General features: G+C 40.5%; 47 protein-coding genes, 5 tRNA genes, 1 other RNA gene and 1 pseudogene (1 of these 54 running past the window's edge). 38 read left to right on the top strand and 16 right to left on the bottom strand.

What is annotated here, in order from left to right:
- Positions 1-279 precede the first annotated feature (279 nt).
- Entirely contained in the window at positions 280-1,158 is an 879-nt protein-coding gene (locus N523_RS0114340; protein WP_028834022.1) for a flagellar protein MotY, read from the bottom strand.
- A 205-nt stretch (positions 1,159-1,363) separates the two neighbouring features.
- On the opposite strand from N523_RS0114340, the gene rnt reads away from it, so the two are divergent.
- The gene (gene rnt, locus N523_RS0114335) at positions 1,364-2,038 is read left to right on the top strand and encodes a ribonuclease T (RefSeq protein WP_013465481.1); all 675 of its coding nucleotides are present in this window, start codon (positions 1,364-1,366) and stop codon (positions 2,036-2,038) included.
- A 125-nt stretch (positions 2,039-2,163) separates the two neighbouring features.
- On the opposite strand, the gene N523_RS0114330 is transcribed toward rnt, so the two are convergent.
- Entirely contained in the window at positions 2,164-3,789 is a 1,626-nt protein-coding gene (locus N523_RS0114330) for a DUF342 domain-containing protein (protein WP_028834023.1), read from the bottom strand.
- Between the two features lie 249 nt (positions 3,790-4,038).
- On the opposite strand from N523_RS0114330, the gene ssrA reads away from it, so the two are divergent.
- From ssrA to N523_RS0114320, 3 genes and pseudogenes are all read left to right on the top strand, one after another.
- Positions 4,039-4,395, top strand: a transfer-messenger RNA (tmRNA) gene (gene ssrA / locus N523_RS19415).
- A 180-nt stretch (positions 4,396-4,575) separates the two neighbouring features.
- Entirely contained in the window at positions 4,576-4,743 is a 168-nt protein-coding gene (locus N523_RS19410) for a winged helix-turn-helix domain-containing protein (protein ID WP_081745131.1), read from the top strand.
- Positions 4,744-4,809: 66 nt separating this feature from the next.
- Positions 4,810-5,061, top strand: a pseudogene (locus N523_RS0114320) (tyrosine-type recombinase/integrase); the annotation flags it as partial.
- Here N523_RS0114320 and N523_RS0114315 read toward each other — a convergent pair.
- Entirely contained in the window at positions 5,051-5,434 is a 384-nt protein-coding gene (locus tag N523_RS0114315) for a hypothetical protein (protein ID WP_028834025.1), read from the bottom strand. The pseudogene N523_RS0114320 and the gene N523_RS0114315 overlap by 11 nt on opposite strands.
- Positions 5,435-5,438: 4 nt before the next feature.
- On the bottom strand, positions 5,439-6,293 hold the full coding sequence (locus N523_RS19100; protein WP_051440329.1) for a toll/interleukin-1 receptor domain-containing protein: 855 nt from the start codon (positions 6,291-6,293) through the stop codon (positions 5,439-5,441).
- A gap of 430 nt (positions 6,294-6,723) precedes the next feature.
- On the opposite strand from N523_RS19100, the gene N523_RS0114305 reads away from it, so the two are divergent.
- Positions 6,724-7,482 (top strand): sulfite exporter TauE/SafE family protein, encoded by a 759-nt coding sequence (locus tag N523_RS0114305; RefSeq protein ID WP_028834026.1) that lies wholly within the window; start codon positions 6,724-6,726, stop codon positions 7,480-7,482.
- Here the strand turns inward: N523_RS0114305 and N523_RS0114300 are convergent.
- Together N523_RS0114300 and mnmC are read right to left on the bottom strand one after the other, a co-directional pair.
- Positions 7,475-8,110 (bottom strand): NAD(P)-binding oxidoreductase, encoded by a 636-nt coding sequence (locus N523_RS0114300; protein ID WP_028834027.1) that lies wholly within the window; start codon positions 8,108-8,110, stop codon positions 7,475-7,477. The two genes, N523_RS0114305 and N523_RS0114300, sit on opposite strands and share 8 nt — an antisense overlap.
- A gap of 291 nt (positions 8,111-8,401) precedes the next feature.
- Entirely contained in the window at positions 8,402-10,411 is a 2,010-nt protein-coding gene (gene mnmC, locus N523_RS0114295; protein WP_028834028.1) for a bifunctional tRNA (5-methylaminomethyl-2-thiouridine)(34)-methyltransferase MnmD/FAD-dependent 5-carboxymethylaminomethyl-2-thiouridine(34) oxidoreductase MnmC, read from the bottom strand.
- A 179-nt stretch (positions 10,412-10,590) separates the two neighbouring features.
- Between mnmC and fabB the strand changes: the two genes are divergently transcribed.
- The 10 genes from fabB to purF all read left to right on the top strand — a co-directional run bounded on the left by fabB (position 10,591) and on the right by purF (position 24,662).
- On the top strand, positions 10,591-11,802 hold the full coding sequence (gene fabB, locus N523_RS0114290) for a beta-ketoacyl-ACP synthase I (RefSeq protein WP_013465470.1): 1,212 nt from the start codon (positions 10,591-10,593) through the stop codon (positions 11,800-11,802).
- 108 nt (positions 11,803-11,910) lie between these two features.
- Positions 11,911-13,032, top strand: coding sequence for a 4-phosphoerythronate dehydrogenase (locus N523_RS0114285; protein WP_028834029.1), 1,122 nt, complete (start codon positions 11,911-11,913; stop codon positions 13,030-13,032).
- Positions 13,033-13,077: 45 nt separating this feature from the next.
- Positions 13,078-14,094 carry an aspartate-semialdehyde dehydrogenase gene (locus tag N523_RS0114280; RefSeq protein WP_013465468.1) on the top strand — a complete coding sequence of 339 codons (1,017 nt, stop codon included), beginning with the start codon at positions 13,078-13,080 and terminating at the stop codon, positions 14,092-14,094.
- A 351-nt stretch (positions 14,095-14,445) separates the two neighbouring features.
- Positions 14,446-18,381, top strand: a complete 3,936-nt coding sequence (locus tag N523_RS0114275) for a FimV/HubP family polar landmark protein (RefSeq protein ID WP_028835969.1) — start codon at positions 14,446-14,448, stop codon at positions 18,379-18,381.
- 166 nt (positions 18,382-18,547) lie between these two features.
- Complete coding sequence (gene truA / locus N523_RS0114270; protein WP_013465466.1) at positions 18,548-19,342, top strand: tRNA pseudouridine(38-40) synthase TruA; 795 nt, start codon at positions 18,548-18,550, stop codon at positions 19,340-19,342.
- Between the two features lie 176 nt (positions 19,343-19,518).
- On the top strand, positions 19,519-20,394 hold the full coding sequence (accD, locus tag N523_RS0114265) for an acetyl-CoA carboxylase, carboxyltransferase subunit beta (RefSeq protein ID WP_013465465.1): 876 nt from the start codon (positions 19,519-19,521) through the stop codon (positions 20,392-20,394).
- Positions 20,395-20,419: 25 nt separating this feature from the next.
- Positions 20,420-21,685 carry a bifunctional tetrahydrofolate synthase/dihydrofolate synthase gene (folC, locus tag N523_RS0114260; RefSeq protein WP_028834031.1) on the top strand — a complete coding sequence of 422 codons (1,266 nt, stop codon included), beginning with the start codon at positions 20,420-20,422 and terminating at the stop codon, positions 21,683-21,685.
- An 11-nt stretch (positions 21,686-21,696) separates the two neighbouring features.
- Positions 21,697-22,320 (top strand): SPOR domain-containing protein, encoded by a 624-nt coding sequence (locus N523_RS0114255; protein ID WP_013465463.1) that lies wholly within the window; start codon positions 21,697-21,699, stop codon positions 22,318-22,320.
- A gap of 302 nt (positions 22,321-22,622) precedes the next feature.
- The gene (locus tag N523_RS0114250) at positions 22,623-23,117 is read left to right on the top strand and encodes a CvpA family protein (protein WP_028834032.1); all 495 of its coding nucleotides are present in this window, start codon (positions 22,623-22,625) and stop codon (positions 23,115-23,117) included.
- A gap of 18 nt (positions 23,118-23,135) precedes the next feature.
- Positions 23,136-24,662, top strand: coding sequence for an amidophosphoribosyltransferase (purF, locus tag N523_RS0114245; RefSeq protein WP_013465461.1), 1,527 nt, complete (start codon positions 23,136-23,138; stop codon positions 24,660-24,662).
- Between the two features lie 87 nt (positions 24,663-24,749).
- On the opposite strand, the gene N523_RS0114240 is transcribed toward purF, so the two are convergent.
- Positions 24,750-25,349, bottom strand: a complete 600-nt coding sequence (locus N523_RS0114240) for a Yip1 family protein (RefSeq protein ID WP_008111059.1) — start codon at positions 25,347-25,349, stop codon at positions 24,750-24,752.
- A 199-nt stretch (positions 25,350-25,548) separates the two neighbouring features.
- Between N523_RS0114240 and miaE the strand changes: the two genes are divergently transcribed.
- The 3 genes from miaE to N523_RS0114225 all read left to right on the top strand — a co-directional run bounded on the left by miaE (position 25,549) and on the right by N523_RS0114225 (position 30,673).
- Positions 25,549-26,319, top strand: a complete 771-nt coding sequence (miaE, locus tag N523_RS0114235) for a tRNA isopentenyl-2-thiomethyl-A-37 hydroxylase MiaE (RefSeq protein ID WP_016899267.1) — start codon at positions 25,549-25,551, stop codon at positions 26,317-26,319.
- A gap of 195 nt (positions 26,320-26,514) precedes the next feature.
- Positions 26,515-28,743 carry an EAL domain-containing response regulator gene (locus N523_RS0114230; protein ID WP_028834033.1) on the top strand — a complete coding sequence of 743 codons (2,229 nt, stop codon included), beginning with the start codon at positions 26,515-26,517 and terminating at the stop codon, positions 28,741-28,743.
- Complete coding sequence (locus N523_RS0114225; RefSeq protein ID WP_028834034.1) at positions 28,736-30,673, top strand: sensor histidine kinase; 1,938 nt, start codon at positions 28,736-28,738, stop codon at positions 30,671-30,673. The genes N523_RS0114230 and N523_RS0114225 overlap by 8 nt, the downstream gene beginning before the upstream one ends.
- A gap of 19 nt (positions 30,674-30,692) precedes the next feature.
- Here the strand turns inward: N523_RS0114225 and N523_RS0114220 are convergent, their stop codons facing one another.
- Both N523_RS0114220 and N523_RS0114215 read right to left on the bottom strand, forming a co-directional pair.
- On the bottom strand, positions 30,693-31,427 hold the full coding sequence (locus N523_RS0114220; RefSeq protein ID WP_028834035.1) for a UDP-2,3-diacylglucosamine diphosphatase: 735 nt from the start codon (positions 31,425-31,427) through the stop codon (positions 30,693-30,695).
- A gap of 67 nt (positions 31,428-31,494) precedes the next feature.
- Positions 31,495-31,986, bottom strand: a complete 492-nt coding sequence (locus tag N523_RS0114215; RefSeq protein WP_013465455.1) for a peptidylprolyl isomerase — start codon at positions 31,984-31,986, stop codon at positions 31,495-31,497.
- Between the two features lie 144 nt (positions 31,987-32,130).
- Here N523_RS0114215 and cysS point away from each other — a divergent pair, with 144 nt between their 5' ends.
- Both cysS and N523_RS0114205 read left to right on the top strand, forming a co-directional pair.
- Entirely contained in the window at positions 32,131-33,510 is a 1,380-nt protein-coding gene (cysS, locus tag N523_RS0114210) for a cysteine--tRNA ligase (protein ID WP_016899270.1), read from the top strand.
- A 188-nt stretch (positions 33,511-33,698) separates the two neighbouring features.
- Positions 33,699-34,595 carry a DMT family transporter gene (locus tag N523_RS0114205; RefSeq protein ID WP_028834036.1) on the top strand — a complete coding sequence of 299 codons (897 nt, stop codon included), beginning with the start codon at positions 33,699-33,701 and terminating at the stop codon, positions 34,593-34,595.
- Positions 34,596-34,626: 31 nt separating this feature from the next.
- On the opposite strand, the gene folD is transcribed toward N523_RS0114205, so the two are convergent.
- The gene (gene folD, locus N523_RS0114200; protein WP_013465452.1) at positions 34,627-35,481 is read right to left on the bottom strand and encodes a bifunctional methylenetetrahydrofolate dehydrogenase/methenyltetrahydrofolate cyclohydrolase FolD; all 855 of its coding nucleotides are present in this window, start codon (positions 35,479-35,481) and stop codon (positions 34,627-34,629) included.
- 347 nt (positions 35,482-35,828) lie between these two features.
- Here folD and N523_RS0114190 point away from each other — a divergent pair.
- The 11 genes from N523_RS0114190 (at position 35,829) to ppiD (ending at position 45,282) form a co-directional block, all read left to right on the top strand.
- Positions 35,829-35,905 (top strand) — tRNA-Pro (locus N523_RS0114190).
- Positions 35,906-35,960: 55 nt separating this feature from the next.
- Positions 35,961-36,037 (top strand) — tRNA-Arg (locus N523_RS0114185).
- A 24-nt stretch (positions 36,038-36,061) separates the two neighbouring features.
- Positions 36,062-36,137, top strand: a tRNA-His gene (locus N523_RS0114180).
- Positions 36,138-36,154: 17 nt separating this feature from the next.
- A tRNA-Pro gene (locus tag N523_RS0114175) sits at positions 36,155-36,231 on the top strand.
- A gap of 54 nt (positions 36,232-36,285) precedes the next feature.
- Positions 36,286-36,362, top strand: a tRNA-Pro gene (locus N523_RS0114170).
- 354 nt (positions 36,363-36,716) lie between these two features.
- Positions 36,717-38,021, top strand: a complete 1,305-nt coding sequence (gene tig / locus N523_RS0114165; protein ID WP_028834037.1) for a trigger factor — start codon at positions 36,717-36,719, stop codon at positions 38,019-38,021.
- Between the two features lie 159 nt (positions 38,022-38,180).
- Positions 38,181-38,798 carry an ATP-dependent Clp endopeptidase proteolytic subunit ClpP gene (gene clpP / locus N523_RS0114160; RefSeq protein WP_013465450.1) on the top strand — a complete coding sequence of 206 codons (618 nt, stop codon included), beginning with the start codon at positions 38,181-38,183 and terminating at the stop codon, positions 38,796-38,798.
- 131 nt (positions 38,799-38,929) lie between these two features.
- The gene (clpX, locus tag N523_RS0114155) at positions 38,930-40,213 is read left to right on the top strand and encodes an ATP-dependent protease ATP-binding subunit ClpX (RefSeq protein WP_028834038.1); all 1,284 of its coding nucleotides are present in this window, start codon (positions 38,930-38,932) and stop codon (positions 40,211-40,213) included.
- Between the two features lie 149 nt (positions 40,214-40,362).
- Positions 40,363-42,723: an endopeptidase La gene (gene lon, locus N523_RS0114150; RefSeq protein ID WP_028834039.1), complete on the top strand. Its 2,361-nt coding sequence runs from the start codon at positions 40,363-40,365 to the stop codon at positions 42,721-42,723.
- 126 nt (positions 42,724-42,849) lie between these two features.
- A complete protein-coding gene (locus N523_RS0114145; RefSeq protein ID WP_255314649.1) occupies positions 42,850-43,206 on the top strand; it encodes an HU family DNA-binding protein in 357 nt (118 codons plus the stop codon).
- A gap of 174 nt (positions 43,207-43,380) precedes the next feature.
- Positions 43,381-45,282: a peptidylprolyl isomerase gene (gene ppiD / locus N523_RS0114140; protein ID WP_028834040.1), complete on the top strand. Its 1,902-nt coding sequence runs from the start codon at positions 43,381-43,383 to the stop codon at positions 45,280-45,282.
- A gap of 51 nt (positions 45,283-45,333) precedes the next feature.
- Here the strand turns inward: ppiD and N523_RS0114135 are convergent, their stop codons facing one another.
- From N523_RS0114135 to pspF, 6 genes are read right to left on the bottom strand one after another with little or no spacing between them, the layout of a single operon-like run.
- Positions 45,334-46,095: an ATP-binding cassette domain-containing protein gene (locus N523_RS0114135; protein ID WP_013465446.1), complete on the bottom strand. Its 762-nt coding sequence runs from the start codon at positions 46,093-46,095 to the stop codon at positions 45,334-45,336.
- Entirely contained in the window at positions 46,095-47,087 is a 993-nt protein-coding gene (locus N523_RS0114130; protein ID WP_008111028.1) for a peptide ABC transporter ATP-binding protein, read from the bottom strand. Before N523_RS0114130 ends, N523_RS0114135 begins: the two co-directional genes overlap by 1 nt.
- Positions 47,088-47,981, bottom strand: a complete 894-nt coding sequence (locus tag N523_RS0114125; RefSeq protein WP_013465445.1) for an ABC transporter permease subunit — start codon at positions 47,979-47,981, stop codon at positions 47,088-47,090.
- Positions 47,968-49,002: an ABC transporter permease subunit gene (locus N523_RS0114120; RefSeq protein ID WP_008111022.1), complete on the bottom strand. Its 1,035-nt coding sequence runs from the start codon at positions 49,000-49,002 to the stop codon at positions 47,968-47,970. The genes N523_RS0114125 and N523_RS0114120 overlap by 14 nt, the downstream gene beginning before the upstream one ends.
- A complete protein-coding gene (locus N523_RS0114115) occupies positions 49,002-50,609 on the bottom strand; it encodes an ABC transporter substrate-binding protein (RefSeq protein ID WP_028834041.1) in 1,608 nt (535 codons plus the stop codon). The genes N523_RS0114120 and N523_RS0114115 overlap by 1 nt, the downstream gene beginning before the upstream one ends.
- Before the next feature lie 14 nt (positions 50,610-50,623).
- Complete coding sequence (gene pspF, locus N523_RS0114110) at positions 50,624-51,685, bottom strand: phage shock protein operon transcriptional activator (protein WP_028834042.1); 1,062 nt, start codon at positions 51,683-51,685, stop codon at positions 50,624-50,626.
- A gap of 186 nt (positions 51,686-51,871) precedes the next feature.
- Here pspF and pspA point away from each other — a divergent pair, with 186 nt between their 5' ends.
- The 7 genes from pspA to phhA all read left to right on the top strand — a co-directional run.
- Complete coding sequence (gene pspA, locus N523_RS0114105; RefSeq protein WP_016899278.1) at positions 51,872-52,531, top strand: phage shock protein PspA; 660 nt, start codon at positions 51,872-51,874, stop codon at positions 52,529-52,531.
- Positions 52,532-52,597: 66 nt separating this feature from the next.
- Positions 52,598-52,831, top strand: coding sequence for an envelope stress response membrane protein PspB (pspB, locus tag N523_RS0114100; RefSeq protein WP_008111014.1), 234 nt, complete (start codon positions 52,598-52,600; stop codon positions 52,829-52,831).
- Entirely contained in the window at positions 52,828-53,226 is a 399-nt protein-coding gene (pspC, locus tag N523_RS0114095) for an envelope stress response membrane protein PspC (protein WP_013465440.1), read from the top strand. Before pspB ends, pspC begins: the two co-directional genes overlap by 4 nt.
- A gap of 63 nt (positions 53,227-53,289) precedes the next feature.
- Complete coding sequence (locus tag N523_RS0114090) at positions 53,290-54,708, top strand: YcjX family protein (protein WP_028834043.1); 1,419 nt, start codon at positions 53,290-53,292, stop codon at positions 54,706-54,708.
- Complete coding sequence (locus N523_RS0114085) at positions 54,705-55,733, top strand: TIGR01620 family protein (protein WP_028834044.1); 1,029 nt, start codon at positions 54,705-54,707, stop codon at positions 55,731-55,733. Before N523_RS0114090 ends, N523_RS0114085 begins: the two co-directional genes overlap by 4 nt.
- Before the next feature lie 135 nt (positions 55,734-55,868).
- Positions 55,869-57,050, top strand: coding sequence for a methionine gamma-lyase (megL, locus tag N523_RS0114080; protein WP_024601802.1), 1,182 nt, complete (start codon positions 55,869-55,871; stop codon positions 57,048-57,050).
- Positions 57,051-57,288: 238 nt separating this feature from the next.
- On the top strand, positions 57,289-57,671 hold the start of the coding sequence (gene phhA, locus N523_RS0114070) for a phenylalanine 4-monooxygenase (RefSeq protein ID WP_013465436.1). 415 nt of this gene lie beyond the right edge of the window; 383 of the gene's 798 nt are visible here — the first part of the coding sequence; the start codon lies at positions 57,289-57,291; its stop codon lies off the right edge, out of view.

Genomic DNA, 57,671 nt, shown 5'->3' with positions numbered 1-57,671 from the left:
GAGACACGCAAGATATAACTAGTTGTGTAAAACTTAAATAGTTTTGTCATAAAAGAGACAAAATAAAATGTAATCTTCTATTTACAACTGTATTAAAAAAGCCAAAATCATCAAAAAAAGGAAATTTAACTTATTAATATAAATGAAAAAATAAAAAGCTAAATGTTAATAATTAAAAGGGAGGTTGTTTGCTATGTATAAAATAGGCATCACAAAAATGGTATGTATTGACCGAAAGCGTTATCCATTACACCGTCGGTCGAAAAGGAATACGACAATTTACATTTTAGCGATTTGAATCACTAAGCGGCGGTTTTTATCACGGCCTAAAATATTGTCATTAGTATCTACAAAGCGTTTTTCACCAAAGCCTTCAGTAACCACTTTAGCTTCATCAACGCCTAAGCCAACCATGTAATCTTTAATCTCCTTAGCACGCTTTCTTGATAAATCGAGGTTATTCCAGCGACCGCCATAACTATCGGTGTACGATGCAATACTAATTGATTCTATACTCGGGTCGTTTTTTAAATACTCAGCAATTTTATCAAGGCGTTGCTGAGATGATTTGGTTAATTTACTGCTATTGGATTCGTAGTTCATTATAGTGAACGAAATATCTTCAAAATTATATGGCAGTAATTCGTCGCGACATTGTAAAAACGCCCAATAAGCTTGTTTAAAGTTGATATTAGATATTCCCACGGCAATTTTGTCGGCACTATTTTGCCAGTCTTGATAGTAAAAGGTAGGTTGGTTGCCTTTTTCAAGTTCAGTTAGCATTTCCCACGCTGTTTTATTACCTAGTTCACCATCAAACTTTTTAAGTAATTTCATATCAGCAATATCACGGGCAGGGCGGCCTGCTCGCCAGCTAGGTGGCACCGCTTTCAAACCGGCAATCGCGTAATCTTCTGGGCGCACAACCATGTCTAAATTAAAGGTGAGATCTTTGTTTTTACTGGCTGATGCTTTAAAAACGGCTTCACCATAGTAGGGAACTTCATGATTTAATTGGCATTGTAAGCGAGTTGTTTTAACCAAGTTCCAGTTTGAATTATCTTGGTTAGCCGTGTACTGGCGCATTGCCGCAGTTGTATTCAAACTACACAGCACACTACTAATGCTTAGGCTAATAAATAACAACTTACACTTCATTGAGAATTCTCCAGTTATCTAGCTTTGCCAAAAAAGTGACAAAAACCGTAAAATATTACGCAACAGTAAATAATTCAGCGCAAACGCTAATTACAAAGCAAGTAACATGCCTATAGTTTAACTGTAATTAATCAATAAATCCCCTAGCCGACAGGCCACCAATTTTGACATAATAGACAGCTAATCCCTATAAACCAAGAATACTATGGCAAATACTGAGCAAACACTTTTCGCACAACGCTTTCGTGGCTTTTTTCCTGTGGTTATTGATGTTGAAACCGCCGGTTTTAACAAAGAAACCGACGCACTACTAGAAATTGCAGCATCCGTTTTAAAAATGGATGACGAGGGATTGCTTAGCATAGATCATACTGTTCATTTTCATGTGCAACCGTTTGAGGGCGCAAACATTGAACAAGCCGCCATTGAGTTTAATGGTATTGAGCCTTTTTCAGCACTGCGAGGGGCAGTCCCTGAAGAAGAGGCGATTAAAGAAATTTGTAAAGTAGTGCGCAAAGCGCAAAAAGCTGCAGGGTGCCAGCGCTCAGTGGTGGTTGCTCATAATGCTGCTTTTGATCATGGCTTTTTAAATGCGGCTATTGAGCGTAATAATATTAAGCGCACACCATTTCATCCGTTTGTTAGTTTTGATACCACATCACTTGCAGGCTTGGCATTAGGGCAAACAGTATTGGCTAAAGCGTGCCGCGCGGCAGGAATAGAGTTTGATAACAAACAAGCACACTCTGCGTTATACGATACAGAACGCACCGCTGAATTATATTGTTTAATTGTTAATCGTTGGCAGCAACTAGGTGGTTGGCCACTTGCTATAGATGAAACACAACAAAACGAAGACGAAGTAAGCAACCAAGATTAGCATAAACTCAGCTCATATTAATGAGTGTTCACTGTGTGGGCTGAGCCAGTCTTAATATGTGTTATTAAAACGATTGCGTTATTTTACCTTCACTGTGTGGGCTGAGCCAGTCTTAATATGTGTTATTAAAACGATTGCGTTATTTTACCTTCACTGTGAGTGATTAAATGTGGTGGATAATTACGCGAAAAGCTAATTGATTCTCGTGCAATTTTAAGCTCCACCCCGGGGTGCATAAGCTCATTAACTTTCAAACGACTGAGCGCTAAAAGCTGCGCCATTTTCTTTCTTAGCAACTGCTTTTGCTGACTGATACTGGCGCTTCGGTTTGCTATGTGTTCTTCATTCGTTGTTATTTTATTCAAAAACTGCTGACGCTGTGCGCTTGCAACTTGTTTATTAATTCGCTGGCGCGCTTGCTGTAGTTCAATTGACTTACTGATTAAAACTTTTTCAAAGTCAGTGATTTGCGCTTGTTTTTGTTTTAGCACATACCATCGCTGTGCGATGCAAACACGGGTTCTAGTTCCTGCTGGTGCGCCCAATTCACCTGTTTCAATGCGCATTGCGTCTAGAATATGACCACCAATAATTTTCCCTTTAGGATCTTTTGCGCTGCCAACCCTAATTAAATTTCCAGCACTCAAGTCACAATGTAATGATTGGCGTTCTATTAATAAGTTTTGCTCCGTTTTTATGTCACAGTATTGAGAGTAACCAAGTGCAACGGTTCGTTTAGCAAAAATAGAACAGGTGAATGGCTCATCGGCTTCTCGTTTTCTGCCAATTGCCCCCTTTACTATTGTGATGGCGTTATTACTTTTTAACTGCGCCGATTCAACAAAACCTAAAACAGTAATATCGCCGGTAGCAGTCACGCGCATGCCATCTTTTATATCACCACTGACTATAATACTGCCATCAAATTCAACATGGCCGGTACTTGGGTCAATATTATGAAAACATAAAACATCATCAACACGCATACCACGGGGAAGGGCAACCGGTACACCAGTACAGTCGGCAATTAGTAAGTTGGGGTTATCGGGCGCAATTTTAGTACCGTCAAAAGGTTGTAATTTATGCTCTTTGCCAGGGATTGCAGTTAGCACATCTCCAAACACAGTAAAGCCATCAACTCCCGATGTTGCTGGAATACGCCGCATTAGTTCACACCCAGGTTTTACAGTAATAATATCACCTAGGTTTCTCATATCGACTTTACCACCGCCCTTAGCTTGCGGGCTAAGTACGCGGTCTTGCGCTGTGCAGCAAAGACGCACAAATTTGGCATCGTTACCCACTTTAGGCGCGCGACCAAAAGCGACTTCAGCGCAATGCGTGCTTCCTGAGGGTTGTTCAAATTGTTGTGCCAATAACTGTTCTAATGCATGAGAGCTAATACCTTTTACAATGCCTGCCTGAGCTAACACGTCAATTGCTTGTTCCATGTTAAGTAATTTACCGCCCTTAGCAGTAATAAGGGTAGCTTCAACAAGCATATTTTTTTCATCAATGTTAATGGTTAGCTTTGCATCAATGGCTTGAGCAACCACCAAAGAGGGGGTCTCTTCGTCGTTATTTTGAGCAAACAACTTACCAATATTGCTAGCAATAATGTCACACTCGCAATATTCTGACTGCCTAATTAATTCAATAAGCTGTGTTGCTGTTGAGGCTAAACCTGAGACATTAGGGTGGGAGAGCAAAGAGATATGCCCCGTTTGCTCATCAAAAGAAAAAACCGACATTTATAAATCCTCTAGGTAATATGCCTGTTATTATTTTTTATAATCTATTAGACCAAGGTCTAGCCCTACATTTGAGCATAAAGCATCATGCTTGTTAAGTAATTGTTTCTTAATTATCCAATATTTTACATTTAAAAGTGTGTTTGATGCAGGATTAACCAACCAATAAAATAAAACGCCTAAGGTGTTGAGTATTGATGGGTTACTCAGTTATACTGCTTGCACGCTCTGAATGAGTAACCTTATTCAGGGGCTGATTAGGATTCGACGGAATTCAAGAAGCCCAAGGTGCATGTCGAGGTGCGGTTTGCCTCGTAAAAAAGCCGCAATTTAAAGTAATCGCAAACGACGATAACTACTCTCTAGCAGCTTAGGCTGGCTAGCGCTCCTTCCATGTATTCTTGTGGACTGGATTTTGGAGTGTCACCCTAACACCTGATCGCGACGGAAACCCTGGCCGGGGTTGAAGCGTTAAAACTAAGCGGCCTCGCCTTTATCTACCGTGTTTGTCCGGGATTTAAAGGTTAATTAAATGACAATACTAAACATGTAGTACCGACGGTCGAGGCTTTTCGGACGGGGGTTCAAATCCCCCCAGCTCCACCAATAACGGTTTTTAAATTCGTTTGTTTAAAAACCCTAAAAAACCCGCAACTTGAGCAATCAAGCTGCGGGTTTTTTTATGGCTAAAATTTAATTAAAACAATTGATTTGTTTGCAGTCTCGGGTGTACTAATAAAATATTAAATGATGGTTTAAAATTATCTTTTTGATAAAGGTATTTTGATGTTTATTCAACAAGTCCTTTATATAACTAATACACAACTTGCTGAAAAATGTGGCAAATCTCAAAGCACTATTGAAAGGCGCGTAAAGTTTTTGAAAGGCGCAGGCTTGATAACTCGTATTGGCGCTAAGAAAACAGGGTATTGGCAGGTTAATTCACCCGTTTAACATTAAACAGCAGCTAAACTAGTAATGCGTTAAACGAGTGCAGTTGTTTAATCAGCTCTCAAAAAATCAGGGCCACTGTTCGCAGATTGTCGAAAGGCGTTTGAAAGGGCAGTAAATAAAACAGATATTAACTTACCAAAGGGGCAGTGCAGCCATGTTCTACGGCATACTTTTGCGAGTCATTTTATGATGAACGGTGGTAATATTTTGGTACTACAGCAGATACTTGGTCATGCAAAGATTGAGCAAACCATGGTTTACGCGCACTTTGCACCAAGTCATTTGGAAGATGCTATTAAATTTGGACCTAAGATATAAAACCAAAGTAGATAAAAGCTATTTGTGCTATATAAAAGGGGGCTATTGTTATTGATACTACTTTAGATAGTACGGAACTAACCCCGTTATAAAACTCACTATTATCCAATGAATAAGAGGTCATTCCTGTTTCGGCAATGACTTTATTATAAAGATCTCTGAAGGCTTTTTCTTGAGATAAATAATAAGAATCTAAGCACCAAAAAAGAGCTATAGGGAGTAGCATAAATAAGTCATCAGCTATGCCCTCACCTTTGGTTGCAAGCCCAACAATAGCTGTTGAAACTGTGAGAGACCATCCTTTTAATAGAAATGAATTATTAGCCATTCTAGTGATGATTTGCTGAATAAATTCTAAATATTTTTCGGACATTGTGTTAATCCTTATTTTGATAACCTAAATTAGTTAACTCGTATAAATAATTTAATGCTTCATGAGGGGAAAGTTTATTTTCAGTACTATAATAGAACCACTCTAAGAATTTAGACTCATTTAAATTGTTTAAGTGTTCCATAGGCAATTTGTATTTTATATCAATAGAGTCATTTGCTGATTTAGATAAAGAATCGTTAAATTGTATCTTTCTTGAGGTTGAGGAGATACGTTCAGGATATACTTTTCTGGCTTTGCTCGAAAAATTTAGCTCTGACATAAGCCAAGGTGAAGTACTATAACTTTCAGAATTATATAATTTAGATGAATCACCTCCTTGGTAAATTGAGTTTTCTGAATTGAAGAAAATTAAGCATTCTGATTTATCGATAACATCAATTAATGCTGCGTTGAGCATTAAATATACATTTGAAGTGGTTTTATTTCGAGTTTCATAGGAGTATGTTTGAGTAGTGTTATCATAAGCATACTTATTATCTATTTCTTTGAGTAGTTTATCAGCAAAACCCCAATATATAGAGTCTATGAATACGTTTAAGCCGCATTCCATTTTTAAAAGTAGAGCAAAAATGATTGCAAGGGGTTCATCTTTATGTGAATGAGAAATAAATATGTCGAAATGGTCAGATGGAAACCAATCACCAATAATTTTATCTCCATCTAAAACATCTTTACTCTCTATTAAGTGCGCTCTCAATTTTTCAAGCTGTAGTTTTGGGTTGGAATAAAACTCTTCATTCAAATATGACTTTAACTGAGTGTTCTCATCCAGGAGTTCTTTAATTTTTATTATATCTTTATCTTGAAATTTAAGTTTTAAGTTGAAAGCTTCAAACATAAAAAATCCATTTATTTGATTGTTGCCCACATAGTGCCCAAATACAAAAGATTTCACAATAACTAGGTAGATATCATAAGTAAATAATATATTTTTAATGTAAGTTTTTGTTTTTATTTTTTATTTATATGATCGAAGCTTTTAGGGCAAGGGGCAAATCCCCCCAGCTTCACCAATAACGGTTTTTAAATTCGTTTGTTTAAAAACCCTAAAAAACCGCAACTTGAGCAATCAAGTCGCGGGTTTTTTTATGGCTAAAATTATTGAATTTATTGTAGTTTGATTTATCTTGCGCTGACCGCTGACCGCTGACCGCTGACCGCTGACCGCTGACCGCTGACCGCTGACCCCGAACCCTACAACTAATAGACTAGTCGCTTACTTACCTATTTTTTGTATTATGAGCCAATGATTAACTGCGAGCTTTGATATGGATATTTTTACAGCTGAACACATTTCGCCTTTAATTTCGCTGTTACTCATTGTACTGGCGGGGTTTACTTCGTTTGTATCGGCCGCTTTTGGTGCGGGCGGCGGGTTAATGCTGTTGGTGGTAATGGCGTCGGTTATGCCTATGGCGGTGGTGGTGCCGGTTCATGGTTTAGTGCAGTTAGGCTCTAATGCCAATCGATTATTGTTAAGTATTGCTCATCTTGATAAGCCGATGTTGTTGTATTTTACTCTGGGTGGGTTAATTGGTGCCGGGTTGTCGAGCCAAGTAGTGAGCGATATTAACCTTGATAGCATGAAGCTGTTTGTGGCTTTATTTGTGATTTATTTACTGTGGGGAACAATCCCTGAATTTAATAAAGACTCACGATTAGGGCGTTTAATAGCGGGTTTAATTACGGCATTTATTTCTACTTTTGTGGGAGCAAGTGGGCCTCTGGTGGCAAGTTATTTACACATTAATCATTACGATAAGCTTAAATTTACCGCGACTTTTTCAAGTATTATGACCTTGCAGCATAGCTTAAAAGCCGTTGTTTATGCGGGGCTGGGTTTTAGCTTTTGGCAATGGTTGCCGTTAACACTGGCGATGATTTTAAGCGGAGCCATTGGCACTTGGTTAGGGATTCGTTTACTTAAGCGGCTCTCGGTGGCACGTTTTAGGGTTATTTTTAAAGTGATTTTAACTCTGCTTGCCATGCAGCTTGCATGGCAAGGGGTGAGTGTAATGCTTACTTAATAGCGGCTTTTATTGGTTTGTCTCCCTCAAATAACTCAAAAATACGATTGCTATTAAATGAGTTTGTAGCAACGTGAAGCAATGCGTTGGCTACATTTTCGCGGCTAATTTTAGCCTTTGACTGATCGCTAGGACGCTCTGTTGTTACTTCCAAAGAGGCACTTTCGTCGGTTAATGTTCCTGGGCGGACAATTGTATAATTGAGTCCACTGTGAATTAAATGCTCATCGGCCATATGTTTTGCTACAAGATAAGGCTTTAAGTCACTATCTATCGCATCAGGATCGTCTGCACCAATAGAGCTGACCATAATAAAGTGTTTTACACCGTGCTCTTTAGAATAAGTTGCTGCTTTTGTCGCTGCCCACAAATCAATAAGTACGGTTTTATCTGTGCCTGTACTTCCACCTGAACCTGCTGCAAAGATAACTTGGTCGCAGCCATTAATGGCACTTGAAAAGTCACCTTCTAAATCCTGTTCAACAATACTTAAAAATGGGCTATCTAAATCACGCAGTTTGCTTTTGTCTCTTACAAGTGCAACAACATTTTGCTCATTTTCTAAAAGTAGTTTGGTAGCCATTTTACCAATTTGACCACTTGCGCCAATAATTAAAGTCTTACTCATAATTAATTCCTTCTCAATATAGTGTAAAGATTGTTCGTACAAACAGACCTTGGGGTAGGAAATTATTTTTAAAGAGTAAATGGGATTTAAACGAGCTTATTTAAAAAAAACATATTAGTGAAAAGTTATTACTTAACTGAGTATTAAAATTAGCTATTTTTTAAGGCGTTTTTTAGAACTTTTTACTCGATCATTATACTTACTTCGGTTACAAAGCTACGGTGGTATAAGCCAATACGTACACTGCGTTCTTGGTAATTACAGTAAAGGGCTTTGTAGGTATTATTACCTTTAAATTTTATTGCGAATAAGGTCACGAACAATAAAGCGGCCTGGGTGAATAGCTTGGCTTACGCGTTCGCTTAGTGGGCGAGGTTCATTGTTTAAACTACTAATTAGGTGCTCGGCAGATAGCGGTGCACTGCATAATGCTCGCGCGCCAAAGCCGGTAAAAATATGCAGGCCCTGTTGTGGTTTTTTTAATGCTTGGTATTGATAGCGCTTACCCAAACGTAAATTAGCAAATGCATGTGTATAGTCAGTTTGCTCCACCCATTCACCGGCCATAGGTAAGTGATCAATAAAACTACAGCGAACAGCGGCTTTAGCAGAGCTAATATCGCCTAAGCTGGTGGCAAATTCAGTGTTGTTATAAAAGCTCAGCAGTTGCTCGCGGTTGGTTTGATTATCTTGCTCGGTCACTTCACGGCTTTTACTGTTTTTTTCAAAGGTGGCGCCCATACAATGGTGATCTAAATAAGCGGGGGTGAAATACCCCTTGTGACACAACACGGTTTTTAGCTTACGTGATTGCGTGCTTGCTTGAACATGTGACACCTGTCCGCGTACGCCAACAATAGGGAGCGTTTTAGTTTGCGCAAATGCATCGCTGTGTTCACCGGCGCAAATAATCACATCGCTAAAGGGGCCAAATGTTTGTTTTTGCGTGGTTAAGTACCAGCCATCGGGTTGTTTGTTAAGTTGCTCAATGTGGCAATTAAATAGGCTCTCAAACTCATTTAATTGCTGTGCGGCATCTAACATAGCACTGACTAACTGGGGGGGATTAACCCAGCCGCCTTGTTCAAAAAACACCCCTGAGTAACCTGTTTTAACCCCAGCGATAGCATCACCCTCATCAGCAGTCACATTTCGCATAAGCTGCTCTGGCCACAGTTGTTTATCAGCGAGATTTTGATGACGCTCTGCCAATGGTTTTTTTACTGCATGTTGCAGCACACCACACCACTGGTGATCAAACAAAAAGCCATTGTTGAGTAATTGATTGTAAAGCCGCTTTGCGTATAAAAAACTATGGGCAAATAGTTCACTGTGTGGCGAATTTTTTGCTTGTAAATGCGGATATATCGCCCCTTGTACATTGTGAGATGCCCCCATGGCCGGTTGTTTATCTTGGCAAAATAAGTGGCTTGGTATACCGCGTTTCGCGAGGCTATAAAGAATACAACTGCTCGCTATACCACCGCCAATAACAGCCACATTGGTAAGGGGAGAGAAGTGATGCTCAAAATAGGCGGGGGCCGATTGTTTTGAATTAGCCTGAGCGAGTGTGCCAACTAGCATCTCTCGTTTTCGGCCAAAGCCTTTGGCTTTTTGCATGCTAAAGCCCGCTTCAATTAAACCACGGCGAACAAAGCCCGCAGCGGTAAACGTGGCTAATGTGGCGTTGCTTCTAGAAATATCAACCATGGCGTTAAATACACTTTGCTGCCACATATCAGGATTTTTACTCGGTGCAAAACCATCTAAAAACCATGCGTCAACGAGTCCACTTTGTGGGTAGCTCATGCTATTAATACATTCCAGCACATCACCAAAGTAGAGGTCGAGCACCACAAGGCCATTGGCAAATTCAAGGCGATGACAACCGGTTAAATTAATCGGGTAGTGGGAGACGAGTTGGGCGCTTAAATGACTTAAACTAGGCCAAGCTTGCAAGGCTTGTTTTAAATCATTTACGCTAAGTGGATATTTTTCAAAAGAAATAAAATGCAGTCGTTGCACGTTATTAGACTGTTGACTTTGAACTTGTGGGCATTGCAGGTGGTCATAAAACTGCTGCCATGCATTTAAAAAATTAAGCCCTGTACCAAAACCGGTTTCGGCTATAACAAAGTGCTCACGGTCATGATTTTGTAACCGTGACTCTATATTGTTTTGTTGATAAAACACATAATGAGACTCAGCGAGGCCGTCGTCATTAGAAAAATAAACATCATCAAAGTCATTAGCAACCGGTGTCCCTAAATCATTAAAGTGTATGTGGGCGTTTTTTATCATGACCAATTCAATTTTATAGATAATTTTTTAATTATTTTACGTGTTTTCTTTGAAATAGTCTGGCGTTATTTATAAGCTGTAGGTTCAGAGTACAAGTGTACGCTAGAAAGCTGACCACTTAGGTGATTAAATTCGCGTAAAATAGAACACAATTAAGTATTAAGCTAAGGGAATTACCCATGAGAAGAGCCGTAATAACAGGCATCGGTGTTGTATCAAGCATCGGCAATAATAAAGAAGAAGTATTAGAGTCACTAAGAGCGGGTAAAAGCGGTATTGCTTTTAACCAAGAATTTGCTGATTACAAATTGCGCAGCAATGTATCAGGTAAAATTGATATTGATGTTAAAGAGCATGTTGACCGCAAAGCAATGCGCTTTATGGGTGATGCAGCGGCTTATTCTTATATTTCAATGGCACAAGCGATTGAAGATGCGGGCCTTAGCGACGAACAAGTATCAAACGAGCGCACTGGTTTATTAGTGGGTTCTGGCGGCGGTTCATCAAAGTGGCAAGTAGAAGCGGCCGATATCCTTCGCGAAAAAGGCGTTAAGCGCGTTGGCCCTTACATGGTGCCACGTACTATGGCGAGCACCACCTCGGCTTGTTTAGCAACGCCATTTAAAATTAAAGGCGTTAACTATTCAATTAGCTCTGCGTGTGCAACCTCTGCGCATTGTATTGGCCATGCCGTTGAGCAGATTCAACTAGGCAAGCAAGACGTTATTTTTGCAGGTGGGGGTGAAGAACTTCACTGGACGCTAGCGATGGAATTTGACGCTATGGGCGCGCTTTCGACTAAATATAACGACACACCTGAAAAAGCATCACGTACATACGATGCTAACCGTGATGGTTTTGTGATTTCAGCCGGTGGCGGTATTGTGGTTGTTGAAGAGCTAGAACACGCACTTGCACGTGGCGCGCACATTTATGCTGAAATTACCGGTTACGGCGCAACCTCAGATGGTTACGATATGGTTGCACCATCAGGTGAGGGCGCAGTACGTTGTATGCGCCAAGCAATGCAAAACGTTGATAGCATTGATTACTTGAATACCCATGGTACGTCAACACCCGTAGGCGATGTGAAAGAGCTGGGCGCTATTCAAGAAGTATTTGGTGGTAACTCGCCAATGATCAGCGCAACTAAAGCAATGACAGGCCATGCACTGGGTGCGGCAGGTGTACATGAAGCCATCTTTTCATTGCTAATGCTTGAGCATGGTTTTGTTGCACCATCTATCAATATTGATGAGCTTGATGAGCAAGCAGCGGGCTTGAACATTGTAACTGAAGCCAAAGACGTTGAACTAAATACGGTTATGTCTAACAGTTTTGGTTTTGGCGGCACCAATGCCACATTAGTAATGAGCAAATACAAAGGCTAAGTAAACCTTTAACTATTTTAAAGCCGAGCAAAATGCTCGGCTTTTTCGTTTGTGCAAATAGGCGGTTGTTCGTTACAATAGGGTCTCATTTTGCCAAACGGATTCACAATGAAAATTCTTGCCGATCAAAATATGCCTTTAGTTGAGCAATTCTTTAAAGATATGGGTGAGGTTGAACGATTTGATGGCAGGCAATTAACTCCAGAACAACTCATTGATGTTGATGTATTACTCACTCGTTCAGTCACGCAGGTCAATAGTGAATTATTAGCACAGGCTAATAAGCTAAGCTTTGTAGGTACAGCCACTATTGGTGTGGATCATATTGATACCGATTTGCTCAACGCAAAAAATATTGCTTTTACCAGTGCACCAGGCTGCAATGCGATTGCGGTTGCTGAATATGTGATCAGTAGTTTATTTGCATTAAGTCAAGAAAACGCCAGCCCATTAAGCGGGAAAACAATTGGTATTGTGGGTGTGGGTAATATTGGTAGTTGCCTCGCGCACAAGCTAAAAGCACTTAACGTTAATTTACTATTGTGCGACCCAATAAAGTATGAGCAAGGGCTATTAACCGAGCACGTTGAGCTTGATGAGCTATTAGCGCAGTCAGATATAGTCACGTTTCATGTGCCGTTAGTAAAAACAGGTACGCATAAAACACTGCATATGCTTGATAAAAAGCGCTTAACTACGCTTAAACCTGGGCTTACTTTAATTAACGCCAGCCGAGGTGATGTGATTGATAATCAAGCATTACTTGAGGTGATGGAAGCCGGCGCTGAGCTCGATTTAGTGTTGGATGTGTGGGAAAACGAACCTAACATTTTAACCGAGTTACTTGAGCATGTTCGCTATGCCAGTGTGCACATTGCCGGACATACTCTTGAGGGTAAAGCTCGGGGTACACAAATGTTGTATCAAAGCTTGTGCGAGCTAAAAGGGGTTAACGCAATAAAATCGCTTGATGATTTTTTACCGCCTCCTGCAATTAAAAAAGTCGCCCTAGGAAGTAGTTTTAGCGAAACAGATATAGCCCGTTTAGTGCACTTAGTTTATGACGTACGCCGTGATGATGGCATTTTACTGCGTCACTTGGCCGATGAAGGCTTTGACAGTTTACGAAAAAATTATCCAACCCGACGTGAATTTAGCACCGTGGTGGTTGAAGGTGATAGCACCGAGCTTGCTGCACTTGCGCAGCTTGGTTTTACTACAGCAAACTAATTTAATTAGCACGGTTGTTTTAATCGTGCTTACAGAGGATGAAATATGTCGCAAAAATATAACGTTGCCGTACTCGGCGCTACAGGCCTTGTAGGTCGTCAAATCATTGAAACTTTGGAAGATCGTAAATTTCCGGTCGATCAGCTGTTTTTATTAGCAAGCAGCCGCAGTGCTGGCGAAGATATAAAGTTTCGTGGTGAGACCATAGAAGTACGTGATGTTGAAGGCTTTGATTTTAGCCAAGCGCATATCGGTTTATTTTCTGCTGGTGGCAGTGTATCTGAAAAATATGCCCCTATTGCCGCAGACGCTGGCTGTATCGTTATTGATAACACATCGCACTTTAGAAATGACTTTGAAGTGCCGCTTATTGTGCCAGAAGTAAATGCATCGAGCCTAGCCGATTTTAGAAATCGTAATATTATTGCCAACCCTAATTGTTCAACCATTCAAATGATGCTTGCGCTTAAGCCTATTTATGATGCATACGGCATTGATCGTATTAACGTTTCAACTTACCAAGCGGTGTCGGGAGCGGGTAAAGAGGCAGTTGATGAACTGGCTAAACAAACTGCAAATTTAATGAATGCACGCCCAATGGAAAACGAAATATTTCCTAAGCAAATTGCGTTTAATGTAATACCGCAAATCGATAGCTTTGAAGATAACGGCTATACGCGCGAAGAAATGAAAATGGTAAACGAAACGCATAAAATTTTAGGCGATACAACCATTGCGGTAAACCCGACTTGTGTTCGCGTCCCTGTATTTTTTGGTCATTCTGAGTCAATTAATATTGAAACGCGTATGCCTTATGATTTTGAGCATGTAAAGCAACTCTTGAGTGATGCGCCAGGTGTTGAGCTAATTGATGATGCTGGCGACTACCCAACGGCTGTGTCGGATGCCAGTGGTAATGATACTGTTTATATCGGCCGTTTACGTGCTGATATTTCACACCCACATGGATTAAATATGTGGGTAGTAAGTGATAATACCCGTAAAGGGGCTGCAACCAATAGTGTACAAATAGCAGAAGAGCTGATTGCTAATTATATGTAATTAGCCTGAAAATAGTGATAATTTCAATAAACGGCAAACCACAGTGGTTTGCCGTTTTTTTATGCTTTAACCGCCATTTTTTTGCCACTTATTAACTGAGAGAGTGTAAACATCTTGATAAACAACATAAAAACATTTTTATCATGATGTTTAAGGTATTTATTTTCAATGCGTTGCGATGGATATTATGGCTTAACTGGTTTATAGTTTGTAACTGGAATAGAGCTTGCAATAAAAATAGATTGTAATAAAAATGTGCGTTGGCCACGTGGCTAACAACGGCAAGAATAATCAATGTTTAAGCGCCAATTTTAAAGCGCTGCGTTAACATTTAAACATTAAAGGATCAGCATGCGCGGTTTCGTTTCACTTATTATATTAGCGTCTGCACTGATGGTAACGACTGTTTACTCTCAAGACAGTACCCAATTAAGAGGGCCTAAAGGCGCAGATTACGGCGCGCAGGGTCGCTCTATTGGGCCAATAAAACCAACCGATACACTTTGGCGTATTGCCGTTAAAGTTCGCCCAGATAACTCAGTCAGCATTTATCAAGTTATGCAGGCCTTGTATAACAAAAACCCCAACTCATTTTTAGAACAAAACTTAAATCACATGCAAAGTGGTTCGTATTTAAAAATACCTACTTTGGCAGAAATTAGACGAGTAAACCCGCAATTAGCTAAGCAACGTTCTGAGCAAGACGATGAACTGTGGGAAAAAAAGAAAAATGGCACACTCACTCAAGCAGAGATCAATTCAGCACAAACACAAGTAACCCAAGCCCGCAAAGCAGACGTTGATAAAGCCAAAAAAGAATTACAACAAGAATTAAAAGCTATTAAAACAGATCAAGGTAATAAATTAGTTGAGCTTCAGCAGCAGTTTAAAAGTTCGGTTAGTAACGTAGAAGAGATTTTAGTTGAAAACAACAACCTTAAAAAACAGCTGACAGGTATTTCAAACGAGTTAGAAAATGTTCGTTTACAACTAGGCCAAGATAGTGAAATTCAACAACAGTTAAAAGAATTAATCGTTAAGCAAAACGAGATCATTGCACAGCAAAAATTAAAAGATGCAGAGCAAGAGAATGAATTTAGCTTTGCTGCATTACTCTCGAACCCTTTGGTACTCATTTTATTAATGACCATTCCAGCGTTGTTGATTATTTTTGCTGTAGTTATGTGGCTGCGTAAGCGTGGTAATAACCAAGAGCCTGAGAGTAACGATGATGAATTTATACCACAAGCGCCTGCTTATACTGACCCTCTAGATGAAATGCCAGAACCCACGCTTGACGAAGCGCCTGCTCCCGATCCACTTGATGATTTAAGTGTGCAGTTAGACGAGAACATGGATGACGTATTACTTGATGATGATGTGGAATTTAATGATGATCTCGATGATGACAGTTTATTAGATCAAGATGAGTTAGAAAGCTTACTTAATGATGATGTTGTTTTTGAGGATGAAAATACTGAGGGCGATGAACTTGATGTTTTCATGCAACAAGATTTTGATAGCCCTGATGAGGATGACACGGGCGATACAATTAATCTTGACGAATCGGATGATATTTTAAGTGCGGATGATTTAGATAGCCTGTTTGATGAAGAAGATGACGATTCATTGCCTGATGAACCCCAAGGTGAATCGAATGATGATATGGCTGCACTCAGTGAAGAGCTCGCCGAAGAGGGCGAAGACTTCGACATTGATGATTTACTCGATGAAAATAATGAGCAGGCAACTGACACATCAGCAGACGATGACGAATTTGATATTGACGATTTACTCGATGCAGAGCAACCCGCTACTGCACAGAGTGAAGAAACCGATATTGACAGCTTAGTTGATGAAGATGACGAATTTGATATTGACGACTTACTCGATGCTGAACAACCCGCTGTTGCAGAGAGTGACGAAGCGGATATTGACAGTTTAGTTGATGAAGGTGACGAATTTGATATTGACGACTTACTTGATGCAGAGCAACCTGCTGCTGAAGTCGAAAATGAAGAGCCTGATATTGATAGCTTAGTTGATGAAGATGACGAAGTTGATATTGACGACTTACTTGATGCAGAGCAACCCGCTGCTGCAGAGAGTGAAGACGTGGATATTGACAGTTTAGTTGATGAAGGTGACGAATTTGATATTGACGACTTACTTGATGCAGAGCAACCTGCTGCTGAAGTCGAAAATGCAGAGCCTGATATTGACAGCTTAGTTGATGAAGACGATGAAGTTGATATTGACGACTTACTTGATGCTGAGCAACCGGCTACTGAAGCTCAAAGTGAAGAGCCAGACATCGACAGCCTAGTTGATGAAGACGAAGTAGATATTGACGATGTACTGGATGCGGAGCAACCTGAAAGTGATGTTCATGATTCTGAAATAGATCATGCATTGGCGGACTCAATTGAAGATTTAACTGACGCGCAAGAAGAGTTAAATAGTGAAGATGTAGAATCTATCGCTTCATCTTTTGCTGAGCCAGAAGTAGAGCCAGAGCCAGGCGTTGAAGCTGAGCCGGAGCTTGAAGAAGAACCTGAACTTGAAGTAGAACCAGAACGTGAAGTAGAACCAGAGCTTGAAGCTGAACCTGAACTTGAAGTAGAGCCTGAGTTTGAAGCTGAGCCAGAAGTTGAAGCTGAGCCGGAGCTTGAAGTAGAGCCTGAACTTGAAGTAGAACCCGAACTTGAAGTTGAGCCTGAACTTGAAGTTGAGCCAGAACTTGAAGCAGAACCAGAACTTGAAGCTGAGCCAGAAGTTGCAGCTGAACCGGAGCTTGAAGAAGAACCTGAACTTGAAGTAGAACCAGAGCTTGAAGTAGACCCAGAGCTTGAAGCAAAGCCTGAACTTGAAGCAGAGCCTGAGCTTGAAGCAGAGCCTGAGCTTGAAGTAGAACCAGAGCCTGAGCTTGAAGCAGAACCAGAGCTTGAAGCAGAACCAGAGCCTGAGCTTGAAGTAGAACCAGAGCTTGAACAAGATCCTGAGTTTGACGTTGAATCAGAAGATGACTTTACCGATACGTCTTCAACCTTACTCGACCCAGAAGATGCGCTTGACGAGTACGACGGTGAAAACTTTAAAAGCGTTGATGATCTTTTAAGTGAACTTGAGCAAACAAGCGATGCAGATGAACACGTTCCTGATTGGTCACTCGACGATTTAAACGATGAGCTTGATGAAGATGAAATTGATTTAGGTGATGATCCGCTTGCTGGTGATATCCAAAACAATGATTTATCGACAGATGACGATGAGCTATACGAGCCAGAAATAGTTACACCGAGTGAAGAGCTTGAAGAATATCCTGAGTTAGAGCTTGATGATGAGTTGCCTTTATCTGATGAAGAGCATCAATCACTAACACCAGAAGAGCTAAAAGGTGATAATTTAGACGGTGATGCAACGGGTATGTCACCAAGTCAAGCAGAGCAAGATCTCGCTAATGCACTATCCGCAGGTAATGATCTCGATAGCTTAGAAGACGATTTTGATGATGAATTATTACTAGACAATGAGTTTTCAGAGTCAAACACTGCGCAAGGTCTAGATAATGAAGCTTCAGAGCCTGAAAAGCTGACTGAACAAATTACAGATGAGCAAAGCGTTAGCACAGACGATGAGTTTGATGATGAACAACTTGATGCTTTAGCTGAATCATCAGAGTTTACTGACGAGCAAACGAACGCTGACCGTGAAGCTGATTTAACGCAAAGCCCAGTATCGCCAGAATCAGACATGATTTCAGATGATGAGCTTGACGATGAGTTCATGGCTGATTTAACACAAACTGATTTTGATGCCTTGCTTAATGAACTGGCAGAACCTGAAAATGTTGATTTAAGTGACAGCAGTGAGTTTGATGTTGTTTTTAATAGCTTACTAAGTGAAGACTTAGCTGACGAAAGCGCATCCTCGTTGCAAGAGCCTATTGAGCAACCTGAGGTTACTGAGCCATTAGCGCAGGATGACTTTGTTGATATTGATGCATTGTTAGAGCAAAGCGATGAAGCTGATTTAGATCACGAACCTTACACAGACGTCGATATGGATGTTGGTTTAGGTGAGTATGATTCACTTCTGGCTGGTGATAACCCTATGGATGTTGATACCCAAAGCGGGGGTTACTCAGCTAAGCTTGATCTTGCACATGCCTATATTGAGATTGATGATGCAGACTCAGCAGTTAAAATCCTGGATGAGATCATTAATAATGGCCCGGATGATGTGCAAGAAGAAGCGCAAAGCTTAAAGGCTAAACTTAAAAATTAATAACCAAGCTCCTGTAAGGTATGGTTGATATGAAAACCCGTTATTAGTGATGCTAATAGCGGGTTTTTTGTATTGCATAGTTAGGAACCTTAGTTCGCTGCTTTTATTGGGACGCCATATAGCATAAAATGCAGCGTCGATTAGCACAGTAGGTAAAGCAGTAATTATGCGAGTAGCACTTGGAGTAGAATACAATGGCGCACGTTACAGTGGTTGGCAGCGTCAATCACACGTAAATAGTGTACAACAAGAAGTAGAAAAAGCGTTGTCGCGCATTTGTAATCATCCAGTTGAAATTGTATGTGCAGGGCGTACCGATGCCGGTGTACATGGCACTGGACAAGTAGTGCATTTTGATACACATGCTGAGCGTGAAATGGTGGCCTTTACATTAGGTATGAACACCTTATTACCCAAAGATATTGCTATTCGTTTTGCACAACCTGTGGCGGAAGACTTTCATGCCCGCTTTAGTGCAACTGCTCGTCGTTATCGTTATGTTATTTACAATTATGCGTTTCGTGGTGCGGTATTAAATGAAGGTGTTACACATTTTCATCACCCACTAGATGAAGTGAAAATGCAGCAGGCGTGTCAATATTTACTAGGTGAGCATGACTTTACCTCGTTTAGAGCGCTGCACTGCCAAGCTAATACGGCAACGCGAACGATTCATCATTTATCGGTACAGCGCCAAGGTGCTTATGTCATTATTGATATTAAAGCCAATGCGTTTTTACACCATATGGTACGTAATATTACGGGTTGTTTAATGGATATTGGCTTACATAAACATGAACCAATTTGGTTAAAAGAGCTGCTAGATGTTAAAGAGCGAGCTAAAGCGAGCGCAACAGCAAAAGCAGCAGGTTTATATTTAGTGGATGTTGATTATCCAGAACATTTTAATATCCCTAGAACGCCGCTAGGACCATTGTTTTTAGCCGACAGTGATATTTGATAAGTAACGAGATGTGTATATTTTGAGGCTAAATTTATACGCTGTTATTCGTATTGCTAACTACTAAGACCAGTTTTTTATACCGTGACAGCGTAATTCATGTTTTAATTGGAAAAATTTGTTTGCATGGTTAACATGTAGACTCGCGACACAGAACAGCATTAAGAGAGTTGCAAATGAGTTGGCTAGAAAAAATCTTACCAAAAACGACTAAATCTTCAGGTCGTAAAGAAATTCCAGAAGGTGTATGGGCTAAATGTACGTCATGTGATTCAATTTTATATAAAGCAGAATTAGAAAAATCACTGAACGTATGCCCTAAATGCGATCATCATATGCGTGTTAGTGGTCGTAAACGTCTTGAACAGTTTTTAGATGAAGGCGATCGTCACGAGTTAGGTGCCCAACACGAACCTAAAGATGTGCTTAAATTTAGAGACTCAAAAAAATACTCAGATCGTATCAATGCAGCTCAAAAGTCAAGCGGTGAAAAAGACGCGCTTGTCGCAATGAAAGGGAACCTAAAAGGCATTCCGGTTGCTGCTGTTGCATTTGAATTCTCATTTATGGGTGGCTCAATGGCATCGGTAGTGGGTGCTCGTTTTGTTGACGCGGTTGACCAATGTTTAGAGCATAATATGCCGCTGATTTGTTTTTCTGCATCGGGCGGTGCTCGTATGCAAGAAGCCCTTATGTCACTTATGCAAATGGCTAAAACCAGTGCGGCACTGGCTAAAATGACTGAAAAAGGCCTACCGTTTATTTCTGTAATGACAGATCCAACAATGGGTGGTGTATCAGCATCATTGGCAATGCTTGGTGATATTAATGTTGCAGAGCCTAAAGCTTTGATTGGTTTTGCCGGTCCGCGTGTTATTGAACAAACTGTTCGCGAAACGCTACCAGAGGGTTTCCAACGCAGTGAATTCTTGTTAGAACATGGCGCAATCGACATGATTATAGACCGTCGAGAAATGCGCGATACGCTAGCACGTATCTTAGCAAAATTTATGAACTTGCCTTCTACGGAACAAGAGCATAGAGTAGCGTAAATTTCAGCTTTACTGATTACATGCTATGACAAAAACAATTCCTAGCCAATCATCAAGCCTTGATGATTGGCTTTGTTATTTAGAGAGTGTTCACCCTGCTAATATAGAAATGGGTTTAGAACGCGTTGCTCGTGTTGCTAACAACATTGGGCTTTTAACCTCCTCAAGTAAAATCATTCTTATTGCAGGCACCAATGGCAAAGGCACAACAGCACGTTGTTTAGAGTCACTGTTATTAGCCCAAGGTTATCGTGTTGGTACGTATGCTTCTCCGCATTTAATTCGTTACAATGAGCGCGTACGCGTTGATGGCGCAGAGCTTGACGATCAATACCATGTCGATGCGTTTCATTTATTAGAACAAGGTCGTGGTGACACCCCACTGACATATTTTGAATATGGCACCTTAGGCGCGTTAGCAATATTCAAGCGTTTAGAGGTTGATTACGTGCTGTTAGAGGTAGGTTTAGGCGGGCGTTTTGACGCGACCAATATTGTTACCCCCTATGCCAGCATCATCACCACCATCGACTTAGATCATAAAGAATACTTAGGTGACACGCGTGAATTAGTTGCTTATGATAAAGCGGGTATTTTTCGAGAGAGTACTCCTGCAATTATTGGGGACTTAAATATTCCACATACAATGACCGATTATGGTAAAGAAATTAACGCTAATATGGTGTTATCTGGCAGCGACTTTATTTTTAAAGAGCACGCGCAGAGTTTTAGTTGGCAATTTAAAGAGCATAATCTTGAGTTACCTAAACCAGCAATTCCATGCCAAAATGTAGCCACGGCATTAACCGCTCTATCGGTATTAAACTTATTACCGAGCGATGAGGTGATTACTCAGTGTTTAGCGAACTTAGTCGTTGAGGGACGTTTTCAACAACTAAGTGCAGAGCCATTAGTGTATACCGATGTAGCACATAACCCTGAATCAGCTCGCTATTTAGCGACTAAATTAGCAAGCTATAAAGATAAAGGCTTTAAAATTCATGCATTAGCCGCTATGCTTGCTGATAAAGATAAGGTTGGTGTGCTTAAAGAAGTTAGTGATGTAGTAGATGAATGGTCGTTTGCGAGCTTAGAGGGCCCACGCGGCGATAGCGCTGCTAATTTACATCAGGCACTTTTAAGCATTCCTAATAGTTATTTTAAACAGGGTTATAATAGCGTAGAGGCAGCATTGGATGCTATCTTGCCAAACCAGCCAACTAACACACTATTAATTGTATTTGGTTCATTTTTTACCGTGGCTGGCGCTATTCATTACTTTAAAAAATAGAGAGGATGTCGGTGAACTCAGGTTTTATTAATCGCTTAGTCGGAACAAGTATTGTGGTGATCGCAGCAATTGTGTTTATTCCCAATATACTCGATGGTGAAAAAGTGCACTATAAAGAAGGCTTTAAAGCGATTCCAGAACGCTCTGAGTTCAAGACCATTGATTTGCAAGAATCAATCGATCAAAAAGTGGCAAATGCACAGCCTTTAAAAGAGGATGAAGTTGAAGATATTCAGCCTGATGATGCCGCATTTGAACAGCAAAACAGTGCTGCTCAAACAGACATTACCGACCAGCCTGCAATGGTTGAAGCGGTAATACCTGATACAAACCAAAGCAGTACGGCTGCAATTCAAGAACCTACGCGCCCAGCTAACGAAAACTTAACTAGCATGGCGTATGTTATTCAGTTAGGTAGTTTTTCACATGCAGCCAATGTAAAAGCGCTGCAAGCTAAGCTCAAGGCTAAAGGGTTTAAAACTTTTACTAAACCAGTTAAAACGCCAAATGGGACGTTAACGAAAGTTTTTGTCGGACCATCACTGAATAAACAAGAACTGCAATCTCAACTTCCTGCACTTAAAGAGTTAACCAAACTCAACGGTAAAGTCACCCAATTTGAAGTGACCAAATAAATTCAATAAAAGGAAGTGTGTTTATCGCGAGATATTACACACTTACCTCGTCTTATTTTATACGTTTAAATAGACCTTTGTCCCATTTTTAGCTCGCTACCTTTACTTATCAATGCCCACACAAAAAATGCAAAATAGATGCGCTATAAACAAAATGTTTGTTGTTTTTATAACGGTGAGTCTGCGCTATTTTTAATCTAATAATGGTGTGTGTTTACTCACCTGTAATCTCACGCTTAAACTTGCATCACAAGGAGGTTTAGGTATAGAATGCGCCCAAAATTAGCGACTAATTGGTTCTTATGATCTGGGTTGATTACGCCATTATTGGCATTATTGCACTCTCTACCATCATCGGTTTAATACGCGGCTTTGTTAAAGAAGCTATGTCATTAGCGGTATGGGCAGGGGCTTTCATCATCTCCAGCTTATTTTATCAATATTTAGCTTCCTTCCTAACATCCATTTCTGAACCCCTTTTAAGAAATGCGGCGGCCATTGCCATATTATTCTTTGCGACGCTATTGTTAGGCGGTTTACTAAACTATATTTTAGGTGAGCTTGTACAGCGAACCGGATTATCCGGCACAGACCGTGTTTTTGGTGTGGTGTTTGGTGCTCTTCGAGGCGTGTTGGTCGTGAGCGCGTTACTCTTCTTTCTTGATGCTTTTACTGGTGCGCCAAGTACGCATTGGTGGGGCAACTCTATTTTGATTCCAGAATTTGGCTTCGTAGTTGAATGGTTCTTTTCGTACCTAGAAAACAACTCGAGCTTTTTAAATTCAGTAAACCGTTAATCGGCGAGGATAAATTACATGTGTGGTATCGTTGGAATAGTCGGAACATCGCCAGTTAATCAGGCGATTTATGATGGCTTAACCGTTTTGCAACACCGTGGCCAAGATGCTGCGGGTATCATAACTATTGAGAACAATACATTTAGCTTGCGCAAAGCAAATGGCCTAGTGAAAGATGTATTTCACACTCGTCATATGAAACGTTTGCAAGGCAATATTGGCATTGGCCATGTGCGTTACCCAACAGCGGGTTCTTCAAGTTCGTCAGAGGCTCAGCCGTTTTATGTAAACTCTCCATTTGGTATAGCGCTTGCGCATAATGGTAACTTAACCAATGCCGAGTCGTTAAAAGAGCAGTTATTTTCAGAGGCACGTCGCCATGTTAATACGACCTCTGATTCTGAAATTTTACTTAACATCATGGCGCATGAGCTAAGTAAATCAGACAAACTAAAATTAGACCCTGAAGATATTTTCACCGCGGTTACTGAAGTTAACAATAAAGTAAGTGGCGGTTATGCCACTATCGCCATGATTATTGGTCATGGTATTGTGGCGTTTCGCGATCCAAACGGTATTCGTCCATTGGTGTTTGGTAAACGTGAATCAGCAAACGGCACTGAATACATGTTTGCCTCAGAAAGCGTAGCATTAAAGCCTGACGGTTTTGAATTTGTTCGTGACGTTGCCCCAGGCGAAGCTATTTATGTCACTGAAAATGGAGAGTTTCACTCTTTAAGCTGTGCAGATAAAGTGTCTTACTCACCGTGTATTTTTGAATTTGTTTATTTTGCACGACCGGATTCAACCATTGACCGTATGTCAGTGTATGCAGCGCGTGTAAATATGGGGACTAAGTTAGGTGAAAAAGTAGCGCGTGAATGGGCAGACAAAGACATTGATGTGGTTATTCCTATTCCTGAAACCTCGTGTGATATTGCATTAGAAATGGCACGCGTGCTTGACTTACCGTATCGCCAAGGCTTTGTTAAAAATCGTTATATTGGTCGTACGTTTATTATGCCTGGCCAAGAGCTTCGTAAAAAATCAGTTCGCCAAAAACTCAATGCGATTGACCGTGAGTTTAAAGGTAAAAATGTCCTACTTGTTGATGACTCAATTGTACGTGGTACCACCTCGGCACAAATTGTAGAGATGGCACGCGAGTCAGGCGCTAAAAATGTTTACTTTGCATCAGCAGCACCTGAAATACGCTTTCCAAATGTATACGGTATAGATATGCCATCTGCGGCAGAACTTATTGCACACGGCCGTGAAGTAGAAGATATTAACCAAAGCATTAGCTCTGATGGTTTAATCTTTCAATCGTTAAGCGATTTAATTGCTGCCGTTAGCCAAGAAAACCCAGAGATCACTAAGTTTGAAACATCAGTGTTTGACGGACAATACATTACTGGCGACATTGATCAAGATTACTTAAACCGTATAGATAAGCTGCGCAACGATTCAGCTAAAAGCATCCGTGAAAACGCAATGTCATCTGGTTTAGAAATACATAATCAAGATGAAAACGAATCTGATTAATAATGTAATGTTAGCCTGATAGTATTTTAAGGCTAATAAAAAAAGGAGCTTAACAGCTCCTTTTTTGCGTCTATAGAAAAGGAATATTTAAGTAAACATGGGGCTGATAATACCGTTGGTCCATAGCATAGCGGTAAGTGCTAATATAATAACCAGTAAAATTAATCCACAGGTAACAACAGAGCTTGCATAAATAAAGCCGCGCTCTTGCGGAATGTGCATCAAAATTGGCACGCCGGTGTACAGTAAATAAACTGAGTAGGCGAGTGCAACTAATCCAACACACACCACAAACCACAGCTCAGGCCAAAAAGCTGCCAATGCCGACATAAACACCGGTGTAGCGGTATAAGCTGCCAGCTCAATTGTTTGGGTAAAAGTCGGTTTAGCACCAAAAGTAACCGCCATCCAATGGGCTAAATAGGCCAGTGCAAATACACCGCCAATTAAAGCGACATACATGGCTGCGCCAATCATCAGAGCGCTTTCATGGGTTAAAAATACTGGATTACCTGTACCTATACTCCAGCCTAAGTAAACCGATGAGTAGTACCCCATTGCAGAGGGAAATAAAGCGATAAGCAAAATGTGCGATAAGCTATAGGTTAAGCTTTCGTGACGGTTATCAATTGTTTGCCATTCTTCGAGTGGATGGGCGTATAAACCCCATAGGTGATTTAGTATCATTGCGTGCTCTCCATAAAAGGATATATTACTGTTTGGTTATAATTGGTTTGTTTTTATACAGTCCATTTAGTTATGGTTCAGTAAGTATACAAAGTCAAGTTATCCACATGCTTGCAATAAGGGCGAGTGTTTATTTTATTCAGAGTAATATTTCATGTTAAAATGCCATAATCGCAATTTTTAGCAATGAGTAGTCAGCGTGCCACATAGCCAGCTTTTAGAGCCAATTAACAATTTTTTATTATGCAGTACTCCCGATGAGTGGGTTGAACAAGCAATCAAAAAAGAAAACTTACCCATCATATTAATTGATCACTTAATATGTGAATTAAAAGCGGCGCAAAGTGCCATGTTTTTAATCCGTAAGTATGCGGTAGATAAAGAGAGTAGTGATGCACTGCTTGAATGGCTTAAACCGTTTGAAACGCTTATTTATAAACGTGAGGGAAATTGGCGTGATTTAGCGGCTAAAAATAAACTCACTAAATCCATTATCCCTAAATCTAACTCGCCTTATGGCCAAGATTTAATTGATAAAATGGTAATGCTGATAAAAGAAGAGCTGCATCATTTCTATCAAGTGCTCGAAATTATGGATGAATACGGTGTTGAATATAAAAGTATAACGCCATGTCGTTATGCCAAAGGCATGCTACGCAATGTTAAAACGTTTGAGCCTAATGCCTTAGTTGATAAGCTTATTGTAGGTGCTTACATAGAAGCTCGCTCGTGTGAACGCTTTGCCAAGCTTGCACCCCATGTAGATAAACGATTAGGTGATTTTTATATTTCATTGCTGCGCTCTGAGGCACGTCATTACCAAGATTATTTAACCCTTGCTCAAGACATTGCTGATTTTGATATTACCGAGCGGGTAAAAGAATTTGCTGAAATAGAAGCACAGTTAATTTTATCTGATGACGAAGACTTTAAGTTTCACAGTGGAACACCGTTAAGTAAAAGTGCTTAGTATACTTGAGTGCTACAAATGGGTTATGTTGTTGTAGCACATACTTTAGTATCAAAATTATTTTTAAATTAGACACTTCCAAAACTCTCTCCTAATATTTAAGCAAGTCGAATTTTGAGTTATCAACGGTCTATATTGCTTTGTAATTCATTTTAATAAAAGGGCCATACCTTATTTATTATTGGGTGAGAATGTATGCAAGATAAAGAGGGATTATTTGTATTTGCAGCTGAAGAAGAACAAGCAGATACAGATCTGAAAACTTGGAAAATATTAACCGTTGAGGATGATCTTGATTATCAAAACGCGTTAGTTAACAGCTTAAAAGAGCTAAAAGCCAAAGATGGTTATAAATACGAGTTGTTAACAGCAAATTCGGTACCAGAGGCGGCTTTGGCGTTGAGCATGCACCCTGATATTGCACTTATTTTTATAGATGTGGTGATGGAGGAGGATGACTCAGGTCTGCGTTTAGTGAATACTATTCGAGAGGTCATCGGTAACGCAGAAATGCGTATTGTGCTCTTAACAGGGCAACCTGGTTTTGCACCAGAGAGCGATATCATGAAAATGCTCGATATCGATGAATACTGGAATAAATCAGACCTATCTGCCGAGAAGCTGCAATCAATTGTTAATAGCAACATGCGCACTTGGGAGTATATCTCACAAATTAGGTCAGCCAAGCAAGGTTTACAGTTGGTGCTTGATGCATCTAGAAGTATTAACGGTAAGCACGATATGGCCTCTTTCTCTTATGCTGTGCTTAAAGAAATTAGCAACATTTTAAAAATAACCGAAGGGGGTGGTATTTTTTGTTCGAGTAATTCAGACCCTAGCTCTGAATGTTTAATACTCTCAACCCATGGTTGCTTTAGTGGCATTAAAGGGCAACCTGTGGGACCTAATCTGCCTGCAGAAATGCTGCAAGACTTTAAACAAGCGATTAGAGAGCGTCGTCATATTTTTTCAAAGCACCACAGTGTGTTTTTTTTCGAAACGCCAGATCAGCAGGGCGCTGATTACATAACTATCGTCAAATCAGACAACCCAATTAGTGAGCAAAACGAATATTTACTTAAAGTATTTAGTGAAAATGTGAGCACAGGATTTGCTAATATTTCGTTATTAAATCGCTTAACCGAGCTTGCTTATACCGATGTGTCACTTAACTTGCAAAACCGTAACTGGCTAACCCGTGAAATAAAGAACATGAATGCGCAGGAGCGGCTAAAAACGCGATTGGTCATTTTTGATATTTATCAGTTTGACGAAAAAGCATTCACCTTTGGTCATGAATTTTGTAATAAATTAATGAAGTTAGTTTACCAGAGTATTGTTGATAGCTTTACTAGGTATGACCCCCGCATAGCATTGATTAGTAACAAAGCGTTTGGCATGTTAGTGAGCGTTGACTTTGATATCTCAAATGCAGTTAGTTACTTTCAAAATAAACAAAAATTCGAAATTGAACAAGTTAAGCAATACATTGATGTCCGTATTTTAGAATTAAAATTAAATGTAGCTTTAAACTTAACACCTGAAAAAGTAATCAGCCTTGCAGAGTCGAGCCTGAACTCTTCGCAGCTAAACCAAACTAAGTATATTCAGCATACCGAGGAAAAAACAGATCAAATTACTCGTCGTTATGAGCTGATGGCTGAGCTCAGAACGGCTATAGGTAATAAAAGTTTACAGGTGGCGTTACAACCCAAAATCAGCTTATCAACCTTGAAACCAGCAGGTTTTGAAGCGCTCGCTAGGTGGCAAAGAGCTGATGGCAGCTTTGTACGCCCTGATGAATTTATAGAGTTAGCTGAAACAGCCGGATTAATTAATGAACTAGACCATGTGATTTTCGAAAAAATACTAGAGACTATTAATCAACTTAAAGAGCAAGGCTTCAACTTACCCTTTGCATTTAATGCATCCTCTTATGATTTAGTTGAACCTAGTTACTTTGAGCAAATAAAAACTAAAATTGAAGAGTACAACATTCTGCCTTCTATGCTTGAGCTAGAGGTGACAGAAACGCAAGCCATAAGTAACTATAACTTAATTAAAGAAGCACTTGAACGGTTTATCACCTTAGGTATGAAAGTCAGCATTGATGACTTTGGCACTGGTTACTCGTCGTTAGCTCACATCAATGAAATACCGTCTACGTCGATAAAAATAGATCGCTACTTTGTTAGTGATCTTGAATTTAATGACAACAATCAGTACATGATTAAGATGATATTATCTTTAGCGAATCAGTTTAACTTTTCGGTAATTGCTGAAGGTGTTGAGAATGAATTTGAGGCTCAGTGGTTACATCAGCAGGGGTGCGAAACTGCTCAAGGATACTACTTTTCTAAACCATTATTTTTAAAAGATTTAATTGTGTGGCTAAAACAGTCTGAAGTGAGTAAGAATGAATAGCTTCAGTAGCTTTCCGAACGGCTCAAAAAAAAGTGTGTTATTAAAGTCTTCGTTCAGTTTATTTATCACTTTATTTATTGGCTGGCTTATATACGCACAAACATATCAAGAAAAAATAAACACCATAAAAGCTATGCAAGATGAAAAGTTAGTCCTTATCAGTGGAGATTTTTCTAAAGAGCTCAGTAGTATTAAAAAGCTTACGCGTATCCTTGCCCAAGGGCCGATTTTAAAAAGCGACACACCAAACAAGCCTTTACAATCAAAGCAAAGAAGAGATGAAATAAATAACTATTTTTTAAATTTTGCTGCTATCTCTACTAATATCGCGCAAATTCGCTGGCTAGATACACAAGGCCAAGAGCAATACCGCATTAACGCAGCCAATGGTATTGGCGAAATTGTATCGCCTGATGAGTTGCAAAATAAGCAAACCCGTTACTACTTTCAAAAAGGGATGCAGGTCAGTGCGCCTGACATTTTTGCCACAGAAATAGATTTAAATATCGAACGCAACCAAATTGTAATGCCTCATCAACCAACAATCCGTGTAACCTACCGTACGGATAAAGAAAATTACCTATTAGATGGTTTGCTAGTGGTAAACTTTAACTTAGATTATTTGTTTGATCAGATTAAAAGTTACAACCAAGAGAGCACTTTAATTAGCATTTTAAACCACGATGGCTTTTGGTTATTAAATACTGATGCTGAATTAGAGTGGGGGTTTATGTATGGTAAAAATGAGCAAACACTCGCTTTAAAAAAACCAGAGCTTTGGCAGCAAATTATTGATGGCAATGTAGAATATGGTTCGCACTTTTTTAACCATGGTCTTTATACCTACCGCCGTTTTTCTATTTTTTCGTTGCGCGAGAACAAAGGTAGAATTAGCAATGCTGACAAAGAATTAATTATTCTTATAAGTAGCCCCAATGAATTGTTAATAACTGTACGAAATGCGGCCTTACGGTTAGCGTTAATTTGCAGTGGATTACTATGTTTAATTAGCTTTGGTTTTATTTATCGTGAGTATAAGTTTCAAAATCAGCTATTAGCCCTGTCACATAAATTACATATTGAAAAGATAGAACTAGATATCGTTAACCGTGAGCTTGATGCCACAATTAAGCAGCAGCAGCAACTGCAAGAAGGGTTAATTGAAGCGCAAAAACTATCCTCATTAGGGTTGCTCGTGGCAGGTGTTGCTCATGAAATGAATACGCCTATCGGTGGAGCCGTTATTTCTGTTTCAAATGCAGATATGGCATTGAATAAATTAAATGAAGCGATGAAACAGGGGCTGACTAAATCAACGTTAGAAAGTACTACAACAAGTATTGGAGAGAACCTAGCGTTGGCTAAAATTAATTTAAATAAAACCGCCGTATTAGTAAAAAGTTTTAAAAAAATGGCGATTGATCGCCATAATGATGAATTTATAGCATGTGATATTGAAAAAATTATTGAAGAGCTATTATTGTCATTAAACTCCAGGTTAAAAAACTCGCCAATAAAAGTGAAAACTGTTTTTTTACTTAATAAACAGATAATTAGCTTGCCAGGTATTATTTCTCAGGTTGTCGAAAACTTAGTGGTTAATGCGCTAAACCATGCTTTTGATGAAAAGCAGGAAGGGGTAATAGAAATAAAAGTCGAACAAGCGACTAATAATAGGGTGAGGCTGAGCGTGTCAGATAATGGCAAAGGTGTTGATGGTGAAATAAAGGCAGATATATTTGAACCCTTTTATACTACAGCTAGAGGTAAAGGTAACACGGGTTTAGGTTTATATATGGTTTATCAATGGGTAACCCAGATTTTAAAAGGGGACATCAAACTTCATTCAGAACCACAAAGCGATACCTATTTTAAAACGCAATTTATTATTACTTTACCTGACTTAAAAGCAAAGTCTCATTACGATTAGTCAATAAAGGCTAAAAACCCTACAAGGGGGTCGAAACTAACTCTTGAGAATCAGGGGTAACCACTAAATACGAACCTTGAGTATACCAATCGCCCAATACTGTGCGAGTAAGCGTTTGGTTATTAACTTCATAGGTATGTACATCAGGGCGGTGAGTATGGCCGTGGATCATATTAGCCACGTTATGTTTGGCGAAGGTTTCGAGTACTGCGCTTTGCACCACATCCAGTATTTCTATAGGTTTGTCTGCTTGGCTAAGTTTACTTTTTTCACGTGCATCACGCGCTATTTTTTTACGATACCACAATGGCATAGCAAGCATAAGTTTAGGCCACCACCAACCACGGCTCTTTCGACGAAACTTTTGGTACTCAACATCCTGGGTACACATTTCATCACCGTGCAAAATGACAGTAGGAGTGCCGTAGAGGTCGATCACTGTTTGCTCATTCAGTAAGGTCATTCCTGCCATATCGGCGTACTGTTCTCGCATGATAAAGTCGCGATTACCGTGTACAAAATAAATAGGAATACCTAAGTTATTAACCGCTTTTAGCTGTTCTGCCACTGCCGCTGAGAGTTCGCTAACATAATCGTCACCAACCCACACTTCAAAAAAATCACCTAAAATATATAGGGCGTCTACTTTTTGAGGAGTAATATGGGCGTGTAAAAATTTAAAAAATGCCGCTGTAATATCAGGGCGATTTTCACTCAAATGTAAATCGGCGATAAAGTAGGTTTGGCGAGTCATGGTGATTCCATTTAGATAAAAGCGGGTGAATACCCGCTTTATGTATTCTTTGAAGAATAATGCGGTCTTAGCTGACAGTTACACTTTCAATTACCACATCTTCAAGTGGTACATCTTGGTGGAAGCCATTGCTACCTGTAGCAACACCTTTGATTTTATTTACTACGTCCATGCCTTCTACTACTTCAGCAAACACACAGTAACCCCAGCCCTGTGATGTTTCACTGCTGTGGTTTAAAAAATCGTTGTTATTTACGTTAATGAAAAATTGCGCTGTAGCTGAGTGTGGATCAGGCGTGCGTGCCATTGCTAATGTACCTACTTTGTTAGATAGGCCGTTGTTCGCTTCATTTTCAATTGGGTCGTTTACTTCTTTTTGTTCCATACCCGGTGCAAAACCACCGCCTTGAACCATAAAACCATCAATTACACGATGAAAAATAGTGCCGTTATAAAAACCTGAGTTTGCATACTCTAAAAAGTTTTTTACTGTATTTGGAGCTTCGCTTTCGTGCATTTTAATGGTGATATCACCAAAATTTGTGTGTAGAACAACCATGAGATTTCCTATAGCTGGTTTGAATATTGACGCTATTTTATCGTAGTTGACCCAGATTAACAAAGAGCTTTGATAAACCGCTAGAGCCCATGCTTAGCAAGTGGTAACATAGCTTTTCTGTTAATCGTGAAGGAAAGCAACTAAATGGTACAAATATACAACACACTGACACGCCAAAAAGAAGAGTTTAAACCTATGGTCGATGGAAAAATCGACATGTATGTGTGTGGTATCACCATTTATGATTACTGTCACATTGGCCATGCACGCACATTTGTGGGTTTTGATGTAATTGTTCGCTACCTTCGCCACTTAGGTTACGATTTAAAGTATGTACGTAATATTACCGATGTTGATGATAAAATTATCAAGCGCGCAAATGAAAACGGTGAGGCGATTAACGACTTAACCGTGCGTATGACTAAAGCCATGCATGAAGACTTTGACAGTTTAAATATGCTACGTCCTGATATAGAGCCAACCGTAACTGGCCACATGGATGAAATTATTGCTATGGTTGAGCGTTTGATTGCCAAAGGCCACGCTTATGTTGCAGCCGATGGCGACGTTTTATTTGATGTTTCTACCTTTGAGCAATACGGAGCTCTTTCGCAACAAGATTTAACCATGTTGCAATCAGGTTCGCGTGTTGAAGTAGCTCAAGATAAAGACGATCCTCTTGATTTTGTTTTATGGAAAAAAGCCAAAGCAGGGGAGCCGTCGTGGTCATCACCTTGGGGTGAGGGTCGCCCTGGTTGGCACATAGAATGTTCAGCAATGAGCTCTAAGCATTTAGGTGAGCATTTTGATATTCATGGTGGTGGTTCAGACCTACAGTTCCCGCACCACGAAAACGAAATCGCGCAATCATGTTGTGCAAATAATGGCCAGTATGTAAATACTTGGATCCACACCGGTATGGTACAAGTGAACAAAGAGAAGATGTCTAAATCGTTAGATAACTTTTTTACCGTTCGTGAGGTATTAAAACAATATGACGCAGAGTCGGTTCGTTACTTTTTAATATCAGGTCATTACCGCAGTCAGCTCAATTACTCGCAAGAAAACTTAGACCAAGCACGTTCGTCTCTTGAGCGTATTTACACCGCATTACGTGGCGTTGAGCCAGTTGAATGTGTGCTTGAGGGTAATGAGTATGTGGCTAAGTTTAGAAAAGCCATGAATGATGACTTTAATTCGCCAGAAGCATTACCGGTTGTGTTTGAAGTTGCTAAAGAGCTAAATCGTGTAAAAGACAGTGATAGCGAAAAAGCAGGACATTTAGCCTTTATTCTACGTAGCTTAGGTGAAATACTTGGTATTGCTCAACAAGCACCAGAGGCATTTTTACAAGGCGGTCAAAACGACGATGAAGTGGCTGAAATTGAGGCACTGATTGTAAAACGTAATGACGCACGTGCCAGTAAAAATTGGGCTGCAGCAGATGAAGCTCGCGATGCTCTAAATGCGTTAGGTGTAGTACTTGAAGATTCAGCGGGAAAAACAACGTGGCGTAAAGCTTAGGGTTTGTTGAGCTTTGCGGATTTAGCCATAACGCGCTGAACACAAAAAAAGGGTTGCCATAGGGTAACCCTTTTTTGGTTATATCAATTGCATTAGATAGATTATGCTTTTAATAAAATTGATATTGTTGACCTCAATTATAGTTGAGGTTTTAAACTCGCATTCATCAATTTAAAAATGGAAAATTAATGAATATTTTACTTGCCATGATCCCAGCTTTTTTATGGGGAACGACTTATGCGGTAACTAAATACGCAACCCCAGAGTGGCCGCCAATCTTGCTAGGAGCCATACGTGCACTCCCTGCTGGTTTATTATTGTTGTTATTTAAACCTTCTTGGCCAACGGCTAAACAGTGGCCAGGCATTTTTCTAATAGGCGCAATCAATATTGCGTTGTTTTTTAGTTTTATTTTTGTAATGGCGATTAATTTACCTGCTGCGATTGCAGGTGTCGGTATGGTGTCTGTACCGGTAGTGGCATTATTGTATGCCTGGCTTGTTAAACGGCAACAGCCAGCGTTAGTGCAAGGATTTTGTGCCCTTGCTTTAGTGGTTTTAGCATGGCGCTTATTTGACCCACAACATATTGCACTTAATTTATTGGGAGTAGTGGCACTGATAGGGGCGCTATTGACTATTGTTATAGGCAGTACGCTGGTAAAAAAAGTGACCGCTAAAGTACACTGGTGGACAGTATTAACGTGGCAATTAATCATTGGTGGCAGTTTGCTAGCGATTGCTGCTGCAATACAGGCTTTTTATTTTGCTCCCCAGCAGTATCAATTTTTAACTGCATCAATAAATACAACCCAATGGCTGGCGCTATTTTGGCTGGTGGTGCCTAACACTGCTTTAGCCTATATTTTGTATGTTTGGTTATTAGGGCGAATGACAGTGGTTGAATTTACTTTTGGCACTATAGCTAACCCAATTGCCGGCATTTTATGTGCAGGGTTATTGATTAACGAACAATATGAAAGTTGGCAGTACACGATTATGTTATTAATGATCGTATTTTCGGTATTGCCACAAGGCTTGGCATTAATAAAACGAAGAATGATGATACAAAAAGCCCGCAATTAAGCGGGCTCTTCATTACTTTATTTTTTGTTTGTTAGCTGTGATATTTTTCACACGCTTCTAGCGTATTCTCAATTAAGCTAGCAACCGTCATCGGGCCCACACCGCCTGGTACAGGGGTAATAAAGTCAGCTTTTTGCTCTGCAACTGCGTACTCTACATCACCCACTAATTTACCGTTGTCTAAACGGTTAATACCTACATCAATAACAATGGCGCCGTCTTTTATCCAATCGCCAGGAATAAATTCAGGTTTACCCACTGCTACAACCAGTAAGTCAGCACGACGTACATGCGTTTCTAAATCTTGGGTAAACTTATGGCAAACAGTGGTGGTACATCCGGCGAGTAACAGCTCAAGTGACATAGGTCGACCCACAATATTAGAGGCACCAACAACCACAGCATGCATGCCTTTGTAACGTACGCCGGTTGAATCTAGTAAAGTAATAATACCCTTAGGTGTACATGGACGAAGAGCAGGCATACGCTGTGCTAATCGGCCAATATTATAAGGGTGAAAACCATCAACGTCTTTGTGTGGAGTAATACGCTCAAGAATTTTTTCTGCATCTAAGCCCTCTGGTAAAGGGAGCTGCACTAAAATACCATCAATTTCACCATCAACATTCAACTCATCAATTAATGCTAATAGCGCTTGCTCTGTGGTGTCTGCTGGTAAGTCGAATGACTTAGAAATAAAACCAACCTCTTCACAGGCTTTACGTTTTGAACCAACGTAAACTTGGCTTGCTGGATCTTGTCCAACAAGTACCACAGCTAATCCTGGGGCTCTAAGGTTTTGTGCAACACGTTCTGAAACTCGTTCAGCCACTGCGCTACGTACTTGTTTTGCTACTGCTTTACCATCAATGATGTTTGCCGTCATGGGTGACCTTTAATTAGGTTAATTAACTTGATACCGATACATTTAAAAAACGAATGCATATATAGGGGTTAAAATGCCGATAAAGAAAACACCTTTATCTTACTCATTTTTTAATATGGCAGCTATTTTCGCAGAAAAGCGGTTAAGCGCCAAGTTGCTTTTAAAGTATAAGCGCTCGAATTATAAAAAAGAGTTTAAATTTTATCCCTGTATCGTAATATTTGACCATTATGAACTAAAAATGAGCAATTGATTTGTTTTCTTAAAAAAACGTTTGACCTAACCCAGTCAAATCACTATTATGCACCCCGTTGTCAACGAGGTCACTCGCAGACAATAGTAAGTATCGGCGATTAGCGCAGTTTGGTAGCGCACTTGGTTTGGGTCCAAGGGGTCGCAGGTTCAAATCCTGCATCGCCGACCATTTTTATGTTTATTCATAACAATTTAACTTACTAGTGAACTATGAAGTTTTCGATGCGCCCATAGCTCAGCTGGATAGAGCAACGCCCTTCTAAGGCGTCGGTCGAAGGTTCGAATCCTTCTGGGTGCGCCATTTTGAAAACACTGTAATGCCGTGGTGATTGTAGCTCAGTTGGTAGAGCCCCGGATTGTGATTCCGGTTGTCGTGGGTTCGAGCCCCATCAGTCACCCCAATTTACAAAAAGAATATCGGCGATTAGCGCAGTTTGGTAGCGCACTTGGTTTGGGTCCAAGGGGTCGCAGGTTCAAATCCTGCATCGCCGACCACTTTCTTATAAGTGGTCTTAAATCCAACATTTAAGTATTCAAGAAAAGTTATATCGGCGATTAGCGCAGTTTGGTAGCGCACTTGGTTTGGGTCCAAGGGGTCGCAGGTTCAAATCCTGCATCGCCGACCATTTTCCCCTAAGTAAAACACATCTAAATTCTACTTTTATTAAACAACACCCTTAATTTTTTCTTTATTAATCGTATTTTCACTTAATTAGTCTGTTTTTTATTCGCTTAGTCGTTATCTACCCTGATCTACCCCAAATAATTGCCCCCTACACTCGACTATCATAAATATTAGGTTATAATGCCGCGTCTATTTGTTTAATAATATAGTGCCCTAAGGGCAGAGCAGCAATGGTATCTCCTGGTAGCGACGGATTTTTTTAAGCCCCAAAGCTTGAATTTTATCAAGACGCCTATAGATTACTTTGTTTGTAAGGAAGGCGAACAGTCGCCAAAATTGAATATTGAGGTAAATCATGCAAGTTTCTGTTGAGACGACTCAAGGCCTTGAGCGCCGTCTGACCATCACCGTTCCTGCAGAGAACGTTGAGACCGAAGTAAAAAAACGCTTACAACAACTGTCAAAAACGCAGCGTATCGACGGTTTCCGTGCTGGTAAAGTTCCAGTATCAGTAATCAACAAGCGTTTCGGACCAGCTGTTCGTCAAGAAGTTGCTGGCGAAGTAATGCAACGTAATTACATTGAAGCAATTGTTGCTGAAAAAATTAACCCTGCAGGCGCACCAACATTTGCTCCTAAAGCACTTGAAGCAGGTAAAGATTTAGAGTTCTCAGCAACATTTGAAGTTTATCCTGAAGTTGAAGTTCAAGGTTTAGAGAAAATTGCCGTTGAAAAACCAGCGGTAGAAGTTACTGACGAAGATTTAGCAAACATGCTAGAAACACTTCGTAAGCAACACGCTTCTTGGGCTGATGTTGATGCAGCGGCTGGCGCAAACGACCGTGTAACGGTTGATTTCGTTGGTACTATCGACGGCGAAGAATTTGAAGGCGGCAAAGCTGAAGACTTCCCATTAGAACTTGGCCAAGGTCGTATGATCCCAGGTTTTGAAGATAACATCGTTGGTAAAAAAGCAGGCGAAGAAGTGGTTGCTGATGTAACTTTCCCTGAAGATTACCATGCTGAAAACTTAAAAGGTAAGGCGGCTCAATTCACTATCACAGTGAAAAAAGTGGAAGCGCAAGAATTACCTGAATTAAGCGATGAGTTTGCAACTAAATTCGGTGTTACCGAAGGCGGCGTAGACGCGCTTAAAGAAGAAGTTAAAAAGAACATGACACGTGAGCTAGACCAAGCGGTTAAAGCTAACGTTAAAGACCAAGCAATCAAAGGTCTTTTAGAGCAAAACGAAGTTGAAGTGCCTAAAGCATTAATCGACCAAGAAGTTGACGCACTACGTCAGCAAGCTGCTCAACGTTTTGGTGGCAATGGTCAAAATATGCCAGAGCTTCCAGCTGAATTGTTCCACGAGCAAGCGGTAACACGTGTTAAAACTGGCCTATTATTAGGTGAAGTGATTAAAGCGAATGGCATCAAAGTTGATGACGCTAAAGTTGAAGCATTAATTGCTACTGTAGCTTCTGCATACGAAGATCCAACTGAAGTAGTAGAATACTACAAAGCGAATGATCAATTAATGCAGCAAATGCGTAATGTAGCAATGGAAGAGCAAGCTGTTGAAGCTATTTTAGCTAAAGCAACTGTGACTGATGTTGAAAAAGCATTTGATGACATCATGAATCCACAGCAAGGTGCATAATAAGTCATTGACTTAAGCGCTCGCTAACGATTAAATGGCTCGTGTTACTCTGTTTATGCAGTGTGCCCGGGCCATTTTAGTTTGTGGTTCTTAATTAGCTAAAAATGATCATTATGCTTTTCTTAGAATAAGTATAAGCGCATAAGGAATTAAATAAGTATGAACACTGGTATGACAGATCCCCTAAACGCATTAGTCCCTATGGTTGTTGAGCAAACAGCTAAAGGCGAGCGCTCGTTTGATATTTATTCGAGACTATTAAAAGAGCGTATTATCTTTTTAACGGGCCAAGTTGAAGACAACATGGCAAACCTGATCTTAGCGCAAATGCTATTTTTAGAATCAGAGAACCCAGAGAAAGATATTTTCTTATATATCAATTCACCGGGTGGCTCTGTCACTGCGGGAATGGCTATTTACGATACAATGAACTTCATTAAACCAGACGTAAGCACAATCTGTGTAGGCCAAGCGGCTAGCATGGGCGCATTTTTACTGTCTGGTGGCGCGAAGGGTAAACGTTTTTGTTTACCAAATTCACGCGTGATGATTCACCAACCGTTAGGTGGATTCCAAGGTCAAGCGTCTGACTTTGAAATACACGCAAAAGAAATCCTGTCTATTAAAGACAAGTTAAATCGCTTAATGGCTGAGCATACTGGCCAACCGCTTGACGTTGTTTCACGCGATACAGACCGTGACAATTTTATGAGTGCAAGCCAAGCTGTAGATTACGGTATTGTTGACTCAGTATTTACTAATCGCGGTAGCAAGTAAGTATGCCTGCAAGCAGTGATGCTTGCTAATGAGAGTTACTATGCGAAAAACACTAAATTTTGGTATAGTTAAAGCGTATTAAAATAGCCACCAAGACTTTGGTGGCCAACGTAATAAAATGAGGTAGCTGAATGTCTGACACTCCTACAGACGGCGACAAAAGTAATAAATTGTTATACTGCTCTTTTTGTGGCAAAAGCCAGCATGAAGTTCGAAAGTTAATTGCAGGACCTTCAGTATACGTTTGTGATGAATGTGTAGAGCTGTGTAATGATATTATCAGGGAAGAAATTAAAGACATCGCGCCTAAGCATGATGCCGCTGACAAATTACCTGTGCCAAAAGAAATTCGTAACCACTTAGACGACTACGTTATTGGTCAAGACCATGCTAAAAAAGTATTGTCTGTAGCGGTTTACAATCACTACAAGCGTTTACGCAATCAATCAACTAAACAAGACGTTGAACTAGGTAAAAGTAATATTTTATTAATTGGCCCAACCGGGAGTGGTAAAACATTATTAGCTGAAACGTTAGCTCGTTTACTTGATGTGCCGTTTACTATGGCCGATGCCACCACACTAACCGAAGCCGGTTATGTAGGTGAAGATGTTGAAAACATTATTCAAAAGCTTTTACAAAAATGTGACTACGACGTAGAAAAAGCACAACGTGGTATTGTTTACATTGATGAAATTGACAAAATTTCTCGTAAATCAGATAACCCATCAATCACACGTGATGTATCAGGTGAAGGTGTACAACAAGCCTTACTTAAACTGATTGAAGGTACAGTAGCTTCTGTTCCTCCACAAGGTGGACGTAAACATCCACAGCAAGAGTTCCTGCAAGTAGACACCTCTAAAATACTGTTTATTTGTGGTGGTGCATTTGCTGGTCTTGATAAAGTTATTGAGCAGCGTAGCCACAAAAACACCGGTATTGGTTTTGGTGTTGACGTTAAAGAGTCGGCGGCGAGCCGTTCTCTGAGTGAAACATTTAAAGATGTTGAGCCAGAAGATTTAGTAAAATATGGTTTAATTCCAGAGTTTATTGGACGTTTACCTGTGGTTGCAACACTGACAGAACTTGATGAAGCCGCGCTGGTACAAATTCTAAGTGAGCCTAAAAACGCCATTACTAAACAGTTTTCAGTATTGTTTGGTATGGAAGATGTTGAGCTTGAGTTTCGTGATGATGCACTGCGTGCTATTGCTCATAAAGCAATGGAACGTAAAACCGGTGCACGTGGCCTACGTTCAATCGTAGAAGGTGTATTACTTGATACTATGTATGAGCTGCCTTCAATTGATAACGTTAGCAAAGTGGTTGTTGATGAAACCGTTATTAAAGGTGAGTCTGATCCCATCTTAATTTATGATAGCAATCATCAAGAACACGCTGCGGCAGATTAAATTCTGAGCGAATTATAAAAAAAGGGAGCCAATGGCTCCTTTTTTTATAATTAATTTAATCGAGTTAACAAAAATTGTTGAACTTTAATTAGGTTATCCCCATATACTTGAGTAATCTTTAAATAAATGAAGTGCAAAGAGAAAATACAATGACGCTTGAGAGAAACGATCGAGTCGAAATCCCTGTGCTAGCACTGCGCGATGTGGTGGTGTATCCACACATGGTGATCCCGCTTTTTGTAGGCCGTGAAAAATCAATAAAATGCCTTGAAGCGGCAATGGATAAAGACAAACAAATTTTCTTAGTTGCACAAAAAGATGCAACTGTAGATGAGCCTGAGAAAGACGATATTTATCGTGTTGGGACAATTGCGACTGTACTTCAATTATTAAAGCTACCCGATGGTACAGTAAAAGTATTAGTTGAAGGCACACAACGTGCGAATATCGAAGAGTTTATTGATAACGAAGACTTCTTCGTTGCCAATGCACAGTTTATTGAGTCTGATTCAGTAAACGAACAAGAACAAGATATCTTTATTCGTAGTGCATTGAGCCAGTTTGAAGGCTATGTAAAATTAAATAAAAAAATTCCACCTGAAGTCATGACCTCGGTATCCGGTATTGATGAGCCTGCGCGTCTTGCTGACACTATGGCAGCACATATGCCATTGAAAGTGCCTGAAAAACAAAAAGTACTTGAAATATCTAGCGTTACAGAACGTTTAGAGTACTTAATGGCGCTGATGGAAGGTGAAATAGACTTATTGCAAGTTGAGAAGAAAATTCGCACCCGCGTTAAAAAGCAAATGGAAAAATCGCAGCGTGAGTATTACCTCAATGAGCAAATGAAAGCGATTCAAAAAGAGTTGGGTGAAATTGATGACGTACCGGATGAATTTGAAGCGTTGAAAAAGCGCATTGAAGAGTCTGGCATGCCATCAGAAGCGAAAGAAAAAGCCACAGCTGAGTTAAATAAGCTTAAGATGATGTCGCCAATGTCGGCAGAAGCCAGTGTTGTTCGCTCATACATAGATACGTTAATTAACGTACCGTGGAAAAAGCGCTCTAAGGTGAAAAAAGACTTAGCCGGCGCGCAAAAAATATTAGATAGCGACCACCACGGCCTTGATAAAGTCAAAGAGCGCATTATTGAGTACCTCGCAGTACAACAGCGCACAAATAAACTTAAAGGGCCAATCTTATGTTTAGTTGGACCGCCAGGTGTAGGTAAAACATCACTTGGACAGTCTATTGCGCGTTCAACGGGTCGTAAATACGTTCGTATGGCGCTCGGTGGTGTACGCGATGAGGCTGAGATTCGTGGGCATCGTCGTACTTACATTGGCTCTATGCCTGGTAAGTTAATTCAAAACATGACTAAAGTGGGCGTTAAAAACCCATTATTCTTGTTAGATGAAATTGACAAAATGTCAGCAGATATGCGCGGTGACCCTGCATCAGCATTGTTAGAAGTATTGGATCCTGAACAAAACAGTCACTTTGCGGACCATTACTTAGAAGTTGATTACGACTTATCTGATGTGATGTTTGTGGCAACCTCAAACAGCTTTAATATTCCAGGTCCTTTATTAGACCGCATGGAAGTGATTCGATTATCGGGTTACACCGAAGACGAAAAGCTAAATATTGCTAAAGAGCACTTAATTCCTAAGCAAATTAAGCGTAACGGTTTAAAAGCTAAAGAAGTTGAAATTGCCGACAGTGCCATCATTGGTATTATCCGTTATTACACCCGTGAAGCGGGCGTGCGTAATTTAGAGCGTGAAGTATCTAAGCTATGTCGTAAAGCGGTTAAAAATATCTTAATCGAAAAAGACACTAAAACAGTGACGATCGATGCAGATAACCTTGAAGAGTACTTAGGTGTGCAACGCTTTGATTACGGTAAAGCAGAAGACGGCGACCGTATTGGTCAAGTTACAGGCCTTGCATGGACAGAAGTAGGCGGTGACTTACTCACGATTGAATGTGCTGCAGTACCAGGTAAAGGCAAATTGACTTACACCGGCTCGTTAGGCGATGTAATGCAAGAGTCGATTCAAGCGGCAATGACCGTTGTGCGTAATCGTGCTGATGAGCTGCGTATTAATAGCGACTTTTATGAAAAGCGCGATATTCACGTACACGTACCTGAGGGTGCAACACCTAAAGATGGCCCAAGTGCCGGTATTGCAATGGTAACGTGTTTGGTTTCAAGCTTAACCGGTAATGCGGTGCGCTCTGATGTAGCCATGACAGGTGAAATTACCTTACGTGGTGAAGTATTGCCTATTGGTGGTTTAAAAGAGAAATTATTAGCGGCTCACCGTGGTGGGATTAAAACGGTCATCATTCCAAAAATTAACGAACGTGACTTAAAAGAGATACCTGACAATGTATTGGCGGGTCTTGATATTCACCCAGTTACATGGATTGATGAGGTATTAAAGCTTGCTTTAGTGCATCCAGTTGATAGTTTTTCAGTCGAAACACCGAAAAAGCAGTAAAAAAGCCAAAAAAAGTGCTTTTAGGGGCTTTTCAAATCTAAACGGTATGATAAGTTAAGCACTGGTTTTCAAGCCTAGCCCTTGCAGGGCCTAGGCTTAAGAAAAATATAATCATATGAGCTTTAAATAAATGCTCAAAAATTTCAAAACAGTGATGTTAGTTTAAAAAAACAATCGCTCTTGATAACAACAATGAAAGAGGATGATATTGTGAATAAATCTCAATTAATCGATCAAATCGCAGCTGATGCTGACATTTCTAAAGCGGCTGCAGGTCGTGCACTAGATTCATTCATCGAATCTGTATCTGGCGCGCTAAAAGATGGCGACTCAGTTGCACTTGTTGGTTTTGGTACTTTCTCTGTACGTGAGCGTGCTGCTCGTGCAGGTCGTAACCCACAAACTGGTGAAACGATTCAAATTGCTGCTGCTAACATCCCAGCTTTTAAAGCCGGTAAAGCGCTTAAAGACGCAGTAAACTAATCACTGTGTAAACAAATTAGTTATGGCGAGTGAACAATACGCTTAATTATTCTAATCGATGAATTAAGTTACTTCACCGCCAGTTACTTCAAGTGAAAAAGCGTATCTGGTAAGATACGCTTTTTTTACATATGACAAGGTAGAAAAGACCTTGGTCAGAAAAGAGATAAACAAATGCTTGAGAAAATCAGAGAAGGTTCGCAAGGGCCGGTAGCCAAAGTCATTTTAGGCGCGGTGATTTTATCTTTTGCCTTAGCTGGGATCGGTAGTTACTTAGGTCAAACCACAGAACAACCCGTTGCTGAAGTAAATGGAATTAAAATTAGCCAAACAGAATTTAGCCGTGCGTTTCAAAATGAACGTAGCCGCTTAGAACAACAATTTGGTGAATATTTTACCCAAATAGCAGCCGATCCAACTTATATGGCTCAAATACGTCAAGGCGTGATTGACCGTTTAGTACAACAAGAATTACAAAGCCAGTTAGCGACTGAGCTGGGTCTGCGTGTGAGTGATGAAAGTATTCGTCAAACAATTTTAGAGCTTCCTTATTTTAAAATTGGCGATCAGTTTAATAACGACCGTTACTTACAAGTGATTCGTCAAATGAACTTCCAACCTGATTCATTTCGAGAGTACCTTCGTGATGATATGACACGTAGCCAGTTAGTGTCAGCGGTTGCAGGAACTGACTTTGCATTGCAAAACGAGCTTAAATCAGCCATTGCACTGCAACAACAAACTCGCAGCATTGATTATTTAGTCATTGATAAACAAGCAATGCAGGCTGATGTTGACGTTACTGATCAAGAAGTGGCAGATTATTACGAATTAAATGCAGGGCAATTTTTATCGCCAGAGCTTATTTCAGTTAATTACATTGAGTTAGATGCAGATGATATCGATGTTGCATCGGTAAGCGAAGACGACGTAAAAGCATATTATGAGCAGAGTAAAGCGCAATATGTTGAGCCTGAAAAACGTCGTGTATCACATATCTTAATTGATAACAGTGAAGATGACGATGCTGCAAAAGCGAAAGCTGAGTCTTTATTAGCACAGCTTAATGCGGGTGCTGATTTTGCACAATTAGCTGAATCGTCGTCAGATGATATTGTTAGCGCCGAAATGGGTGGTGACCTAGAGTGGATTGAACGTGATGTCATGGAGCCTGCATTTGAAGATGCTGCTTTTGCACTGCAAAACAAAGGTGATTACTCTGATGTAGTAGCCTCTGAATTTGGTTATCACATCATTAAACTTACAGACATTCAATCGCAGCAAGTTAAACCTTACGATGCCGTGAAAGCCGATTTACGTGCTGAACTTGAACAAGCTGAAAAAGTGGATGCGTTTTACGAGAAGCAAACAGAAATGGGTGCGTTAGCATTTGAGATTTCTGACCGCTTAGACGATGCTGCTGAAGTGGCGGGTGTTGAAGTACAATCTACACCGCTATTAGCACTGAGTGCGCTTCCTGAGCCACTTAATAATCCTGCGGTTATAACCGCATTATCATCAGTTGAATTACTAGAAGATAAAGTAAACTCAGAAGTAATCGAACTAGGTAATGAGCACGTGATTGTGGTTCGTGTTAACGAGCATCAACCGGCTGCAACTAAAGCATTGAGCGAAGTAAGCGAGCAAATTAAAACACGCTTAGTAAACGAAAAAGCGTCGGATCTTGCTAAAGAAAAAGCACGTACCTTATTTGCACAAATCAAAGACGGTAAGAGCTTAAACGATGTTGCTGCTGAGCAGTCACTAAGCGTTCGTCAAGAGTCGCAACTTACTCGTGAAAGCTTTGCTGTTTCGCCTGCTATTGTTACTCAAGTATTTAAAATGGCGCACCCACGTGATGGCGCAGTTTATGATGTAGTTAACTTAAACAATGGTGATGCTGCCATTGTTGCGCTTAACTCAGTCACGGATGCACCTGTAAGTGACAGCATTGAGCCACAAATGAAGCAAAATATCACGATGGCCCAAGCACAGAAAAACTATACGGTATTCATTGAGTCGCTTAAGCAACAAGCGGAACTAAATGTACCAAAAGCAGCGCAACCTGCGGAATAAATAATAGCTAAACTATAAAAGGCGCCAATTGGCGCCTTTTTTGTTTTTGTATTAACAGCTTAATAAGCGTTGAGTAACCTTTGACTGTGGGCTTTGAAAAATAGCTTCAGTGGGACCGTATTCAACAATTTCACCTTTATTGAGAACGACTAATTGGTCGCTAATATGACGCACTAAACTTAAGTGATGGGTGATCAAAATATAGGTTAAACCGGTTTCGAGCTGTAATTTAAGTAATAAGTTAACTATTTGCGCCCTCACAGAGGGGTCAAGCGACGAAAGTGCCTCATCGAGTACAACGACCTTGGGATCTAAAATAAGTGCGCGAGCGAGCGCTATACGCTGTAATTGCCCAATACTAAACATATGCGGATAGTATTGTTGATGATCAACCAGCAAACCGACCTTAAGTAAAGTACTGCCAATTTTTTCACTGCGCTGATCTTTATCAAAATCGGTATTAAATTTTAGGCAATCGTCGAGCATTTCTGCAATGGTTAATGCCGGGTTTAATGAGGTGGCCGAATCTTGAAAAATCATTCGGATGTAACGGCACTGAGCATCGCGCTGGCCGTTGTTTTCAATGGTGTTATTTTCTAATAATATTTGTCCGCTGTCTGCACTGTATGCGCCAACTAACAATTTAGCGAGGGTGCTTTTTCCTGAGCCGGTTTCACCAATAATGGCAATCGTTTCACCTTTACCAATACTAAATGAGATGTTTTTTAGTACATCAAATTTTTTACGGCTAAATAAACCTGCACGCATGTTAAAGGCTTTTGACAAGGCTTGAACTTTTAACAAGGGTTGCATTATTTTACTTCCTTGATCAATGGAAAGTGACACGCGTAACTATGGCCGTGGTGTTTAGAGAGTTTAGGGGCAACCACACACTCTTTTTGTGCTTGCGGGCAACGCGGTCCTAAACGACAACCAATCGGTAAATGTTGTAGTGTAGGTATGGTGCCTTTTAATGCATAAAAAGGTTCTTTATGGGCTAAGCCGTGCTCATAATCAGGTAAGCTTTTTAATAAAGCCTGCGTATAAGGATGACGCGGTTGGCTAAAAATACGGTGCGTTGGACCAGCTTCAACCATTTGTCCGCAATACAAAACATGAATACCATGTGACCAATTTACTATTTCTTCTAGCTCATGGGAAATCATCAAAATAGACATATTCTTTAGCTGATTCAAACTTTTTAATAATCGAAATACCTGCGCACGAGTGGTACTTTCTAGTGCGGTTGTTGGCTCATCAGCAATGAGCAATTTAGGTGTACGCGCAATGGCCATGGCTATCATGACTTTTTGACAAACGCCTTCAGAGAGTTCATGAGGGTAGCTATCAAGCACGGCTTCATGATTTTTAATGCCCACTTTGTGTATCAGTGCTTTTACACGATCTTTACGCTCTCGGTTGCGTTTTAAGAAAAACCCTTTGGCGGCCACTTCAGGCAGTGTTTCAGCGATTTGGTTAAATATTTTTGCAGTAGGGTCAAGGCAGCGACTTGGATCTTGGTAAATCATTGCAATGTCTTGGCTGACGGTTTTACGGCGCTGCTCTGGTGTGAGGCGCATTAAATCGACACCGCGCCAATGCATTCTATCAGCGGTTATAACCCAGCGTTCGTTAAGTACGCCTACAATGGCTTTTGCAATTAAGCTTTTTCCTGAGCCGGATTCTCCCACTAAGGCGTGTACTTCACCTTCTTTTAAACTAAAACTTACTCGGTCAACAGCGCGAATAGCAGTTTCAGACGTTTGCAGCTCTATGGTTAAATTTCGAATATCTAGTAAATGCATTTAATCTGCCTTACGCGCTTGTAAAACTTTGCGAAGTCCATCGCCCACCAAGTTTGTTGAAAGAACGGCTAAAAATAGCAGTACACCCGGAAGAGCCACCGTCCATGGCGCTAAATAAATAAGCCCTAAGTTTTCGGCCAAAATAGCACCCCATTCAGTGGTCGGCGGCTGTGCGCCAAGTTTTAAAAACCCTAGCGCAGCAATGTCTAAAATAGCAGTAGAAAGTGCCATAGTAAAAATAACCACAATATATTCATACACATTAGGAAAGATACCACGCGATAAAATATGCCACTTAGAGGCCCCATCGAGCCGATACGCTGTGACATAATCTTTACCTAGCTCATCAACGATCAGGTTTCTAATAGAATGAATAAACTGTGGTAACAGCGCCAAAATAATTGCCCAAACGGTATTCATTAACCCTGGGCCGAGTATGGCAATAATAATAATGGCCAATAATAATGAGGGGATAGACAAGGTTACATCAAGTAAATGGTTCAAAAAGCTAGAGCGTATGCCTTTGCTAATACCAGCAAATGTACCGACTAACACACCAATTATGGTGGTAATTAGTGCAGCCACGACCGACAAGCCAAATGTATAAGTCGCGCCATTCATTAAGCGTGAAAGCACATCTCGGCCCAAGTCATCGGTGCCTAAAATAAACCGCACATCGCCCATTTCATTCCATGAAGGTGGCAGCAGTAGTGCATTACTGTGCTGTTGGTTTACTCCATAGGGCGCAAGAAACGGCGCTGTTGCAGCTAATATACTAAAGGCAATAAACACCCATAAACCCACCAAAGCAGGATGGTTATTTTTAAATTTTCGCCATAGTCTCGCTAATGGCGATTTATTTGAATCTTCTGAAAATAAATTAAACTTTGCCATGCGCTTGGTTCCGAGACAGAGGATCGAGTAGGGTGTATGTTAGTTCAGCTATAATTGTCGCAATAATAATGAAAAAAGAAACGGCCATTAACCCCCCTTGTATGGCAGGGTAGTCACGTTGATAAATACTGTCTATTAACCAACGGCCAATCCCCGGCCATGAAAAAATAACCTCGGTGATCATAGCAAGGGTGATCAAGGTGCTAAATTGCAGACCTATTTGCTTTATGACTGGCAGTAATGCATTTCTCAGGGCGTGATGAATAATAAGCTGCCCACGGTTAAGGCCTTTGGCGCGAGCTGTTTTGATAAAGTTTTGATCCATTACTTTTAACATTGACTCGCGAGTAAAGCGCACCAATACAGTGGTCGGATACATAGCCAGTACAATGGTAGGTAACGTTAGGTGATGCAGTGCATCAAGCATTGCCATGCCATTGTAGGGAAAATCAGCAAGTAAAATATCCAGTAAGATAAACCCCGTACTGGCAGGTATTTCATACAATAAGCTCACTCGCCCCGACATAGGAAACCAACCAAGTTTGAGCGAAAAAACCATAATTAGTAATAACGCGAGCCAAAAAATAGGCATAGAATAACCAACCATAGCTGTTGAGCTAATTAATTTATCAGGCCATTGTTTATGATAAGCCGATGCTAAAATCCCGACAGGCACGCCTACTACAACCGAGATGACTAACGCATAAATACTCAGCTCTAAGGTCGCTGGAATTAAATCAACCACGTGAGCAAAAACACTATCTCCTGAGGCAAACGACACGCCCCAATCGCCTTGTACTATTCGCCCAACAAAGGCAATGTACTGCATAAAGTAGTTACTGTTAAACAGGTACTTTTCTTCTAGCTGTGCATTTTGAGTAAAGTTAGTGTCTGGTATGCCACTTAAGTTACTCAGTGGATCGCCAGGGAATAAGTAGCTCAGCGAAAAAGTAAAAATACTCAGTAATAACACCATGAAAAATAACAATCCGAGGCGGCGTAAAATATAATCGAATAACATTACTTCTTCCTCGCGTTAGCCAATGAAATAGCGCCAAATGGCCCGAGTGTGATCCCCTCAACATCAGCACTACTTGCCTGAAAACGCATGCCGTGGGCTATTGGGTATAAGGGTAATTGTTCAATGATCATACTTTGTGCAGCGTCGTAATATTGTTTACGTAAATTTAAATCGGTCGTATCGAGAGCTTTAGTTAACAGTAAATCAAATTCAGGATTACACCAGTTCGCTGGGTTTTTGCCACTGAAGGTCGCGGTGCAGCTAAGTAACGGGCTAAAAAAGTTATCAGGATCAGGCGTATCTGCTGCCCAACCTAATAATACACTGTCGTGACGGTGCTCGCCTATGCGTTGAATAAAGGTGTTCCACTCATACTCGACAATATTAACGTTAACGCCAATTTTGCGTAAATCGCTTTGCATCAGCTCTGCCATTTTTCGTGCATTGGGGTTATAAATACGGCTGACAGGCATAGCCCAAATGCTCATATCAAACCCTTTTTCATAACCCGCTTCAGTTAATAGTTTTTTTGCCAGTTGTGGGTCGAAAATTGGCATGTTCTTTTGTGGTTCAAACGCCCACGACGTGGGTGGTAATATTGACCGCGCACGAAGTCCATTACCGTAGTAAACTGCCTGCATTATTTTTTCTATATCAATGGCATGCACTAAGGCTTGGCGTACTTTTAAGTTATCAAACGGAGGGCGTTCGGTATTAAATGCCCAATAACCTATGTTTAAGTTGGTTTCCCTTTCAACGTTGATGTCATCTCGCTGAGCTAAAATACTTAACTGTGCACTGCTAGGATGCGCAGTTACGTCGCACTCTTTGGTAAGAATTTTAGCAATACGCGTGGTGCCATTAGGGGTAATGTCGTACACCAACTGCTCAAGTGCCACCTCGTGTTTCCAATAGTCAGCGTTTTTATAAAAGCGTACTAAATGGTCGCGTCGGTATTCTTTGTAAATATAAGGACCGGTGCCAACTGGATATTGATCAAATAGGTTTTCTTGGTTGTTGGCTTTGAGCGCCATGGCATATTCTTTAGAGAGCACCACGGCGAAATCGGTCGCCATATTCGCTAAAAAACTGCTTTCTGCGTTAAATAATTCAAACCGAACTTGGTGATCAGACACCCTTACAATTTTACGAATAAGTTGGTCAATACCCACACTTTGAAAGTAGGGGTAATTCGCATCACCGACAAAGTGATAGGGGTTGTATACATCAAATAAACGACTGAAAGTGAAAATGACATCATCAGCGTTAAATTCGCGTGTTGGAGTAAAATACGCGGTGGTATGAAATTTAACCCCTTTGCGCAGAGTAAAAGTGACAGACTTACCGTTTTTGCTAATTTTCCAGTCGGTGGCTAGTTCGCTTTTAAATTCAGCGGTCACAGGGTCAATACTAATTAACCGGTCGTACAACTGGTTAGCAATAATATCGATGGTTGATCCTGTGGTTGTGACTTGTGGATTGAACGACACAGGATTTGCCTCAGCGCAATAAACGAGGCCTTGGTTTTTTTCTTCTAAGATTTCTTCTTTACTATCAATGCAACCTACTAAACTCAATGATAATAAAGCAAGTAATAATTTATGCACCCGCACAACCTCTACTATTCCAGCAAATTGTATTTTTTCAAATAACCACGTAATTGATGATACGTTAAACCAAGTACTTCTGCAGTCTTCTTTTGATTAAATTGGCTATGTTCTAATGCTTTTTTTATTAATGTGATCTCAAATTCATTAGAGAGTGTTTTTAAGTCACAAGGAAACTCAGGTTCTGCGTTACTCAAACTCGGTGTTACAGGCGCTTCTATGGGCTGGGTGTTAACAACTTCATTTTGCACAGCAACAGGGGCTTGTGTATGTTTAATACGTGCTTTAGGTCTAAAGCGGCTTTCGAATGGGTCTAGAATAATTTTATGCACAGGGATGTGTTCATTGCCGTGGCGATAAAGGCTTCGCTCCACCACATTTTTAAGCTCACGTACATTACCCGGCCACTCATAACTGAGTAAACTTTCTTGTGCATTGCGATTAAAGCCACTAAATAGCTCCCACTCCAAGTCGCGTGCCATATTCATTGCAAATTGCTCAGCCAGTAACATAATATCGTCTTGGCGTTCGCGCAGTGGCGGTAGAGTGATCACATCAAATGCGAGCCTATCGAGTAAATCGCTTCTAAATTCACCTTGCTGCGCTAAATGGGGTAAGTCTTCATTGGTCGCACAGACTAAGCGCGTATCTACTTTAACCGTTTGTTTGCCGCCAACACGCTCAAACTCACCATACTCGATTACCCTTAATAGCTTTTCTTGCACTAGGGCAGAAGTATTTGCTAACTCATCTAGAAATAAGGTGCCGCTATTAGCCCGCTCAAATCGGCCTTCATGGCGTTTACTTGCGCCGGTAAATGCACCACTTTCATGGCCAAATAATTCACTTTCGAGTAGATTTTCGTTTAATGCCGCACAGTTGAGTTTGACGTAACTTTGATCCCAGCGCTTGGATAAAAAGTGTAAACGTGCTGCAATAAGCTCTTTACCGGTACCACGTTCACCAATAATAAGTACGGGTTTATCTAGGTTTGCTAGCTGCGATACCTGATCAAGAACCGATAAAAAGCTGTCTGATTGGCCGAGCAAATTATCCTGTTGGCGATATTGACTCATATTTCCTAACTCTTAGTCATTTTTACTAACAGTTAGTGTATTTCATTATGATTGATAACAAAAGCAATTTGTAATTTGCATTTAACTAGTTGAAATTTATTGCTATTTTAAAATTAAAAAAGTTGGCAAGCATATTGATACTAATAAAAGCAGACACATTTAGATTAAATAATAGAGGTATATGTTATGGGAATTTTTTCACGTTTTGCAGACATTGTTAATTCTAATATCAATGCCATTTTAGATAAAGCAGAAGACCCTGAAAAAATGGTTCGTCTTATTATCCAAGAGATGGAAGATACACTGGTAGAGGTACGCTCTACATCAGCAAAAACACTCGCTGAGAAAAAAGAATTAGTACGTCGCGTAGACACACTAAAAGCCCAAGTAAACGATTGGCAAGATAAAGCCGAATTGGCACTGAGCAAAGATCGTGACGATTTAGCACGCTCAGCATTACTTGAAAAGCAAAAATCAGCCGACGCAGTTGCTGCGGTAGAAAGTGAACTTGACCATGTAGAGTCTCATATTGAGAAGCTACAACAAGAGGTTACTACGCTACAAGAAAAGCTAGCAGATGCTAAGGCACGTCAAAAAGCGATTATTTTACGTCAACGCTCGGCTGAGTCGCGCCTTGAAGTTAAAAAAGCGCTTGATAGTTCTAAAGTAGAGGATGCACTTAATCGCTTTGAACGTTACGAAACTAAAATTGATGGGCTAGAATCTCAAATAGAGTCTTATGATTTAGGTAAACAAACGTTAGCTGATGAAATTGCAGACTTACAAAAGAATGAAAAGATTGATGACGAGTTAGCTGAACTTAAAAAGAAACTCGCAAATAAATAAAACGATAATATCAGGGGCCACATGCCCCTGACATCAACATAGAATACGGATTGTCAGGAGAGGATTATGTTTGATCCAGAGATACTAGTTGCCCCCTTTATCTTATTTATGATTTTTGTTGCGCCACTGTGGTTAATTTTACACTACCGTAGCAAAAAGCAAGTAAGCCAAGGGTTGAGTGAGCATGAGCATCGCCAATTATTGGAGCTTGCACAAAAAGCTGAAAAAATGGCTGATAGAGTAGAAACACTAGAAGCGTTGCTTGATCAAGAGTCACCTCAGTGGAGACAAAAAGTATGAACACTAAACGCGAATTATTCAGAGACCCACAACGCGGCAAAATAGCTGGCGTATGTGCCGGTTTAAGTGACTACTTTAATATGGAGTTATGGTTAGTTCGCATTATATTTGTTAGTGCGGTACTACTAACCGGTGGCCCATTATTTGTGGTAGCGTACATTGCAGCATGGTTTATTTTAGATAAAAAACCTGCTGCAACACATAAAACGCATTCAACTTACAGTGATGACCCACTGGAAGTTAAGTTTAAAGTATGGCAAAAGGGCGAGCCACCTCGTCGTGCATTACAAGACTTAAAAGAGCGTTTAACACGTGTTGATGTTCGCTTACAAGAGATGGAACGTTACGTTACCTCAAGCGAATTTACGGTCAGTCGTGAAATTAATAAACTTTAAAGGATTGATAAGCACCTTGTTTGTAACGTGAACAATTACGGCAGATAGGGTGCAAAACACTTTATGAGCCAATCATTTGCAAAAAAGACCTTTAAAACTTTTAAAGGCAAAGCACAAAAAGCCCTGCACCGTAGTTTAGACCAACATGTTAAGCTTGCTGTAACTGGGTTGAGCGGCAGTGGTAAAACCGCGTTTATCAGTGCGTTAGTTAAGCACTTAACCTCTCAGGCGAATGACAACAACTTACCTTTTTTTGATGTGATGCGCGAGCATCGTCATATTGCCACTAAAATTGTGCCGCAAGAGGCATTAAACGTGCCCACTTTTGATTATAACCGTGCAATGAGTGCCTTACTGCCAATGGAAGGTGACCCTGCTTGGCCGGCGTCTACAGAGCGAATAAATACCCTACGCTTGGCGATTAAATACCAAAGTAATGCGGGTCTGCGAGGTCATTTTTCACCGCAATCAACGTTATACCTTGATATTATTGACTATCCAGGCGAATGGCTGCTCGATTTACCTATGCTTGAACAAAGCTATACTGCGTGGTGTGAACAGCAATACCCATTATTAAATCAGTCTCCTCGCAGCGCTACCTCAGGCGATTTTTTACACGCCGTAGAGCAACTTGACTTACATGCGCCTGTGGATGAAAGTGAGCTTGCTAACATTGCACAACTTTATCAACGCATGCTAGTAGGGCTAAAAAAAGACACCAAACTTGCGATGTTACAACCCGGGCGAATGTTAATGCCAGGCGACTTGCAAGGTGCGCCGTTATTGTTATTTTTTCCAATTAATCCTGAAAAAATGAAAGACGATGTGGTGGCGGGTTCTAATTTAGCGCATTTAATTAAACGTTTTAATGCTTACGTGAAAGAAGTCGTTAAGCCATTTTATAATGAGCATTTTCGTCATTTTGACCGCCAAATTGTGTTGGTTGATGTACTCAGTGCATTAAATGAAGGCCATGAAACTTTGCATGAGCAAAGCCGTGTTATTAATCAATTGTTGGCACATTTTAGTTATGGGGAGTCTGGCTTTTTTAAACGTTTATTCAAACCGAATATTGATAAAATATTGTTTGCTGCTAATAAGTCAGATCACATCAGTGCTAAGCATCATAAAGCGTTAGCCTTGTTACTAGACTCGCTGGTCAAAGAGCAAAGTAATCATTTAAAGTTTGACGGTGTACAAATTGAAACTATGGCTATGTCATCAATTACCGCAACCCAACCTCGCCAAGTGGTTGATAAAGGTCAAACTCTTGATTGCGTTTACGGTAAACCTTTAAATGAGCATGAGTGGCTGACTTATTTACCACCAGAGCCGCCAAGTCGAATGCTTAATAAAAGTGAGTGGCCAGCGCAAGGGTTTGAATTTTTGTCATTTTCGCCGATGCCAAGCCCCGACAAACAACTTAAACATATTCGATTAGATCATGTGATGCAGTACCTGCTAGGAGACAAATTAACATGAGTGAGTCAACGCAACAGTTTCAAGCAGGGCGTCGTATTAATGCACAAAATATTGAGCAAAACGAGCCTGCGTTAACACCCGCTAAAATTATTGAACACGGACAAAGTGATTACATCTCTGAGCTTGAGGATGATGCGCTTGAGCCTGAAGTTGATTTAGAGCCGGTGTATAAAAAGTCAAAATGGCAAACGCTCAAAGGCTTGTTTGCGCTCAGCTTTATTATTTTAGTACTGCTAGAGTTTGGGTTTTCTATTGTGCTTGCTTATCAGCAATCGCTTATTTTGGGCAGTGTTTATTTAACCGCTGTGGTAAGCGGTGTGTTATTAATAACAAGATTGTTATGGCGAGAGTATCGGATGTTGCGCAGTTTAAAGCGTAATCAGCTGCATCGCCATGAAGCCGATAGGTTATTAAACAGTGAGCAAGTGGGTGGTGCACTCCCTTGGCTTGAAAAATTGAACAAGCACCAGCAGTTAGACAATTTTGAAAACTTTAAAAACCAAGTTGCTACGCACCATAGTGATAAAGAAATAATGACACTTTACGCTAATAGCCTACTGGTAACGCAAGACACACAAGCTAAAAAGCTTATAAACCGCTTTGCAACAGAGTCAGCCTTATTAGTCGCATTAAGCCCTCTTGCGCTGGTGGATATGATGGCGGTGTTATGGCGCGGTACAAAATTAATTGAACAAATAGGTAAAATTTATGGCATTGGTTTTGGTTACGCCAGTCGCATTAAACTCTATCGAATGCTGTTAAAACAAGTCATGTTTGTAGGCAGTGCAGAGCTTGTATCTGATTTAGCTGCCACGGCACTCAGTGCTGAGCTATTAGGCAAACTTTCAGGGCGAGCCGCGCAAGGCGTCAGTGCGGGTATATTTACAGCACGTATAGGCTATAAAGCCATGGAATTAAGCCGACCCTTACCGCGTCTTGAAAATAAACGCAGCTTGTTAAAAGGCACTGTTCAAGGGATTGCGAGTAAAATTATGAGTCGCACTAAGAGAGCGGAGAGTAAATAGTTGGCAATATTTGTGTACAGCTTTTTGAGTAAAGTTTGCACAAATAGCCATCTGAGCATCCGGCATGCTTGTGATTTAAAGTGCGGTGCGTTTTATTTATGTAATTGACACACATAATAAAAACGAGAGCACACAATGAGCAAGCATCATCCACACACCCAATGTATTCATGGCCCACAAAAAGCCAATGATCCCCATGGCGCATTAACCTCGCCATTATACCAAACATCGACATTTCATTTTGAAAATGCTGCGCAGGGTGCTGCACGGTTTGCTGGCGATGAGCCAGGTTATATTTATACGCGTTTGGGTAACCCTACCACCACTGAACTTGAACAAAAAGTGGCGCAATTAGAGGGCTGTGAGGCTGCAGCGGCAACGGCTACAGGTATGGGAGCGGTATCGGCTTCGGTACTGAGCTTTTTATCACAAGGCGATCACTTAGTTGCATCAAGTGCGCTTTATGGCTGCACCTTTGCTTTTTTTGCGCATATGTTGCCGCGTTGGGGCATTGAAGTCACCTTTGTGGATATGACCAATGAAGATGAGTTACGTGCTGCAATAAAGCCAAACTCAAAAATGATATTTGCAGAGACACCGATAAACCCAACGATGGCCGTTATTGATTTAGCACTTATTGGTGATGTAGCAAAACGGCATAATTTAATAAGTGTGGTCGACAATACCTTTTTAACGCCGCTGCTACAGTCACCTAAACAATACGGCATCGATATTATTATGCACAGTGCTACCAAGTATTTAAATGGTCACGGCGATGTAGTCGCAGGTATTGTGTGTGGATCCCTTGAGCACATTACACATATTAAAATGACGGTGTTAAAAGATATAGGCGCGACGATTAGCCCACACGATGCATGGTTAATTAACCGAGGTTTAAAAACATTAGCTATACGGGTAGAGCGTCATTGCCAGAGTGCGCAAACGATTGCTGAATATTTAGAGGCTCACCCTCAAGTGAGTAAAGTGTACTATCCTGGACTGAAGTCGCACCCAGGTCATCGGTTTATTGGTAAGCAAATGAAAGCTGCTGGCGGTGTTATTGCTTTTGAAATTAAAGGGAGTTTAACCGACGGTGAGCAGTTTATTGATAGCATGAAGCTATGTACTTTAGCGGTTAGCTTAGGCGATGCCGAAACACTTATTCAACACCCTGCATCGATGACCCATTCGCCTTACACACCCGAAGAAAGATTAGCAGCCGGAATTAGTGATGGTTTAATTCGCTTATCTGTTGGGCTTGAAGATGTTAATGATATTATTAACGATCTCAACCAAGCATTTACTAAAATATCGTAACGTGTAATTTATTGTTTACAGTGATTTCGATCTGTAAGTGCTGTTAAATACGGGGTGTGTTTTCATCTTTGCTCTGGTGTAATTATAAATTTACGATCTGTGCAATATGCGAAAGTATTGATCTGAGTCAAGCTATTAAACTTTTGTTCACTTTTGCATAGTATGACTACATCGAATAGCCGAGCACGTGGCTATTATTTTGACACCGATTTAGGGTTTAAACCCAAAGAAGGTATTTATGGCTAAAGCAAGTAATTACACCTCTAAAACACCAGATGAAAATGGCGTTATACATTGGAGCGATGAAGAAAATAAAATTTGGTCTGAGCTTGTAGCACGCCAACTTGCGTGCATTGAAGGCAAAGCCTGTGACGAGTACATGGAAGGGTTAAAAAAAATTAATCTACCGCATGATCGTATTCCACAGCTAAGTGAGCTAAACGAAGTGCTATTGGCAACAACAGGTTGGCAAGTAGCACCTGTACCTGCACTTATCGACTTTGATGAGTTTTTTAGACTACTGGCCAACAAGCAGTTTCCTGTTGCTACGTTTATTCGTAGCCGTGAAGAATTTGATTATTTACAAGAGCCAGATATTTTTCATGAAATATTCGGCCACTG

The organism is Pseudoalteromonas sp. 23_GOM-1509m (assembly GCF_000518425.1).
Classification (GTDB): Bacteria; Pseudomonadota; Gammaproteobacteria; order Enterobacterales; family Alteromonadaceae; genus Pseudoalteromonas; species Pseudoalteromonas tetraodonis.
Note: the sequence above shows the minus strand (reverse complement) of the source record. Positions and strands in the feature narration are given on the sequence as shown.

Coding starts and splice junctions, on each gene's coding strand:
- lon (WP_028834039.1), top strand. CDS start 40,363: ATGACGCTTGAGAGAAACGATCGAGTCGAAATCCCTGTGCTAGCACTG.
- N523_RS0114215 (WP_013465455.1), bottom strand. CDS start 31,986: ATGGTTGTTCTACACACAAATTTTGGTGATATCACCATTAAAATGCAC.
- N523_RS0114250 (WP_028834032.1), top strand. CDS start 22,623: ATGATCTGGGTTGATTACGCCATTATTGGCATTATTGCACTCTCTACC.
- N523_RS19100 (WP_051440329.1), bottom strand. CDS start 6,293: ATGTTTGAAGCTTTCAACTTAAAACTTAAATTTCAAGATAAAGATATA.
- N523_RS0114220 (WP_028834035.1), bottom strand. CDS start 31,427: ATGACTCGCCAAACCTACTTTATCGCCGATTTACATTTGAGTGAAAAT.
- N523_RS0114090 (WP_028834043.1), top strand. CDS start 53,290: ATGAGCCAATCATTTGCAAAAAAGACCTTTAAAACTTTTAAAGGCAAA.
- N523_RS0114340 (WP_028834022.1), bottom strand. CDS start 1,158: ATGAAGTGTAAGTTGTTATTTATTAGCCTAAGCATTAGTAGTGTGCTG.
- N523_RS0114130 (WP_008111028.1), bottom strand. CDS start 47,087: ATGCATTTACTAGATATTCGAAATTTAACCATAGAGCTGCAAACGTCT.
- N523_RS0114120 (WP_008111022.1), bottom strand. CDS start 49,002: ATGTTATTCGATTATATTTTACGCCGCCTCGGATTGTTATTTTTCATG.
- cysS (WP_016899270.1), top strand. CDS start 32,131: ATGGTACAAATATACAACACACTGACACGCCAAAAAGAAGAGTTTAAA.
- N523_RS0114085 (WP_028834044.1), top strand. CDS start 54,705: ATGAGTGAGTCAACGCAACAGTTTCAAGCAGGGCGTCGTATTAATGCA.
- pspA (WP_016899278.1), top strand. CDS start 51,872: ATGGGAATTTTTTCACGTTTTGCAGACATTGTTAATTCTAATATCAAT.
- clpP (WP_013465450.1), top strand. CDS start 38,181: ATGAACACTGGTATGACAGATCCCCTAAACGCATTAGTCCCTATGGTT.
- truA (WP_013465466.1), top strand. CDS start 18,548: ATGCGAGTAGCACTTGGAGTAGAATACAATGGCGCACGTTACAGTGGT.
- accD (WP_013465465.1), top strand. CDS start 19,519: ATGAGTTGGCTAGAAAAAATCTTACCAAAAACGACTAAATCTTCAGGT.
- N523_RS0114285 (WP_028834029.1), top strand. CDS start 11,911: ATGAAAATTCTTGCCGATCAAAATATGCCTTTAGTTGAGCAATTCTTT.
- N523_RS0114315 (WP_028834025.1), bottom strand. CDS start 5,434: ATGTCCGAAAAATATTTAGAATTTATTCAGCAAATCATCACTAGAATG.
- purF (WP_013465461.1), top strand. CDS start 23,136: ATGTGTGGTATCGTTGGAATAGTCGGAACATCGCCAGTTAATCAGGCG.
- N523_RS0114230 (WP_028834033.1), top strand. CDS start 26,515: ATGCAAGATAAAGAGGGATTATTTGTATTTGCAGCTGAAGAAGAACAA.
- rnt (WP_013465481.1), top strand. CDS start 1,364: ATGGCAAATACTGAGCAAACACTTTTCGCACAACGCTTTCGTGGCTTT.
- folC (WP_028834031.1), top strand. CDS start 20,420: ATGACAAAAACAATTCCTAGCCAATCATCAAGCCTTGATGATTGGCTT.
- pspC (WP_013465440.1), top strand. CDS start 52,828: ATGAACACTAAACGCGAATTATTCAGAGACCCACAACGCGGCAAAATA.
- N523_RS0114240 (WP_008111059.1), bottom strand. CDS start 25,349: ATGATACTAAATCACCTATGGGGTTTATACGCCCATCCACTCGAAGAA.
- N523_RS0114135 (WP_013465446.1), bottom strand. CDS start 46,095: ATGCAACCCTTGTTAAAAGTTCAAGCCTTGTCAAAAGCCTTTAACATG.
- N523_RS0114280 (WP_013465468.1), top strand. CDS start 13,078: ATGTCGCAAAAATATAACGTTGCCGTACTCGGCGCTACAGGCCTTGTA.
- ppiD (WP_028834040.1), top strand. CDS start 43,381: ATGCTTGAGAAAATCAGAGAAGGTTCGCAAGGGCCGGTAGCCAAAGTC.
- N523_RS0114330 (WP_028834023.1), bottom strand. CDS start 3,789: ATGTCGGTTTTTTCTTTTGATGAGCAAACGGGGCATATCTCTTTGCTC.
- N523_RS0114275 (WP_028835969.1), top strand. CDS start 14,446: ATGCGCGGTTTCGTTTCACTTATTATATTAGCGTCTGCACTGATGGTA.
- N523_RS0114125 (WP_013465445.1), bottom strand. CDS start 47,981: ATGGCAAAGTTTAATTTATTTTCAGAAGATTCAAATAAATCGCCATTA.
- N523_RS19410 (WP_081745131.1), top strand. CDS start 4,576: ATGTTTATTCAACAAGTCCTTTATATAACTAATACACAACTTGCTGAA.
- clpX (WP_028834038.1), top strand. CDS start 38,930: ATGTCTGACACTCCTACAGACGGCGACAAAAGTAATAAATTGTTATAC.
- fabB (WP_013465470.1), top strand. CDS start 10,591: ATGAGAAGAGCCGTAATAACAGGCATCGGTGTTGTATCAAGCATCGGC.
- mnmC (WP_028834028.1), bottom strand. CDS start 10,411: ATGATAAAAAACGCCCACATACACTTTAATGATTTAGGGACACCGGTT.
- tig (WP_028834037.1), top strand. CDS start 36,717: ATGCAAGTTTCTGTTGAGACGACTCAAGGCCTTGAGCGCCGTCTGACC.
- pspF (WP_028834042.1), bottom strand. CDS start 51,685: ATGAGTCAATATCGCCAACAGGATAATTTGCTCGGCCAATCAGACAGC.
- N523_RS0114205 (WP_028834036.1), top strand. CDS start 33,699: ATGAATATTTTACTTGCCATGATCCCAGCTTTTTTATGGGGAACGACT.
- pspB (WP_008111014.1), top strand. CDS start 52,598: ATGTTTGATCCAGAGATACTAGTTGCCCCCTTTATCTTATTTATGATT.
- megL (WP_024601802.1), top strand. CDS start 55,869: ATGAGCAAGCATCATCCACACACCCAATGTATTCATGGCCCACAAAAA.
- N523_RS0114305 (WP_028834026.1), top strand. CDS start 6,724: ATGGATATTTTTACAGCTGAACACATTTCGCCTTTAATTTCGCTGTTA.
- N523_RS0114225 (WP_028834034.1), top strand. CDS start 28,736: ATGAATAGCTTCAGTAGCTTTCCGAACGGCTCAAAAAAAAGTGTGTTA.
- N523_RS0114300 (WP_028834027.1), bottom strand. CDS start 8,110: ATGAGTAAGACTTTAATTATTGGCGCAAGTGGTCAAATTGGTAAAATG.
- folD (WP_013465452.1), bottom strand. CDS start 35,481: ATGACGGCAAACATCATTGATGGTAAAGCAGTAGCAAAACAAGTACGT.